We start from the raw sequence: 47,896 nt of genomic DNA, 5'->3' as shown, positions 1-47,896 counted from the left end.
GCGCACAGAAGCCCCCTGGCTCCAATCCTGCCGACCATGTTTACGCAACCATACCAGAACGGTAGAGTTGCCCTGAATGCCGTATCGGGCTTGTGCCTGCTGGCAGGTGAGCTCGCCTTTTTCAATCTGCTCGACCACGGCTAATTTAAAAGTCAGCGAGTAATCTCGCTGTGTCCGTTTCACACCTTGTCCCATCGGGTTCTCCAATTATTGGGGGGAAAGGTGTAAACCATATTCAGGACGGGACATCATCAATGAAAAAGGAGCCTCACAGGCTCCTTTTTTGTGCTCCTTTACGCTGTTACAAGGCCTCGAGGGCATCGGACAGCTTCTTCACCGGCACCACTTCCATTCCCTCGATGGGGTGCTTGGGCGCATTGGCATGAGGCACTATGGCACGGCGGAAACCGTGCTTGGCCGCCTCCTGCAACCGCTCCTGGCCGGAGGGCACGGGCCGGATCTCCCCAGACAGCCCCACCTCGCCGAACACCACCAGATCCTTGGGCAGGGGCTGATCCCGGAAGCTGGAGACCATGGCCAGCAGCAGCGCCAGATCCGCACTGGTCTCCTCGACCTTGACCCCGCCGACCACGTTGATGAAGACGTCCTGATCCGCCATCTGCAAGCCACCGTGACGATGCAGCACCGCCAGCAGCATGGCGAGACGGTTGTGATCCATCCCCACCGCCACCCGGCGCGGGTTGGAAACCTGGGAGTAGTCCACCAGCGCCTGCAACTCCACCAGCAGCGGGCGCGTCCCCTCCCAGATCACCATGACGATGGAGCCGGGGGCCTGCTCGTCACCACGGCTCAGGAAGATGGCGGAGGGGTTGCTCACCTCCTTCATCCCCTGCCCCGTCATGGCGAAAACGCCAAGCTCGTTGACCGCGCCGAAGCGGTTCTTGTGGGAGCGCAGGGTCCGAAAGCGCGAGTCGTGGGCGCCATCCAGCAACACGGAGCAGTCGACACAGTGCTCCAGCACCTTGGGTCCGGCCAGGGTGCCGTCCTTGGTGACATGGCCCACCATGAAGATGGCGACATGATTCTGCTTGGCGTAGCGGGTGAGCAGGGCCGCAGATTCGCGCACCTGGGAGACGGAGCCGGGGGATGACTGCACATCCGCCACATGCATCACCTGGATGGAGTCGATGACCATGATCTGCGGCTGCTCCTGCTGGGCAATGATGCAGATCTGCTCCACGCTGGTTTCCGACAGCATCCGCAGCTTGTCGGTGGGCAAGCCCAGCCGGCTGGCTCGCATCGCCACCTGTTGCAGGGACTCCTCCCCGGTCACATACAGGGTCTTCATCCGCTGCGCCAGACCGCACATGGTCTGCAGCAGCAGGGTCGATTTGCCCGCCCCCGGGTTGCCGCCGATGAGGATGGCCGAGCCCGGCACCACACCGCCGCCGAGCACCCGATCCAGCTCCTTGAAGCCCGAGCTGAAGCGGGGGATCTCTGTGGTCGCAACTTCGGCCAGGGTCTGCACCTGGCTGCCGACGGCGCCGGCATAGCCGGTGTAGCGGGCACTCTTGCCGGGGGTAGCGACGCCCAGCCGGACCTCGGTGATGGTGTTCCACTCCTTGCACTCGCTGCACTGACCTTGCCAGCGGGTGAAGTCGGCGCCACATTCGGAACAAACATAGGCGGTTTTGTTTTTGGCCATGGATAACTCGGGGACAGGATGAATTCCTGCTTGATATACTGGTTTGCGACCGGCAGATCAAACCCAGAATCGGAAAAGTGACTTTCCGCGGCAGGAATACATGGATTCAGAACAACCACTACATCTGATAGAACAACTTGTCCCCCTGCTCCGGGAAAAGGACTTCGACGAGATCTTCAACCGCCTGACCCAGAACGAGAATACCAACGGCCGCTTCCTGCTGAAGATGGAACTCAAGCGCAAGTGCACCCCCTGTCGGCGCGTGATCGACATGCGCAACGAGCTGGGGGCCCTCTGTCAGGTGCACGAGTTTGAAGGGGTGACCCACTTCATGCCCGCCGAGGCCGTCGAGCAGTTCCAGTCCCAGTGCTATCTCTACCGGGACAGCTACACGCTCGGGGTCTACGAGGCGCTGCAAGCCTGGTACAAGCTCAATCAGGGGCGCAGCGAGAGCCTCTCCCTGCCCGTCAGCCCGTTCAGCCCCTTCGATGTCAACGCCATCCCCTTCGCCAGCCACTACGGTCGGCAGGAGGAGCGGATGCACTTCAGCTCCCCCATGGTGCTCAGGCTGGCGAACGGGGAGAAGCTGCTGGCCAAGAGCTCGGATCTCTCACTCGGCGGGATCCGGGTCTCGGTTCCCTATCTGCCCGACTACCAGACCGGCGACCACATAGAGGTCTTCTTCACCGGCCTGGAGCGCGAGAATCCCCTCCCCATACTGCACCAGCCGATCAGCTACCAGATCCTGGGGCAGGAGCAGAAAGAGGGGAAATTCTGGCTACGGCTGGTGAAGAGCGGCGAGCATCCCGCCTTCGACGAGTTCCTGCGCGACTTCATCGAGCGCAACCGCAGTCGCTATCGGGTCAGCGTCGACTACCTGCTGTCGGCCGCCATCATCAAGGGATACGAGCAGTTCTACCTGCCGCGCATGACCGGCATGCCGCTCTACTTCGGGCGGGGCGACACCCCAAGCCTCGAGATCGCCCTGCGCACCGAGAACAACCAGCACATCCTCGAGTACTGGCGCGACGCCAAGAACCGCGACATGCTCGCCAGCCTCTTCACGGCGGCGCGCATCCCCTCCCTGTTGCCCGCCAAAGGGGGACTGCGCGAGACCCTGATCTACAGCTTCACCCACTCGGTGCGAAGTCACCTCTACTTCTTCTCCGCCACCCGCGAAGAGCTGCAACAGAGCGGCCTGGCCGCCCTCTTCTTCCAGGTCGGGGCCCGTCGTCCCAGCTGGCGCGTCTACAAGTTCAGCCTGGAGGCCTGCACCCTGAGCGAAGCCGACCTCGACAACCAGCAGGGGGAGTCGCACCAGTTGCAAGACATGCTGCTGCGCGAGCGCCTCGGCCAGATAGGCTATGTCGGCCTGCTGCAGGAGATAGGGCTGGACCACCAGCGCAGCGAGTTCCACTACGACAGCCAGCAGCCCAATGCCAACGCCTTGCAACGCTTCGGCCACGACACCCAGGCCGCCCCCTTCGAGATAGAGACGCTGCACTATGTGCAACTGCGCAAGGAGGCCCGTTACGTTCACAAGACGGCGATAGTGCTCAGGCACAAGGATCGCGCCTGGATCGGCTGGACCCGTGACATCTCGGCCCATGGCATGCAGATCGAGCTGGAGGAGGCATTCGAGGGGGAGAAGGGGGAAACAGTCACTGTCGCCCTGCCCAGGTTGCAGGAGCTCGCCAAGACCATGGACTTGCAGCGCCTGCCCTACCGGCTGGTCAGCCTCAATTTGAGCCGTACCGTGCTGCATCTGTGCATCGAAGGCACGGCGGAGCGCCACATAGGCCATCAGTTCTTCAGCCTGCTGATCGAGAGCAACCAGAACAAGCTCAAGACCACCCGGGAGCACAAGCGCTACCGCGGCATGGCACGGACGCTGCGCAACCTCTATACCCACCACCTGTTCAACTCGCCGGTCTATGTCAACAAGCTCAAGGCGGCCGCAAGACCTGCCGCCGTGGGCATGGCCCCCCGACCGCGCAGCCTCTCCCGCCTGTTGCAGGCCTGCGCCGGGCAGGAGAAGCAGCTGAACCTCTACCCCCTGTTCCAGGGGGCTCTGCTCAAGACGGTGCTGCTCAACCCTTTGCGCACCATGGCGCGGGAAGACAAGCCTGAGGAGGAAGAGGTCTACATCGCCAGCCTGCACTCCCAGGGCGGAGCCCCCCTGTTTCGCAGCCACCTGGCCAGCAGCTTTTCCTCACCGGAGGCGAAGCGCCGCTTCATCGAGCTGGCCCTGCAGCAGGGCGAGTTCTATTCGGTGCTGGTCGGCATCTCCCGCACCGGTCGCCCCGACACCAGCTTCATCGCGGGCGAGCTGGACTACATCGCCAAGTTCGCCATTCACAAGGCCAAGCAGCTGGAAGAGGAGCTGTGGAGCGTGGTGGGGGTCGGTGAGCTGACCGATACCACAGAGGCCACCCTGTTCCGGCTCGGCATCAAGCCCCCGGCGAAGTAGCCCAAAGAGGCCAGCCCCTGGTGCCCTCAGCCGTCAGGTGTCGGCATCTGGGGCCGGTGGCGGGCAGATGGCTGCCCGTTTCAGCGAGCGCTCAGGCCGCCTGGGGGTTGAGCAGCCAGGCGAGGATCTCGGGGAAGTGATCCTCCTGGGCCTGGGGCGCCGTCAGCATGTTGATGTGATCGTAATCGAGCCGGTTGCCGTTATCCCGGCCGAGGCGGGTATGGCGGGTCGCCGACCCCATCTCGGCGCTGAAGCGGCGCACGTCTGTGGGGTGCCCCAGCACCTTGTCCGCCTTGGCCGAGATCATCCAGAGCGGCGGCCAGCTCACCCTGGCGGCGGCCTCGTCATAGGCAAAGCCGTCGTGGGGATCCTGCCAGGGCCCGCATTTCACCCAGGGAATGGTCTCCTGCAGGTAACGCAAGGGCTCATCATCGGCCCCTATCTTCAACTTGCGGGCAGCCAGAAAACCCTGGCGGCGCGCCAGCCAGGGCGCCAGCCGATTCCAGATCAGGTCCACCTTCAGCCAGCGCTCGGGGCTCTGCACCGAGACCCCCCGCTTGGTGCCGAAGAACACCAGGCTCGCTATCTGATCCGCCAGCTCGGGGAAGCGCACCAGAGTCGAGGCCATGATGACCCCGCCCCAGGAGTGGGCCATCCAGTGCACCCTGGCTGCGGGATGGCGCGCCGCCACCCAGTGCTGCAGCGCGGGCAGATCCTCGGTGATCAACTCATGCTGGCCGTGGCCGGCACGCTCGGCGATGGCTGGCGTGCTCTGGCCTCGTCCACGCAGATCGGCCACGTACACCTGATAGCCGTGTCTGGCCAGAAAACAGGCCAGCCCCTTGCCGGATTCGGTGTAGAAGATACGCCCGTTCTCGATGGCGCCGTGCACCATCAGGATGGGATCGGCATGGACGGCGACACCGGGCTGGATATGGCGCACATGGAGCCGATGTTCGCCACAGGGGACAAACAGGGATTGTTGCAACAGTTCCATCTTGTTCTCTGCTCCTCCTTGAGCGGGTTTCAACTCCAGCGCCTGTCGCGGCAGGCGAGCGCGCCGAGCAGGCAGAGCACCCCTTCCAGATCATGATGATTGAGGGTGGCGGCCGCCTGGGCCCGCACCAGAGGCTTGGCGTGAATGGCGATGCCGAGCCCTGCCACCCCCATCATCTTGAGATCGTTGGCGCCATCGCCGACCGCCACCGTCTGGGCGGCGGGGATCCCATGCTCCCGGGCCAGTTGCAGCAGCGCCTCGGCCTTGGCGGCGGCATCCACTATGGGACCGCTCACCTGGCCGGTCAGCATGTCCCCCTCCACCGCCAGCTCGTTGGCGAAGATGGCGTCCAGCCCCAGCGCCTGCTGCAGTTCGCCGGCGAAACGGGTAAAACCACCGGAGGCGATCGCCACTGTCCAGCCCGCCTGCTTGAGGGTGTCGACCATCAGTTGCAAGCCGGGCATCCAGGGCATGGCGGCCGCCACCTCATCGAGGATGGCGACAGGGGCGCCCTTCAGCAGGGCGACCCGGCTGCGCAGGCTGTCGGCAAACTCCAGCTTGCCCTGCATGGCCGCCGCCGTCACGGCCGCCACCTGCTCACCCACACCCGCCAGGCGGGCGATCTCGTCGATGCACTCGATCTGGATGGCGGTGGAGTCCATGTCCATCACCAGCAGCCCGGGTGCCCCCAGGGTGGGCAAGGTGGCGAGATGGCAGACATCTATGTCCCACTCCTGCCCCTTGAGGGCCAGCACCAGCTCGGGGCAGAAGCGGCTTGCGCCGAGCAGCAGCAGGGGCACACCGGCCTGCTCCCCCACGGGGTAGAGGCTGGCCTCGACCCTATGGTCTGCCAGCAGCGTCGCCACTTGTGTCAGGTGGCGGGCACCTAGCGCCTTGCCAAACAGCACCAACCAGGCGCCGTCATGGGCACTGGCCGCGGGCAGCAGGGCTTCGGGGGTGAGTTGCCAGCAGGGAGCACCGCACAGAGCCTGGGACCAGTCGTGCGGGGAGCGGGGGAGTTGGGACAACAACATAAGAGAGACGCCTTCCTTGGAGATCATGGGGTTCATCATGCGGGCCCAGAGTAGCGTATTGCTTTTTGTACAGGCAAGCGCCAAGATCCCGCCACCATTGTCCATTCCCCCCAAGAGGCTCAGCGCTGTGCGTCATCTCCCCATCAAACGTGTTATCAGCCTGGCAGCGGGGATCCTGCTCGGTCTCTGGGTGCTGGTGCTGATGATCCACATGCAGGGAGCAAGCCAGGCCGCATTGCACAGCGCGGCGCGGGATAGGGCCCAGGCGCTGGTCGCCTACGCCGCCCGGGACATGCGGCGCTGGATCAAGGAGGACAAGGAGAGCGAGCTGGAGCGCCTGGCACAGGATCTGGCCGCCGAGCCCGATATCCTAGACGTCACCCTCTACGACGCCCGCGGCATCCCCCTGGCCCAGTCGGATCAGGCCGTTCCCCTCGAGAATCTGTTGCCCATCGGCACCGACAACAAGTCACTGCCGGAGCAGGGCAAGGGGCGCACCCAGTTCGTGCAGGAGATCCAGGAGGGAAACCTGACCCTGGGCTACCTGAGGATCACCCTGGAGGAGCAACGGCTGCTCGCCGCGCAGGATACCCATCTCAAGGTGAGTCAGGAGAAACAGCGGCTGATGCTGCTGGTGATGCTGCTGGCCGGCCTGCTCATCTCCTACGGGGTGCGCCGCAACTACATGCGGGTCCGCAAGCACAAGAAGAGAGCTGTGCAGAGCCAGGCCTCCGCCGACAACGCCCCGCCGCCCGGCATCGAATAAGGCGCCGTTCGCGAAACGCCTTGCTCTTGTTATTACCCCCAGCGGTTCGAGTAGCTGATCGAGCAGAGTATCGAGTCGCTTGGTTCCGCCGTCGTCGCTGAAGCGCTCGTTGACCAAGTGGCGATCCACGATCACTTCATGCCGCAGTTCCTTGACCAGCCTGTCCAGCCATTTGCGCTGCATCCGCAGTCCCATTGTGCTGCGCCTAGATCCTCTCCATCCCCAAGTGCATAGATTGAATCTCTAGCGCCACCGAAGGCGGTCTCCCATAGCCCTTCACTTCTCAGATTTGTCCATCTGATTTTGGTCACGTTAAGGTGTTCAGGCGTAGCTTGAGACAGAAGCAAACGAATTTTTCACGCCTTTCCAGCCGGTTTTGGGTGTGATCTCGATTAGTGGTTTATGTTTTCGGTATGAAACGCCCGCATTGAATGCATTGAGATACAACATTTGTGGAAATCATCAGGCAAGAGGCGCATCAGCCACTCCAGCAGAAGGAAGCAAGATCATGAAGCAACCCCTATTTCGCCGTAGCGCGTTGGCGGCCGTGATCGCCCTCAGCACGGTATTGGCGGCATGCAAAGAGGAGCCCCCCCCCGTCGCGCAAAGCGTCCAGCCCAGCGCGGCCGCCAGCACAGCCAGCGCTGCGGTCGCACCGCAAACGCAGCCTCAGCCGATTAACACACAAGCATCGAAATATACCCCAGAGGCTCTCGAGACCCTGCTTGCGCCCGTAGCCCTTTACCCTGATGCGGTATTGGCTCAGGTGCTGGCCAGCGCCACCAATCCGCAAGAGGTGCTCGATGCCGGCAACTGGCTGGTCGCCCACCCCAATCTCAAAGGGAAGGAGCTGACCGCCGCCATTGCGCCGCTGGGCTTTACGCCGCCCACCATGTCGCTGATGCACTTCCCAACCGTCATGGACATGATGTGCCTGAAGATGGAGTGGACGACTGAGCTGGGCAGCGCCTTCCTGGCCGATGAACCGGGCGTATTGGCAGCCGTTCAGCGCCTGCGTCAACAGGCGATGGAGGTGGGCAACCTGAAAGACTCGGAACAAATGAAAGTGGCCAAGGATGAGCAGAACAATCAGCAGATCGTCACCATTGCGCCTGCCAACCCTGACGTCGTTTACGTCCCGCAATACGACCCAACCGCCGTCTATAGCGCGCCAGCTGCCGGGCCGACCTCAGCACCGGTGACCACAGCAACCACGACAACGACCGTGCCTGCGGCAACGACCACGACAGTGGTGGACGACAACGATGATGAATACGACCGCGGTGATATGGTCGTGACGGGCTTGCTCGCCTTTGGTGCGGGCATGTTGGTCAACGAGGTCTTCAACGACGATGATGATGAGGGCGATTATTATTACCCGCGGTGGGGATCTGATTATCCCGGCGGTTACGCTCCCTATCGTTATAACCCCAACTATGGCAATGGTTTTCGTCCCGCCAATGGCTACAACCGTCCGGCCAACTATCAGCGGGGATCCAACAACAATATTTATATCAATGCCAAGGGGAACGATTACTTCAACAAGTTTGAGCGCGGCCCCAATAACTACCTGCGCCAAGCCGACAGCCCCATCACAGCGGCGCGCCCCCAGCGTGCTGAGCTGGCTACCCTGGATCCACGCTCGCTGAATAACGATGCTGGGGGCCGACGAGATGCCACACCTAAGGGGACTTATGCGGGGGCCAATCGCCAACCTAAAAGCGAATACGCCGGCGCACCACGCGCAGTCAATGAGGTGAACAGGGAGGCTCGCGCAACAGCGCCGAAGGGGAGCTATGCGGGAGCCAACCGCCAGCCCAAAAGCGAAACTGCCAACGCAACACGCGACGCTAGACAGGTGAGCAGGGAGGCGAATGTGGCTCAACGCACGCCGCGCCAGGGCAACTACGCAGGAGACAAGGTCAAGCGGCAGCAAATCACTCCGCAAACCGCTGGGGCGCGTGATCGCGGCCATATCCAGCCACGCGCTACCCACAGCAAGAGCGCAACACAGACGGCGACACGCAGAGCGCCTGCTGCCTCAAAGAGTGCCTTCCAAGGGGTGCAGAATTCGGGCAGAACCGAGCGCGCCGCCAGCCATCGTGGGCGTGAAAGTGTGGCTAGTAGCGCGCATGCCGGGCGCACCACTCAACCCAGACGGAGTACGCGATAATGAAGCCTTTGTTGAAATGGAGTTGGGCCCCCTCATGGGGGTTGGCCCTGCTGGCCCTGACCGTTGCCTGCGACGCAAGCGCCATTGCACAACGCACCTTCGCCACCCCGGATGAAGCGGTGCAGGCCCTGATCACGGCCCTGGAGCGGAACGATGTCACCGCACTGACGCTGTTGCTCGGCGAAAATAGTGAGGAGGCCATCACCTCGGGGGATGAGGTGGCCGACGCCAATGATCGCACCGCCTTCGTCGCGAGTTTCAAGAGCAAGCACCAACTGGTGGCCGACGGTAAGGATAAAATGATCCTGGTCGTGGGGGAGTCGGATTGGCCACTGCCCATCCCCCTCATGGCCGCAGATGGCAAGTGGTATCTCGATGGCGCCGCAGGTGCCAAAGAGATCGCCTATCGCCGCATCGGTCGGAATGAGTTGGGGGCGATTGCGGTGTGCCGTGGCTTTATCGACGCGCAGATAGAGTACGCCGCCATGGGGCATGATGGCCAAACCGCGGGACTCTTTGCGGCCAAACTACGCAGTGATGCAGGACAACAAAATGGACTCTATTGGCCTGTGGGCGAGGGTGAACCCGCAAGCCCGGCCGGAGAGGAGGTCGTCAGTGCCGCCGCAGAGGGCTACAAGGCCGTGGTCGGTCAACGCACACCCTATCATGGCTACTACTACCGTATCTTGTATGCCCAGGGAGCCGCGGCCAATGGGGGGAGTAAAGAGTACTTTGTCGAAGGGCTGTTAAGAGACGGTGTCGCCCTGATTGCCTGGCCGGCCGATTATGCCAACAGCGGGGTGATGACCTTCATGGTGAATCACGAGGGGCGGGTTTATCAAAAGGATCTGGGGGCAGACACGGCAACGGCCGTTGAGGCGATCCAGCTGTTCGATCCTGATGAGAGCTGGTCGCTGGTGGTCAGCGAAGAGGGTGACTAGGGCTCTTTCTCTACCATAGAATCTTGGCGAATAGCAGGGGCCCAGAGCGGCGTGATTGAGATCACAGGAGGTGAGGCGGGGCCAGCCGCCCCCTCGCTGGCCCACGCGATGTTCGGCATCAGAATGAAGATCAGCTGAGTCAGTATATGCATTGGTTTCATGGTGCTGCTCTCGCGGTGCGCAACCAGAGTGTATAGACGGCACACCAGGCCCTCCGGGCTGACTCCCAAAATGAAGCATAAAAAAACGGCGACCCGAGGGTCGCCGTTTTGCATGATGTGAATGGGGATTACTTGTCGCCCAGCAGGACGGAGTCCAGCGCGATTTCGATCATGTCGTTGAAGGTCAGCTGACGCTCTTCGGAGGTGGTCTGCTCGCCGGTACGGATGTGATCGGAGACGGTGCAGATGGTCAGTGCACGGGCACCGTACTCTGCGGCCACGCCGTAGATGCCGGCGGCTTCCATCTCGACACCCAGGATGCCGTATTTTTCCATGACGTCGAACATGGAGGGGTCCGGGGTATAGAACAGGTCGGCAGAGAAGATGTTACCCACGCGCACCGGAGTGCCCTTGTTTTTGGCGGCTTGCACGGCGTTGGCAACCAGATCGAAGTCGGCGATGGCGGCGAAGTCGTGATCCTTGAAGCGCAGACGGTTGACCTTGGAGTCGGTGCAGGCACCCATGCCGATCACCACGTCACGCAGTTTGACGTCCTCACGCACGGCACCACAGGAGCCCACGCGGATCAGGGTCTTCACGCCGTAGTCGGTGATCAGCTCTTTGGCATAGATGGAGCAGGACGGAATGCCCATGCCGTGGCCCATGACGGAGATGCGACGGCCCTTGTAGGTACCGGTGAAGCCGAGCATGCTGCGCACGTCACACACCTGCTCGACGTTCTCCAGGAAGGTCTCGGCGATGTACTTGGCACGCAGGGGGTCGCCCGGCATCAGCACTGTGTCAGCAAAGGCGCCATCTTTTGCATTGATATGAGGAGTTGCCATTCTCTTGATTCCTTCACACTAGGTTGAGTTTTATTGTTTTTAAAATTGCCCGCCGCCGAAGTGGCGGGCGGGTCAGTTACAGGAAACTGGTACCGTATTGCAGCTTGGGCAGACCGTGGTAGGCCGCTATGCTCTGGCCGATGTCGGCGAAGGTCTCGCGACGACCGACGGAACCAGCCTTGACCGGTTTGCCGTAGAACAGCACAGGGATGTATTCACGGGTGTGGTCGGTGCCGCTCCAGGTCGGATCGCAGCCGTGGTCGGCGGTCAGCACCACCACATCGCCATCTTGCAGTATCTCGAACAGCTCCGGCAGACGGGAGTCGAAATACTCCAGCGCATCGGCGTAGCCCTTGACGTCACGGCGGTGGCCGTAGGAGGAGTCGAAGTCCACGAAGTTGGTGAAGACTATGGTGTTGTCACCGGCGGCCTTCACCTCTTCCAGGGTTCTGTCCCACAGCTCGGTCAGGCCTGTGCCCTTCACCTGCTTGGTGATGCCCTGCTGGGCATAGATGTCGGCAATCTTGCCGATGGAGACCACCTGGCCACCCGCATCCTTCATGTAGTCCAGCACGGTCGGCGCCGGCGGCAGTACCGAGTAGTCGTGACGGTTGCCGGTGCGCTTGAAGTTGCCCTTGCCGCTGCCCACGAACGGACGCGCGATGACGCGGCCTATGTTGTAGGGCTCCAGCAGCTCGCGCACTATGTGGCACAGCTCATAGAGCTTCTCGAGGCCGTAGGTCTCTTCGTGGCAGGCGATCTGGAACACCGAGTCGGCGGAGGTGTAGAGGATCGGCTTGCCGGTCCGCATATGCTCCTCACCCAAGTCATCAAGCACCTGGGTACCGGAGGCGTGGCAGTTACCGAGGTAACCCGGCAGACCCGCCTTCTCGACGATGGCGTCCAGCAGCTCCTGGGGGAAGCTGTTGTGGTGATCGTGGAAGTAGCCCCACTCGAACAGCACGGGCACGCCTGCGATCTCCCAGTGGCCGGACGGGGTGTCCTTGCCGGAGGAGAGCTCCTGGGCAAAGCCATAGGCACCGACTACCTCGATATCTTTCTTCAAGCCTGCCGGGAAGTAGCCGGAAGCCTGCTCCCCTGCGTGGCCCAGACCCAGCTTGTTGAGGTTGGGCAGGTTGAGGGCGCCACGGCCTTCAATCTCACCGGCGGCGCAGGCCTTGGCGATATGGCCAAGGGTGTTGGCGCCCACATCTCCGAACTTCTCGGCATCGGCGGCAGCGCCAATACCGAAGGAGTCCATCATCAGAATAAAGGTACGTTTCATGGGTCTTCCCCTTGTTACAAATCGGCCAGACCGATGCGACGGTAAACCTCGGGCAGTGCCTCTGGTCGGGTGTCACCGATCTTGACGGCTGCCTGCACCATGCGGGCGGCCTCGGCAAATTGAGCTTCTGTCTGAGCGTGGATCAGCGCGAGTGGCTTGTCAGCCTCGACGCTCTGCCCCAGGCGGATAAAGTCGGTCAAACCGACCGCATAATCGAGTTTGTCCCCGGCGGCGCGGCGACCACCGCCCATGGCGACCACGGCCAGGCCCAGTTCGCGGGTATCCATGGCGGTCACGAAGCCGCTCTGCGCCGCATACACGGGACGCACTATGCCGGCCTTGGGCAGGTAAGCATCGTAACGCTCCATGAAGTCCGCAGGACCACCGAGGCCGGTCACCATGCGACCGAAGATCTCGGCGGCCTTGCCGTTGTCCAGCACTGCCTGCAGCTTGGCACGGGCGTCTTGCTCGTCGCTCGCAAGCTTGGCGGAGATCAGCATCTCGGCACAGAGCGCCATGGTCACTTCGTGGATACGCGGGTTGCGATACTCACCGGTCAGGTAGCGCACCGCCTCGCGCACTTCCACGGCGTTGCCGGCGCTGGAGGCCAGCACCTGGTTCATGTCGGTCAGCAGAGCAGAGGTGCGGCAACCGGCACCGTTGGCCACGGCCACTATGCTCTTGGCCAGCTCTTCCGAGGCCTCGAAGGTCGGCATAAAGGCGCCGGAGCCCACTTTCACATCCATCACCAGGGCTTCGAGCCCGGAGGCGAGCTTCTTGGAGAGGATGGAGCCGGTGATCATGGCGATGGATTCGACGGTAGCGGTGATGTCCCGTACCGCATAGATACGCTTGTCGGCCGGGGCGAGATCGCCGGTCTGGCCTATGATGGCCACGCCCGCCTCTTTCACCACCTTCAGGAAGCGATCGTTGTCGACCGAAGTCTGGTAGCCGGGAATGGCGTCCAGCTTGTCCAGGGTTCCGCCGGTGTGGCCCAGGCCACGGCCGGAGATCATGGGCACGAAGCCGCCGCAGGCGGCGACCATGGGGCCCAGCATCAGGGAGACGACATCACCCACACCACCGGTGGAGTGCTTGTCGACTATGGGGCCACCCAGGTTCAGGTGATCCCAGGTCAGCACCATGCCGGAGTCGCGCATGGCGCAGGTCAGGGCGACCCGCTCATCCATGGTCATGTCCTTGAAGTAGACCGCCATGGCCAGGGCCGCTATCTGCCCCTCGCCTATGCTGTTGTTGGTAATGCCCTGGACGAAGAATTGAATCTCTTGGGTACTGAGCGCTTCACCGTTGCGCTTCTTGCGAATAATTTCTTGAGGCAAAAACATCTTTCATTCCCTCCGTGCGCCTTGCACGAACACAGACCGAACAGGATCCGAAGAGGGGGCGGCAGGCCGCCCCCTGTCACCGCTTAGTAACCGCTGGTATTGGCCGGCTTGTCGCCGTGGCCCAGGGTCGCCAGCAGGCTGGCCAGCAGGCTGGAGGCGCCGAAGCGGAAGGTGCGCGGGGAGACCCAGTCCTTGCCCAGTATCTCTTCGGCCATGGCCAGGTACTGACCGGCAACGGCCGCGTCCTTCACGCCACCAGCAGGCTTGAAGCCCACCTTCGGGTTCTTGGCCTTGATCACTTCCATCATGATGCGGGCCGCTTCCGGGGTCGCATTGACCGGCACCTTGCCGGTGGAGGTCTTGATGAAGTCGGCACCGGCATCGATGGAGATCTCGGAGGCACGACGGATCAGCGCCTCTTCTTTCAGCTCACCGGTCTCGATGATCACTTTCAGCAGCGCCTTGTCACCACAGGCTTCCTTACAAGCTTTGACCAGGCTGAAGCCGACCTGTTCATTGCCGGCCATGAAGGCGCGGTAGGGGAACACCACGTCCACTTCATCGGCACCGTAGGCGACGGCGGCGCGGGTCTCGGCCACGGCGATCTCGATGTCGTCGTTGCCGTGAGGGAAGTTGGTCACGGTAGCGATGCGCACGTCGGCGGCGCCGATCTCACGCAGGGTCTTGCGAGCAATAGGGATGAAACGGGGATAGATGCAGACGGCGGCGGTGAGGCCGGCCGGAGACTTGGCCTTGCGGCACAGGTCGATGACCTTCTGATCGGTGTCGTCATCGTTCAGGGTGGTCAGGTCCATCAGGTTCAGGGCGCGTTGGGCGGCCAGTTTCAGATCAGTCATGCTATGTCTCCAAAGTCTCGATAAGTCCCCTCAGTCGCGATCCGCCGCCACCGAACACACAGGATCGGCAAACGAAGATCCCAGGCGAAAGGGATATGGAATTACAGCGCAAATGCACAGGCAATACGGCTGCAAATAAGGCAAGAGCCCTGTCACTTTCTTACAAAAGTGCGGACTTGGTTCCATGAAGACTTGAGAAAGGCCGACAACCGCAGACCCGACTTCCCAATCAATTCCATTTGACCGCCAACACCCACCTCATGTGGGCATTAGTCAATGCCAGCACCCTGCTGGCATCGCCTATTTCAGCCGAGATACCCCGTGTTTGCAAGCCGGATTTGCCAATTTCAGAGGTACCTCACACCCGGCAAATCCAGCACTGGAAGGTGCTTAAGAGAAGAAGCGGGTCAGGATCCAGGAGTAGGCAATCCCCCCCAGATAGACCCCCACAATCCCCATTACCCCGGACAGTACGGGAGGTGCCGGGATCGGCAACTTGAGGAAAGAAAACAACACGCCAACGATAAAGCCGGCAGCAATCGCCAGTAGCACTTCATTCATAAAACCTCCGATTTGACTCATTTTATTATTAGTCTAGAAAGGAAAACGGTTGTCACCGCCCCAAACGAGAACGCCACAGCTTTTCGCTGTGGCGCTCGTTTTAACTTGTCTGTCAGACAAGCATTACATGGCTGTCAGTGCCAGGAAGAAGCCTGCGATGGTGGCAGACATCAGGTTGGACAGAGAGCCGGCCAGCACGGCCTTCAGGCCGAAGCGCGCTATGGTGCCGCGACGGTTCGGAGCCATGGAGCCCAGACCACCCAGCAGGATGGCAACGGAGGACAGGTTGGCGAAGCCGCACAGGGCGAAGGAGATGATGGCCTTGGTGTGGTCGGACATGGCCACGCCGTTGATCAGCACTTCATCCTTCAGGTAGGGGGCGAAGTTCAGGTAAGCCACGAACTCGTTCACCACCAGCTTCTGACCGATGAAGGAACCGGCCACCACGGCTTCGCTCCAGGGCACACCGATCAGGAAGGCCAGCGGGGAGAACAGCCAGCCCAGCAGCAGCTCCAGGGAGAGCTCAGGCATGCCGAACCAGCCACCCACACCGGAGAAGATGCCGTTGATCATGGCGATGAGGCCGATGAAGGCCAGCAGCATGGCACCCACGTTCAGGGCCAGTTGCAGACCGGCGGAGGCACCGGCAGCGGCGGCGTCGATCACGTTGGCAGGCTTGTCGTCCAGCTCGCCATCGGCGGAGTTCTCGTCGTAGCTCGGGGTCTCGGTTTCCGGTACCAGCAGCTTGGCGAACAGCAGACCACCCGGGGCAGCCATGAAGGAGGCGGCGATCAGGTATTCCATCTTGACGCCCATGGAGGCGTAACCGGCCAGCACGGAGCCGGCAACGGAGGCCAGGCCACCACACATGACGGCGAACAACTCGGAGTCGGTCATCTTGGAGATGAAGGGACGCACCACCAGCGGGGCTTCAGTCTGGCCGACGAAGATGTTGGCAGTGGCAGACAGGGATTCGGTACGGGAGGTACCCAGCACCTTCTGCAGACCACCACCCAGCAGCTTGATCACCCACTGCATGATGCCGAGGTAATAAAGAACCGCGATCAGGGAAGAGAAGAAGATGATGACGGGCAGCACACGGAAGGCGAAGATGAAACCACCGCCACCGAACACTTCGAACATCTTGTTGCTGACCAGACCACCGAACAGGAATTCGATACCGTTCTGACCATAACCGATGACGCTGGAGACGGCATCGGACACGCTCACCAGAATATCCCGGCCAACCGGGACATACAGCACGAAGGCACCCAGACCTGCCTGAATGGCGAAGGCACCGCCCACGGTACGAATTTTGATTGCCTTGCGATTGCTGGAGAACAGCACCGCGATAAGGATGAGCGTCGCCATCCCTACCAGACCCATTATCAGATTCATTATTAACACTTCCTCTTTAGTAGCACCTGCCAGCTTGTTAACGTTTTGTGTATTAAAGCCGCTAATCAAGGGTGCGCATTATACTAATTACGGTGCGACAAAATAGAATACTGGTCACATTTTATCGTTATCAAAATGTCCAAGTGTCGTTTAATTAGACCGCAAACGATTTTTACGCTCATTTTTTTTCCTGACAACTTAATCAGGTGTTGCGAATTTGTTTCATAGCTATTGGTCGTGATGGAAAATATGCCGGGCAGTTTCAAATAACACCTTTGCAACATCTGCCAGATGGTTCATCCGCAAATCGTCCAGCAGTTCCGCTATTTTCGGCAGGCTTCCGGGGGTATTTCGGGCGCCTTGTGCGCCTTGCAACGGCATATCTGGCGAATCGGTTTCCAGCACCAATGCCTCGAGCGGCATGTCCCGAAATACCTCTCGCGTCTTGTTCGCCCGCTCAAAACTGATTACCCCGCCCACCCCGAGTCGAAAGCCCAGTTGCCAGAAAGCCTCCGCCTGCTGCAACGAACCGCTGAAGGCGTGGATCACCCCACCACGAGGCGGCTTGAAGCGGCGCAACAGCTTGGCCACAGTGTCATTGGCACGCACCGAGTGGACATCAGGGGCAGCCCGACATCGGCATGGCCAGCCGGATCTGAGCCTCAAACAGCGCAAGCTGCCCCTCCTGCGGCACTTGTGAACGGAGGTCCAGCCCGCACTCGCCAATGGCTACCAGCCCGGCAGGTTGGACGCATCACCAGCGTTCGCAGCCGTTCCATCACCCCCTCCCGCTGTTCACCGGCATACCAGGGATGAACACCCAGACCATAAAAGAGGCCGTCATGTTGCTCTGCCAGTGCCATCACCCGTCCCCAGTTTTCCTCTGCGATGGCGGGAATGATATACTCCGTCACCCCTAGCTGGCAACGGGCCAGCAGCGCCTCCCTGTCCTGGTCGAAGACCGGAAAATCGAGATGGCAATGGGTATCTATCAGCTGCATGTCGCTCTTACCTGTTTGCGGTATTTAATGGGTCATTGAACATGATGAACAACAAAAACAACGGCTTTACCCTGCTAGAACTGGTGCTGGTCATCGTGGTGCTGGCCATACTGGCTGTCACCGCCCTGCCCCGCTTCATCAACATCCAGGACGATGCGCTCAAGAGCAGCGTCTCGGCGACCGCAGGCAGTTTTGCCAGCGCCGTGCAACTCGCCCATGCGGGCTGGGCGGTCAAGGTGAAGGGGGAGCCGCTGGCACTCTATAACTTTAGCGGCATGGGCAAGCAGGATCTCGACATCAACAGCCACGGCTGGCCGGTGGGCACCAAGGAGGATCAGGGTGGTCAACTCCCTGATGCAGTCTTCCCCGGTGGCGACAGCGATCAGATCTCCGTCAGCAGCCGGGATGACTGCGAGAGCCTGTTCGGCGCCCTGCTCGATACCGATCTGACGGCGGCCGATGAACGTCATAAAGATTCAAAGAGTGACTACATTTCCCGGCTCATCCCGGTAGACGGGCAGGCTGATGGCAAGCTTCGCCACGACAACTGCCGCTATACCCTGCGCGACTCCATCGGCCGCTTCCCCGCTTATCCGGACGGGTTGGGATTTGAGTACAACAGCGTTAACGGGGCCGTGACGCGCAATTTTCAGTGAGGCCAGCCTCGCCCCTGTCTGAGGCTTTCTCGTCCTCATCATGTCGCACCGGCGCGCAGCAGCGCCGGTTCTCGGGCACCAGTCCCCACTCCTGGCACCAGGCATCGTAGCGAGCCAGCCAACGCAGCAATATCCCCTTCATGGGCCCCTCCTCGTCTCAGTCATTCTCCCGATACAGCCTGCCCCAATCGCGCGCGCCGGACCAGCCTCACGGGCCCAGCGGCGTCATGGGGCCATGAACGGCAACAGCAGCCCCATGCTGATCTCGTCGACATAGCCCTCATCCAGCCGATACGCCTGCCGCCGCAGCCCCTCATCCCGGAAACCGCACTTGCGATAAAGTGAATGAGCCACCTCGTTATGGGCCATCACCCCCAGCTCCAGTCTGCTGATGCCGCAATCCGGCGCGCTCGCGATCAGGGTACGCAGCAGCCGCTCGCCCCAGCCCTGGCCGCGCGCACTCGACCGCAATCCCATCACCACCAGGGCGCAGTGTCGGTTGCGCGCCAGGCCGCCTCCGATGAGCACGGCAAAACCCTGCACCTCTCCGGCCAGCACCAGCAGCCACATTCGCTGGTTGGCCGTCCCCTGCATGGCGGCCAGACGCTGGCGCTGCCCCTCGATATCGGAGGGGCGCTCCCCCGCCTCATAGAGCATGAAGCGGGTCTCCCGATCCAGTTGCCCAAAGAAGTAATCCAGCGCCGCTGCATCCTCCACATCCGCCAAACGAATCATCACCCTGCCCTCCCTGCCTGGTTGTTATGCCGGTACACGGCCATAAAAAAACGACTCCAACGGGAGTCGTTTTATCAGAGCCATCTGGCTAATGCCATGCCCTCATGGCACAGCAGCCTGCTCAGTCTTTCGCTGGCAGGCTCAGGCGGGCGACTGCTTCCACGTGCATGGAGTGCGGGAACATGTCCACCGGCTGCACCTCGTCCAGCACGAAGCCCTGCTTGACCAGCCAGGCGAGATCCCGGGCCAGGGTCTGGGGGTTGCAGGAGACATAGACCAGGCGGCGCGGCGCCATGGCGACCAGGGTCTGCAGCACCGCCTTGTCACAGCCCTTGCGGGGCGGATCCAGCACCACCACATCGGCGGTCACGCCCTGGGCGTGCAGCTCGGGCATCAGCTGCTCGGCCTTGCCCACGTGGAATTCGGTGTGCTCTATGCCGTTCAGGGCGGCGTTGCGGCGGGCATCGCTGATGGCGCTCTCCACCGACTCGATGCCCACCACCTTGGCGGCCTTGCCAGCCAGGAACAGGGAGATGGTGCCTATGCCGCAATAGATATCGAACACAGTCTCGTTGCCGGTCAGCTCGCTGTATTCCAGCGCCTTGGTGTAGAGCACATCGGTCTGGCTCGGGTTGTTCTGGAAGAAGGAGAGGGGCGAGATCTCGAACGCGAGCTCGTGGATCTTGTCGCGGATCACCCCTTCCCCCAGCAGCACGCGGTTGCTCGTTCCCAGGATGCGGTTGGTGCGCTCGTCATTGATGTTCTGCACCAGGGTAGTGATGGGCAGATCGCTCAGAGCCGCCAGCAGTTCGGCCTCGAAGGGCAGCGCCTCACCCAGGGTCACCAGCACCACCATCAGCTCGCCGCTCTTGAAGCCCTTGCGGGTCATCAGGTTGCGCACGCAGCCGGTGTGGGCCACCTCGTCATAGGCGGCAATGTCGTGCGCGCGCATCCAGCCACGCACCCGGGCATTGAGCTCCACATGCAGGGAGTCCTGCACCGCGCAGTCGTCGGCGGTGATGAGATCATGGGAGTGCTTGCGATAGAAGCCGATCTCGGCCCCCGCCTCGCTGTCACGCACGGCGTACTGCGCCTTGTTGCGGTAGGCGAAGGGGCTGTCCATGCCGAGGATGCGGTTGACCTGGGTCTCACCCAGCCCGACCTGCTCCAGCGCGCTCTGCACCAGGGATTGTTTCAGCTTGAGCTGGGCCGGATAGGCCAGCGGGCGCACCTGGCAGCCACCACACTCTGTGTTGGGGCAGAAGTCGGGAACCCTGTCGGCGGACGGCTGGGTCAGCTCGACCAGCTTGCCGTGCAGATAGTTCGGCTTGACCTCGGTCAACTCGACCAGCGCCTGCTCACCGGGCAGCAGACCCTCGACAAACAGGGGGCGATCGAACAGGCGACCCTTGCCATCCCCCTTGTCGGTCAGTTCCTGAATATCGATCTGATGTTGGTGTCCCACTAACGGCATGAGCGGCTCCGAAGGCATAGAAGAAAGGGTGGAAGCAGGGCTGACCCGGCTACCCCAAATAAAGGGTGGCAGAGTTTAGCGGAGATCCGGCCAAATTGCAGGCATAAAACACCCCTTGAAGGAAATAACGACGGGCGGGATCTGGGGACTCTGGATGGGGGGCGCCTCATGGGTCGCCATAAAAAAACCGCCGGACAAGGCCGGCGGCAGGTGGTCAACGGTAGCCCGAGGGGATCACAGGCTGTAGGCTTTCTCCCCATGGCTGGTGACATCCAGCCCTTCCCGCTCGGCATCTTCCTTGACCCGCAGGCCAATCAGCAGATCCACCAGCTTGTAGGCCACGGCGGAGACCAGGGCAGTCCATGCCACCGTCACCAGCACACCTATGACCTGGATCTTCACCTGGGTCAGGATGGAGTAGCCCTCGGCCACCTGATTGGTCACATAGTCCCACACCCCGGTGCCACCCAGATCCGGGCTGGCGAACACCCCGGTCAGCACGGCCCCCAGGATGCCGCACACCCCGTGCAGGCCGAACACGTCCAGGCTGTCATCGGCCCCCAGCAGGCGCTTGAGACCATGCACCCCCCACAGACCGGCCACGCCGCTCAGCAGACCTATGATGAGGGCACCACCGACACCGACGAAACCGGCGGCGGGAGTGATGGCCACCAGGCCCGCTACCGCACCGGACACGGCACCCAGCAGGGAAGGACGACCCTTCATCACCCATTCGGCCAAGGTCCAGGAGAGCGCGGCACCGGCCGGCGCCAGCCAGGTGTTGACGAAGGCCAGGGCGGCGGTGCCGTTGGCTTCCAGCGCGGAGCCGGCGTTGAAGCCGAACCAGCCGAACCAGAGCAGGGCGGCCCCTATCATGGTCATGGTCAGGCTGTGGGGGGCCATGGGATCACGACCGTAACCAACCCGCTTGCCGACCATGAAGGCACCGACCAGACCGGCGACCGCCGCGTTGATGTGCACCACAGTGCCGCCGGCGAAATCGAGGGCGCCGTGCTGGAACAGATAGCCTGCAGTGGCACCGGCAGCCTCGGCGGCGGCGGCATCCGTGTAGGCATCCGGACCGGCCCAGTACCACACCATGTGCGCCATCGGAATGTAGGCGAAGGTGAACCAGATCACGGCGAACAGCAACACGGCAGAGAACTTCATCCGCTCGGCGAAGGCACCGACGATGAGCCCGCAGGTGATGGCGGCAAAGGCCCCCTGGAACACCACATAGATGAACTCGCTGATCCCCACCCCCTTGCTGAAGGTGGCGGCGATCGACTCAGGTGTCACCCCGACCAGCAGCAGCTTGTCGAAGGAACCGTAGAAGGCCCCGCCCTCGGTGAAGGTCAGCGAATAGCCGTAGATGACCCAGAGCACAGTGATCAGGCAGAACAGGGTGAACACCTGCATCAGCACGCTCAGCATGTTCTTGGCACGCACCAGGCCACCGTAGAACAGGGCCAGCCCCGGGATGGACATCAGGATCACCAGGGCGGACGCCAGCATCAGCCAGGTGTTGTCCCCCTTGTTGATGGTCACGGTCGCGGCAGCCTGCACCACCTCGGCCTGCGCGGCCACCTCTTCAGCCCAACCTGGGGCAGCCATGGTGGCGCTCAGCGCCAGCAGGCCAGTCATTACGAGTCTCTTGAACATACAGCCCTCTCCTTGTCGTCCCGGCACCCGGCCGGGTCCATTTCCTGATATGAATGTCAAACTTGGCCACTTGCACGCATCGTCACATCCAGCTTGCCCACCCCCTCGGGCATGACTCGGCGGGCTCTTCATGGCGACCTGGCTTATCTAAAGCATAAAGCAGGCCAAAAAATATAATCCTTTATTTTCAATTGGTTGACTTTGATCGCACGATTTTATGCACCATATTGGCGCATCCTGCCCACTATCAGTAAGGGGGGCGCACTTCGGCTGTGCAGCGCCGGGCAACTGCACCAAGATGGCACCTGGTCATGCCAAACGGGGAGGATCCCGGGGCAATGGGGGCCCGGCCAGCCCGCTTTGCCCTCGAGTTCATTTATTGAACAAATGAAAGATGCGTTTGCATTAAATAACCAAATGATGACAGAGGGGGGAACTTACCCATCCGAGGGGGAGAAGGGGATCACAAAGGGGGATGCAGCGCCCGATCTTCCGGGCCATACTGGCGCAACCAGGTTTGCCCTGTCATCCGAACGAGGAACCCATGCCCAATCTCACCGTGACCGAAATCAAGGCATTCGTGCCTGCCCGCGGCTTCAGCCTCTCCAGGCAGTTCTATCAGGATCTCGGGTTCACCCTGGCCTCCGACGGCGACGGGGTGGCCTACTTCCATTTCGGGGCGGTGAGCTTCCTGCTGCAGGACTATTACCACGAGGCACTGGCCGAGCACTTCATGATGCATATCCTGGTGGAGGATGTGGCCGCCTGGCGGGCCCAGGTGGAGGCGAGCCAGGTCGCCTCACGCTACGGCGTCAGGGTGACCGAGATCGCCACCCAGCCCTGGCGCATGAAGGAGTTCTGCCTGTACGACCCCTCCGGCGTGCTGTGGCGCATCGCGCAAAATATCGACTGAAGGGCCGCGAGCGCAGAAAAACAAAAGGCCATCCGCGAGGATGGCCTTTTGTCATGGAATCTGAATGGTGCCCGGGGTCGGACTCGAACCGACACGTCTTGCAACGGCGGATTTTGAATCCGCTGCGTCTACCGATTTCGCCACCCGGGCAACTGCGAGGGATTATACGAATGGCGTTTTGGCATGCAAGGTGTTTTTCTTGCGCGGCCACCGTTTGCTCAATTATTCAACGCCTTGCCGATGTTCGGCCAGTTACATAGAATGCCCGCATCATATTAATGGAATAATCATCATGGCCAAGCGCAAGACCCCCTCCTCTCTCCAGCCTCCCCCCCAGCACCAGCACCCTTCGGCCGGCCTGCTGCGGCGCCTGGGTGCCCTGCTCTATGACTACCTGGTGGTCATCGCCTTGCTGATCATCGCCGGTTTCATCGGCATGGGGGTAGCGTACCTGCTGCTGGCCACCGGGATGGCGACAGTCCCCGAGGGCAAGGATGCGGCCTGGCTGCTGACCAGCCCCCTCTACAGCGCCTGGCTCGCCCTGGTGATCTGCGGCTTCTACACCTGGTTCTGGACCCGTGCCGGCCAGACCATAGGCATGCGTGCCTGGCGCCTGCGCATCCAGAATCTGGACGGCAGCAACATTCGCATCACCCAGGCCCTGATCCGGCTCGCAACCTCGGCATTCGGCCTCGGCAACCTGATGTGCGTGTTCAATCGCGAGCGGCCCCGCGCCTTCCAGGACATCTGGGCCGAGTGTGAAGTGGTGGTGCTGAGCAAGCAGGAGAACCTGGAGCAGCTGAACAAGTGACCCAGTGAGTACGAGATGAGAAACAAGAAGGGCACCCACTGGGTGCCCTTCTTGTTGGCCAATACAGGCCGCTACTGCTTGCGGCTCAGGATATAGAAGGAGATGCCGCCAAACAGCAGACTGGGGGCTATGGCCGCAAGGATGGGTGGCACCGCATACACCAGGCTGACGGGGCCGAATACCCGATCGCTCACATAGACGGCGAAGCCGGTCATGATCCCCATCAGCATCCGGGCCCCCATGCTCACCGAGCGCAGCGGGCCGAAGATGAAGGAGGAGGCGAGTAAAATCATGGCCACCACGGAGAGCGGCGACAGCAGCTTGCGCCACATCTCCAGCTTGTAGCGCCCGGCATCCTGCTTGTTGGCATCCAGATAGCCGATATAGTCCCGCAGTCCCGAGATAGGCAGGTTCTCGGGGTCTATGCTCACCACCCCCAGCTGTTTGGGGGTCAGCTCAGACTGCCACGCCATCTCCGGCATGTTTCTCGTCCAGGATCTGCTTGGGATCGTCGAAACGGGTGATGTGCACCTGCTTGAGCAGCCAGTGATGCTGCTCGAACACCCCCTCCTGCGCCTGGACCACGTCGATCAGATTACGGGACGGGGTGAAACGATACAGGGTGATGCCGGTCAGGGCGCCGTCGTTACGCACCCCGTTGATGTTGACGAAGTTGTTGCCATCCCGCGCCCAGACACCGTAGGCCGAGACGGTCAGCCGCCCTTCCGACATGGCGCCCGCCTTGATGTCATCCGCCATCCGCTTGGCGGCCGGGGCCACGTATTCGCCCATCAGGCCTACCAGCAGCATCAGGGGGATAGCCGTCTTGAGCGCCGCCATGACGATGCTGATCTTGGAGCGGCCCGATGCCTGCATCACCACCAGCTCGGAGCTGGTCGCCAGCTGACCGAGGCCGATGAGGCCCCCCAGCAAGGCCGCCAGCGGGAAGAAGAGCACAGCCTCCTTGGGCATGGAGAGCAGCACGAAGTAGAGGGCGTTGAGCATGTCGTAGTTGCCCTCCCCCACGGCCCTGAGCTGCTCCACATATTTGATGAGCGCCGCCAGCCCGACCAGGGTCAGTTCGCACAGCAGGATCGACATGAAGATGACCCGACCGATGTATCTATCGAGAATGCCGAACATCAGCCGAGACCCCTATCTTGTAGCTTCATGCTGATTTCTCCTGCAATGCGGTGCACCAGATCGGCATCAAAAATGACCCGACTGTCATAACTATCGAGAATGCCGAACATCAGCAGAAACTCCTATGTTGCAGCATCATGCTGACTTGCCTTTGACAAAGTGGCCCTTGACCCCGTTCCACCAGCTGGTGCCCTGCAGGTTGAGCGGCACCCCGATCAGCAGCAGATAAATCAGCGGCACCAGGAACATGCCGGGCCAGTGGGGCAGACGCCCGCTGTCGATGGCCGAACGAGCGGCACTGAGCAGCAGGAAATAGGAGAGATAGAGCAGTATGGCCGGCAGCAGCTTGGCATAACGCCCCTGGCGGGGGTTGACCCGGGCCAGCGGCACCACCAGGAAGGTGAGCACCAGGATGGAGAAGGGCAGCGACAGGCGCCACTGCAGCTCGGCCATCAGCTGGTTGTCCTGGGTGCCGAGCAACTCCAGGGTCGGCTTGGCCGCCGCCTTGCGGTTGGATCGCTCCATCTCCTGCTGACGGATCACCAGGCTGTATTCGCTGAAGTCGGAGACCTGGAACTGCTTGCCGGTGAACTGGCCCTCGTAGCGGGAGCCATCCTTCAGGGTCAGCCACTGCAAGCCGTTGCTGTCGGCCGTCACCTGTCCCTCGTTGGCCACCACCACTGAAGGGGGAGAGCCCCCTTCGGCGCGCTGCAGCACGAAGATCTTCTGCAGCTCGGAGCCCTTGTCGTTCAGATCCTGGATGTAGGCCACCAGGCGCCCCTTGTCGAGCTCCATGAAACGACCGGCCTGCAGGAAGGAGATACCCGGATCGGCCTTGAACTCATCGATCACCTGGTACTCGCGCTCCTTGGCCTGAGGGGCTATCCAGCCGGTGTTGAAGGCCGCCACGGCGGCCGTCAGCAAGGCCAGCAGCATGGCGCTACCCATCACGAAGCGGTGGCTGAAGCCCACCGCATGCATCACCGTCATCTCGCTTTCCGCATACAAACGACCGTGAGCAAACAGAATGGCTAAAAACAGACTGATAGGCAGCATCAACAGGGCCATATTCGGCAGGTTGAGCAGCAGCAGGGTGGAAACCAGGCGCGTCGGCACCTCGCCATCGGCGGCGTCGCCAATGATCTGGATAAATTGCTGGCTGACGAAGATAAGCAGCAGTACGAACAGCACCGCCAGCTGGGTTTTCAGGGTCTCCCTGAACAAATATCGGAAAACGATCACAGTCATTCCCAAGTAAACTTGTGTTTTTAGTCGAATGCCTGAAAAATAGGGCCCTATATTGGATTTTTACCAGTTTGAACTGCGGAGCCTGTGGCTGTTCGCTCCGCCTCTGATACCCCAACAAGCACCGCATTATTCAATAAATGGTGCCTTTTGTCTTTAGGATGTAGGAGATTCCATGGAGTTCAGTGTAAAGAGTGGCAGTCCTGAGAAGCAACGCAGCGCCTGCGTCGTGGTCGGCGTTTTTGAGCCTCGCCGCCTCTCTCCGGTTGCCGAACAGCTGGACAAGATCAGCGACGGCTACCTCAGCTCGCTGCTGCGCCGCGGCGATCTGGAAGGCAAACCAGGCCAGATGCTGTTGCTGCATCAAGTACCGGGCGTGCTCAGCGAGCGCGTACTGCTGGTCGGTTGCGGCAAGGAGCGGGAACTCGACGAACGCCAGTACAAGCAGATCATCAACAAGACCATCACCACCCTGAACGAGACCGGGTCCATGGAAGCCGTCTGCTTCCTGACCGAGCTGCACGTCAAGGGCCGGGATACCTACTGGAAGGTGCGTCAGGCGGTGGAAACCACCAAGGCGGGCCTCTACAGCTTCGATCAGTTCAAGACTAACAAGGCCGAGCCGCGCCGCCCGTTGCGCAAGCTGGTATTCAACGTGCCGACGCGTCGGGAACTGACCATAGGCGAGCGCGCCATCACCCACGGCCTGGCCGTGGCCAAAGGGGTTCGCATCTGCCGCGACGTGGCGAACATGCCGCCCAACGTCTGCAATCCAGCCTACCTCGCCTCCCAGGCCCGCCGTCTGGCGGATGCCTATGACAACATCACCACCAAGGTGATCGGTGAGCAGGAGATGGCCGAACTCGGCATGAACTCCTACCTGGCGGTGGCCCGCGGCTCCGAGAACGAAGCCATGATGGCCATCATAGAGTACAAGGGCAACGCCGATGCCAAGCCCATAGTGCTGGTGGGCAAGGGGCTGACCTTCGACTCCGGCGGCATCTCCATCAAGCCGGCGGATGGCATGGACGAGATGAAGTACGACATGGGGGGCGCCGCCTCCGTGCTCGGCACCATGCACGCCCTGGCCCAGTTGCAGCTGCCCATCAACGTCATCGGCGTGCTGGCGGGCTGCGAGAACATGCCGGGCGGCAACGCCTATCGCCCCGGTGACATCCTCACCACCATGTCCGGCCAGACCGTCGAGGTGCTCAACACCGACGCCGAGGGCCGCCTGGTGCTGTGTGATGCCCTCACCTATGTGGATCGCTACGATCCCGAAACCGTGATCGACGTAGCGACCCTGACTGGCGCTTGCATCATAGCCCTGGGTCACCACACCTCGGGCCTGCTGGCCAACCACAACCCCCTGGCCCACGAGCTGCTCAACGCCTCCGAGCAGGCCGGCGATCGCGCCTGGCGCCTGCCGCTGTTCGACGAGTATCAGGAGCAGTTGGAGAGCCCGTTCGCCGACATGGCCAACATCGGCGGCCGTCCGGCCGGCACCATCACGGCCGCCGCCTTCCTGTCGCGCTTCACCAAGAAGTACAACTGGGCCCACCTCGACATCGCAGGGACCGCCTGGAAGAGCGGCAAGGATAAAGGCTCCACCGGTCGCCCCGTGCCCCTGCTGACCCAGTTCCTGCTCAATCGAGCTGGCGTGGCAGACGTTGAGGATAAAGAGTAAAACCATCCTTGCCCGACAGTCCGTTGCCCCTGCCGAGCCAGCATTTTCCTGCTCAATCGAGCCGGCGTGGCGGATGTCGAAGACAAGGAGTAACCCCTCTCTTCGGATGCCCGCATCAGGGGAGTGGTACCACAAGGAAGAGGCCTGCCTCTTCCTTGTTTCATTGAGAGAATCCGGGAAGACCGTGCCTGGCACGGCTCCCCGCAGACGGCCAATCGCTGTCCGTCACAGCCAAACGGGACCAACCTGATGAGCCAAGTGACCTTTTACCTGATGAGTGAGCCGGACGACACGCAGGCGTCTGCGGTCGAACGCCTCGCCTGCCAGCTTGCGGCCAATGGCTGGAGTGCCGGCCACCTCTATCTGTTTTGCAACGACGAGGCCCAGGCCCTGCGCCTGGACGAGCTCTTGTGGCAACTGCCACCGGATCGTTTCGTGCCGCACCAGTTGCAGGGAGAGAGCGGCCAGGCCCCGGTGGAGATAGGCCATCAGCCGCCGAAACGGCGCTATGCCCGCCTCATCAACCTGGCCGAGCAGACACCTTTGTTTGCAGGACACTTCGCTCAAGTGGTAGATTTTGTCCCCACTGACGAAACGCAAAAGCAGCAAGCCCGCGAGCGCTACAAGCACTATCGCCAGGCGGGCCACACCCTCGAAATGAGGGATCAGCCCGTCCTTGCCGCACAGGATCCGGCGCAGCCCTGACTGCGCCACCCTCGATCCACGACGACTCAACACCAGACTCCATCCATCCAGAATACGGCGAGACCATGGAAAAGACTTTTAATCACAACGCCATCGAACAGGCGCTCTATCAGCACTGGGAAGCCCAGGGTTACTTCAAGCCCCACGGCGACACCAGCAAAGACTCCTTCTGCATCATGATCCCGCCGCCGAACGTCACCGGCAGCCTGCACATGGGTCACGCCTTCCAGCAGACCCTGATGGACACCCTGATCCGTTACAACCGCATGCAGGGCAAGAACACCCTGTGGCAGGCGGGCACCGACCACGCCGGTATCGCCACCCAGATGGTGGTTGAGCGCAAGATCGCCGCCGAAGAGGGCAAGACCCGTCACGACTACGGCCGTGATGCCTTCATCGACAAGATCTGGCAGTGGAAGGAAGAGTCCGGCGGCACCATCACCCGCCAGATGCGCCGCCTCGGCGACTCCGTGGACTGGGAGCGCGAGCGCTTCACCATGGATGAGGGTCTCTCGGCGGCCGTGCAGGAAGTCTTCGTGCGTCTGTATGAAGATGGCCTGATGTACCGCGGCAAGCGTCTGGTGAACTGGGATCCCAAGCTCAACACCGCCATCTCCGATCTGGAAGTGGAAAACCGCGAGATCAAGGGCCACATGTGGCACCTGCGCTACCCGCTGGCCAACGGCGCCAAGACCGCCGAGGGCCAGGATCACCTGATCGTCGCCACCACTCGTCCGGAAACCATGCTGGGTGACACCGCGGTCGCCGTGAACCCGGAAGACCCGCGCTACAAGGCGCTGATCGGCCAGCACATACTGCTGCCGCTGGTGAACCGTCTGATCCCCATCGTCGCCGACGAACACGCCGACATGGAGAAGGGCACCGGCTGCGTGAAGATCACCCCGGCCCACGACTTCAACGATAACGAAGTGGGCAAGCGCCACAACCTGCCGATGATCAACATCTTCACCCTGGACGCCCACGTGCGCGCCGAGGCCGAAGTGGTCGACACCAACGGCAACCCCAGCACCGCCTATGACGCCGCCCTGCCGAGCGAGTTCGCCGGCATGGAGCGCTTCGCCGCCCGCAAGGCCATAGTCGCCAGGCTGGACGAGCTGGGCCTCCTGGCCGAAATCAAGGATCACGTGCTGCAGCAGCCCTACGGCGATCGCGGCGGCGTGCCCATCGAGCCCATGCTGACCGACCAGTGGTACGTGCGCGTGGCACCCATGGCCAAGACCGCCATCGAGGCGGTGGAAGATGGCCGCATCCAGTTCGTGCCCAAGCAGTACGAGAACATGTACTTCTCCTGGATGCGCGACATTCAGGACTGGTGCGTCTCCCGTCAGCTGTGGTGGGGTCACCGCATCCCGGCCTGGTATGACGACGCCGGCAACGTCTACGTGGGCCGTGACGAGGCGGAAGTGCGTGCCAAGCACAGCATACCGTCCGTGACCACACTGCGTCAGGACGAAGACGTGCTCGACACCTGGTTCAGCTCCGCCCTGTGGACCTTCTCCACCCTCGGCTGGCCGAACAACACAGAGGCGCTCAAGACCTTCCACCCGACCGACGTGCTGATGAGCGGCTTCGACATCATCTTCTTCTGGATTGCCCGGATGATCATGATGACCATGCACTTCATCAAGGACGAGAACGGTCAGCCGCAGGTCCCGTTCAAGACCGTCTACATCACCGGCCTTATCCGTGACGAAGAAGGCCAGAAGATGTCCAAGTCCAAGGGCAACGTGCTGGATCCCCTCGACATGATCGACGGCATCTCCCTGGAAGATCTGCTGGAGAAGCGCACCGGCAACATGATGCAGCCGCAGATGGCCGAGAAGATCGGCAAGCGTACCGCCAAGCAGTTCCCGGAAGGGATCGAGGCCCACGGCACCGACGCACTGCGCTTCACCCTGGCGGCGCTGGCCAGCACAGGTCGTGACATCAACTGGGACATGAAGCGCCTGGACGGCTACAACAACTTCTGCAACAAGCTGTGGAACGCCTCCCGCTACGTGCTGATGAACACCGAGGATCAGGATTGCGGTCTGCACGGTGGCGAGATGCAGTTCAGCCTGGCGGATCGCTGGATCCAGTCCCAGCTGCAGGTGGCCATTCGTGACTTCCGTACCGCGCTCGATACCTACCGCTTCGATATCGCGGCCGGTGTGCTGTACGAATTTATCTGGAACCAGTTCTGCGACTGGTATCTGGAGCTGACCAAGCCGGTGCTGGGCAAGGGCTCAGAGGCCGAGCAGCGTGCCACCCGTCACACCCTGGTGACTGTGCTGGAAACCCTGCTGCGCCTGGCGCACCCCATCATCCCCTTCATCACCGAGACCATCTGGAAGTCGGTGGCCCCGCTGGCCGGTGTCAACGCCGACACCATAATGCTGCAGGCCTTCCCCCAATTCGATGCCGCCAAGGTAGACGATGCCGCCATGGCGGATCAGGAGTGGGTGAAGGAGTTCATCGTCGGCATCCGCAACATCCGCGCCGAGATGAACGTGGCGCCGAGCGTCGCCCTCAACGTGCTGCTCAAGTGCGATGGCAAGGACGCCCAGCGCGCCGGTGACAACGAGGCCTTCCTCAAGTCCCTGGCCCGTCTGGAGTCCATCCGCGTGCTGGCGGACGGTGAAGTCGCCCCCCTGTCGGTGAAGAAGCTGATCGGTGCCACCGAGCTGATGATCCCCATGGCGGGTCTCATCGACAAGGAGGCCGAACTGGCCCGTCTGGCCAAAGAGGTTGCCCGTCTCGTCGGTGAATGCGGCCGTATCGAAGGCAAGCTCGGCAACGAGGCCTTCGTCGCCAAGGCGCCGGACGCCGTCATCGCCAAGGAGCGCGAGAAGCTGGAAGATTACCGTCTCCAGCTGACCAAGCTGGAAGCCCAGCAGGCCGAGATCGCGGCGCTCTAAGTGCCCATCGCCAGTCCAAAAAGCCCCCGTCTATCGGGGGCTTTTCATTTTCCGCCCCCGGATGACAAGCCCGCTTATATAGTCCCGCTGCCAATCTGACGACGAGTCCATGAGGGGCTCATGCCCTCTTGTCATGGATGGAATTGAAAAATTCACGGGCCAAATCACCTCCTTTCACAAGCGCATCGCCCGCAAATTCATTACACTGCCAGCGATCTTTTCTACCGGGAGTGCTGCTGCAGTATGGAAATATTGATCCTGCTTGGATTGATTTTGCTCAATGGCGTCTTCGCCATGTCGGAAATCGCCATCGTCACCGCACGCAAGGCCCGTCTCAGCAAGATGGCCAGCGAGGGGAGCCGCTCTGCCGCCATCGCCCTCAAGCTGGGGGAGAATCCGACCCATTTCCTCTCCGCCGTCCAGATCGGCATCACCAGCATAGGCCTGCTCAACGGCATCTACGGTGAGTCCCTGCTGGCCCAGCCCTTCGCGCAGTGGTTGCAGGAGTGGGGGCTGTCTCCCAAGAGCAGCAGCTTGCTCGCCACCGTGATTGTCGTGGTACTGGTGACCTACCTCTCCATCGTCGTGGGGGAACTGGTGCCCAAGCGCCTCGGTCAGCTCAGTGCCGAACGCATCGCCTGTCTGGTGGCCCGCCCCATGCTCTGGCTGGCGACTCTGACCCGCCCCTTCGTCTGGCTGCTGTCCGCCTCCACCCACGCCAGCCTGCGCCTGCTACGGGTCGATCAGAACAACAGCAACAACGTCACCCAGGAGGAGATCCACGCCATGCTGGTGGAGGGCTCCGAAGCCGGCGTGATCGAAGACCACGAACACACCATGCTGCGCAATGTGTTCCGTCTCGACGAACGCAGCCTCTCCTCGCTGATGGTGCCCCGCAGCGACATCCGCTACCTTGATCTCTCCCTGCCGCTGGAGACCAACCTGCAGCGCCTGGTGGAGTATCGCCACAGCTTCTTCCCGGTCTGCGACGGCAGCCTCTCTGACCTGGTGGGCATACTCAACGTCAGCAAGGTGCTGCACGCCTACATCAAGGGAGAAGCCATCGATCTGGCGGCCCTGACCCAGGACGGCAGCCTGCTGCCGGAGACCCTCAACGGCCTGGAGCTGCTCAACCACTTCCGCGCCCACGCCGAACACATGGTGCTGGTGGTGGATGAATACGGCGAGCTGCAGGGGCTGGTCACCCAGCAGGATCTGCTGGAGACGCTGGCGGGCGACTTCCAGCAGGAAGACGGGGAGGACAACTGGGCCTTCCAGCGTGCCGATGGCAGCTGGCTGCTCGACGGCCTGATCCCGCTGCCGGAATTGAAGGACTGTCTGGAACTGGTTCGCCTGCCGGAAGAAGAAAAACATCACTATCACACCCTCGGAGGGCTTATCATGCTGCTCCTTGGCCGCCTTCCCCAGACCGGAGACCTGGTCACCCTGGAACAGTGGCAACTGGAAATCGTGGATATGGACGGCCTGCGCATCGACAAGGTGCTTGCCATGCCTTTGACCGACCAACCCAGCTAACCTGCGGAGTTTGCATGTATGGAGCAGTTTTACCACCTGGCTCACGCCTTCATTAATCAGGATCTGGCGACCCTGTCCGACCCCAACATGGTCTTCATGGTCTACATAGTCCTGCTGACGTTTCTGGTATTGGAAAACGGATTCATCCCTACCGCCTTTCTACCCGGTGACAGCCTGCTGATCCTCACCGGCGTGCTGATTTATCAAGACGTATTGCCCCTCGGGGTGATCCCGCTGCTGATCCTTGCCACCTTTGTCGGCACCTGGCTTGGCTATATGCAAGGGCGTTTCCTCGGCCACACCCAGCTCTACCACCGGCTGATGTCCCATGTGGATGAGAAGCACACCAGCAGAAGGTCTACCACCTGCTGGACAAATACGGGATCATCACCCTGATCACCGCTCGCTATATCGCCTTCGTGCGCACCGCCTACCCCTACATCGTCGGCGCCACCGAGCTGCCGCAGGGGCGCTTCCTGGTGGTCAACCTGATCAGCTCCATCATGTGGATCTGCCCCTGGTCGGTTTCGGTTATTACCTGAGCCACACCAAGCTGGCGGCGCAATACCAGTCCCAATTCCTCAACATCATCATCTATCTGCCGCTGGTGCTGCTGGTGGGTGGCATGGTGGCGCTGGTCTGGCGCTGGATCAGCAAACGCAGGGCGGTACAGCCACGGGATTGACCTGTCACCCAAACCTAAAAGCCCTCACCCGAGGGCTTTTTTGATCGCGCTTTTGCGCAAACAGCATAAATAGTCTCGAAAGGCCCTTGTAAAGCAGGGGCAAAAATGAGTGAATCTAGCGCCTTTTTTGGATGGGAATGGAGTCGGTTGTATGCGGTATCGGATTCGCGCAGTAGCGCTGGTTGTCGGCTTGATGGGAATGCTGGGATTGCCTGGGGCCCTGCCGCCCCCAACCCTGCCAAGCTGGACGTTCGCTCCAGCAGCGCGCTGGTTCTTGATGTCAACACGGGCAAGACCCTCTATCAAAAAAATGCCACCAAGGTGCGCCCCATTGCCTCCCTCACCAAGCTGATGACAGCATTGGTGGTGCTGGATGCCAAACAGAATCTCAGTCAGACCCTGACGGTTGACAAGAACGATCTGGATCGGGTCAAACACACCCATTCACGCATCCGCATGGGCACCAAGGTGACCCGCCGCGATGCGCTGCATCTGGCGCTGATGTCCTCAGAGAACCGGATGGCCTCCCCTCGGCGCGTTACTATCCGGGTGGCCGCAGTGCCTTTGTCGGGCGATGAACAACAAGGCCAGAGCGCTCGGGATGCGCAACAGCCACTTCTACGACTCCACCGGCCTGTCGACCCGCAACGTCTCCACCGCCCAGGATCTGGGCAAGCTGGCAGCAGCGGCCTATCGCCAGCCGCTGATCCGCCAGTTCACCCAGGATGAGAACCGGGAGATGCGGTTCAGCTCACCGGCCTACAGCCTGATGTTCAACAACACCAATCCCCTGGTGAAGAACCCGGACTGGGACGTGCGCCTCTCCAAGACCGGCTACACCGACGAGGCGGGTCGCTGCCTGCTGATGCGCGCCAAGCCTGACCGTCAGGAGCTCGCCATCGTGCTGCTCAACTCTGTGGGCAAACGCACCCCATCGGCGATGCCAATCGTATTCGCAAGTGGCTGAAAAGCTGAGTTGACCTTCTCACCTCAAAAGGATGCTGCGGCATCCTTTTTTATTACCCGTAAAACACCACAGCTGGCGGCACAAGAGGTTGGCTGTTACGCCTTGAGCGATGACATGGCACGTTATCCCCCGTTGCAGCAACAGGCATACAGCGCGCAGGCAGAGGCGGCAATAGAGACAGGGGGTAACCCTAGTCAGAAAACCGGTACCCAATAACGGGAAGCGAAGCAGAAGAGATGGCAAGAGCAGATCGACAGGACGGTGAACGCCCCGTCACCACGGAAGCAGATCCACACCGCAGGGGGAATAGCGCCCATAAAAAAACAGCCCCGACTGACGTCGAGGCTGTCTGTATGGTGCGCCCGAGAGGATTCGAACCTCTGACCACCTGGTTCGTAGCCAGGTACTCTATCCAGCTGAGCTACGGGCGCTCATCAACTTTTGGTACTGCTAAAATGGTGCGCCCGAGAGGATTCGAACCTCTGACCACCTGGTTCGTAGCCAGGTACTCTATCCAGCTGAGCTACGGGCGCTCACAAACTTTTGGTACTGCCTAAAATGGTGCGCCCGAGAGGATTCGAACCTCTGACCACCTGGTTCGTAGCCAGGTACTCTATCCAGCTGAGCTACGGGCGCTCATAAATCGTTGATTTCACTTTAAATGGTGCGCCCGAGAGGATTCGAACCTCTGACCACCTGGTTCGTAGCCAGGTACTCTATCCAGCTGAGCTACGGGCGCCCTGATTTAAAGCGATAAAAAAAGCTTACTCAACAGTAAGCCTTTTCTAGCGTACCAACCTGCTGACGGTCGATACATGACTCATCATGAGTCGAATATGGTGCGCCCGAGAGGATTCGAACCTCTGACCACCTGGTTCGTAGCCAGGTACTCTATCCAGCTGAGCTACGGGCGCAAATGGCGGAGAAGGGGGGATTCGAACCCCCGATGCGGGTATAAGCCGCATACTCCCTTAGCAGGGGAGCGCCTTCAGCCTCTCGGCCACCTCTCCGTTTGCGGGGCTGATAATACTTCACAGGGATTTTTAGTCAAACACTTTTTTGGAGAAAACAGCGTGTTCGCTCAGCATTTGGTCAAAGCGTGGAATATTCAAGCAATATCGACACTTACCCCCTGCTTTCGGGCGCCGTTTTGCCCGTTGCAGGGCAATGTCAGCTATCAGAAAAACAAAAGGCGACACATGAGGTGTCGCCTTGTCACAGTCATCAACCGCCACTTAGAAGTTGGGTTGTGCCGGCACTTTTTCAGCCTGTATCCGCATGTAGATCTCTTCGCGGTGTACGGAGACCTCTTTGGGTGCGTTCACACCGATACGAACCTGGTTACCCTTAACGCCCAGCACGGTGACAGTCACTTCGTCACCGATCATCAGGGTTTCCCCTACACGACGAGTCAAAATAAGCATTCGCTTGCTCCTGTATCCTGTTTTGTATTTATATCGATATGCGCCATTATCTTACAAAGATACCGATATGGTAAATGGTTGAAACTAAATCAATCAGGGATTGTTCCCCAAGGGCTGCTCATGAGGCTCATTATCCAGCCCGAACGCTGAGTGCAACGAACGCACGGCCAGCTCCAGGTACTTCTCGTCAATCACCACGGATATCTTGATTTCAGAAGTGGAGATCAACTGCATGTTGATCCCCTCCTCGCCCAATACCTTGAACATGGTGCGCGCGACCCCGGGATGATTCCACATGCCGACCCCGACGATGGAGACCTTGGCGATCTCCCCGTTGCCCTGCACGCAGGCGGCACCCAGCAGGGTGGCGGTCTCCTCCAGCAAGGCGCGAGCCCGGCGATAGTCATCGCGATTCACCGTGAAGGTGAAGTCGGCGGTGCCGTCCCCCATGGTGTTCTGCACTATCATGTCGACATCTATGTTGGCGTCGCTGATCGGATTCAGGATCTGCGCGGCCACCGTCGGCCTGTCCGGCACACCCAGAATGGTCAGGCTGGCCTCGTTGCGATTGAACGCAATGCCGGATACCAGGGGTGCTTCCATCCTCTCACCTCCATATGTGATTAAGGTTCCCTCTCCGTCGACAAAACTCGACAGCACCCGCAGCGGTACGCGGTACTTGCCCGCGAATTCCACCGAACGGATCTGCAGCACCTTGGCCCCCAGACTCGCCATCTCCAGCATCTCCTCGAAGGTGATGGTGGAGAGACGGCGTGCCTTGGGCTCGATGCGCGGATCCGTGGTATAGACCCCATCCACATCGGTAAAGATCTGGCATTCATCGGCCTTGATGGCCGCCGCCACGGCAACCGCCGTGGTGTCCGAACCACCTCGCCCCAGGGTGGTGATGGCGTTGTGCTCATCACGACCCTGGAAGCCGGCGATCACCACCACCTTGCCCGCACCCAGCTCGGCCTGAACCTGCTCGGTGTCGATCTGGGTGATGCGCGCCTTGCCATGGGCGGAATCAGTGTGGATACGAACCTGATCACCGGTCATTGAGACCGCAGGACAACCCCGTTTGTTCAACGCGATGGCCAGCAGCGCTATGGTGACCTGTTCACCGGTCGAGACCAGCACATCCATCTCGCGCCGGTTGGCATCCGGATCCAGCTGCTGGGCCATGCCCAGCAACCGGTTTGTTTCGCCCGACATGGCGGACACGACCACCACCACATCATGCCCCTGGGCGCGGCTCAGCTGAACACGATCAGCCACCGCCTCGATCCGCTCCAGCGTGCCGACCGAGGTGCCGCCGTACTTCTGTACATAGAGTGCCACAGATCACCTCGCCCGTTTACAGGCGCTCTTCCAGCCAGGAGTGAACGGATTGCAGGGCCGCCGGCACCGCATCAGGCTGGGTACCACCCGCCTGGGCCATGTCAGGACGACCACCCCCCTTGCCACCCACTTGCTGGGCCACCAGGTTGACCAGCTCACCGGCCTTCACCTTGGCGGTCAGATCGCTGGTCACGCCGGCGATCAGGTTGACCTTGTCCTCGCTGCTGGTTGCCAGCAGTACGACACCGGACTTCATCCGGTTCTTCAACTCGTCCAGCATGCCGCGCAGGGACTTGGGATCGGCCCCGTCCAGCGCCGCGATCAGCACCTTCTGGCCCTTGATCTCGATGACCTGGCTCAGCAGGTCGCTGCCAGCCTGAGCGGCCAGCTTGGCCTTGAGCTGCTCCAGCTCGCGCTCCATCATCCTGGACTTGTCCAGCAGCTGGCGCACCTTGCTGCCGATGGAGAACTGGTCCCCTTTCACCAGGGCCGCAGCTTCTTCAAACTGCTCTGCCAGCTGGTGCATGAAATCGATGGCGCCCTTGCCGGTCACCGCTTCGATGCGGCGCACCCCGGCGGCAACACCGCTCTCGGCGATGATCTTGAAGAAGCCGATGTCACCGGTACGCTTGGCGTGAGTACCGCCACACAGTTCGGTGGAGTAATCACCCATGCGCACGACACGCACGTCGTCTTCGTACTTCTCGCCAAACAGCGCCATGGCGCCAGCGGACTTGGCCGCTTCCAGATCCATCACCTGGGTGACGACATCGTGGTTGGCACGGATCTGGGCGTTGACCAGCTCCTCGACCCGGCGAATGGTCGCCATGGTCAGGCCTTCGAAGTGGGAGAAGTCGAAGCGCATGCGCTCCGCCCCGACCAGGGAGCCCTTCTGGGTCACGTGATCACCCAGCGCCTGGCGCAGGGCCGCGTGCAGCAGGTGGGTGACAGAGTGGTTCAGAGCCACGGCCTGACGGCGATCCCCGTCGACCACGGCTTCCACCTCGGCGCCCTTCTCCAGGGTACCCAGCTCCATATAGCCCTTGTGAATGATGGCATTGCCCGCATACTGGGTGTCGGTCACGGCGAAGATGCCGTCATCCACTTTCAGAATGCCGCTGTCGCCCACCTGACCACCGGACTCGGCGTAGAAGGGGGTCTCGGCCAGCACGATCACCGCTTCTTCACCGGCGATCAAGCCACTCACTTCGACAGCATCCTTGTAGATGCCGACCACCTGAGTCGTTTGGCTCAGCTGCTTGTAACCGGTAAATGGGGTCTCGAAATCGAGTTTCAACACCTCGTTGTAGTTCACGCCGAAGCTGGAGGCCTCCTTCGCACGGGCGCGCTGCTTCTCCATCTCGGCCTTGAAGCCTTCCTCGTCGATACCGATCTCGCGCTCGCGAACCACGTCGGCGGTAAGATCTGCCGGGAAGCCGTAGGTGTCATACAACTTGAACACCACCTCGCCCGGGATGACCTTGGCATCGCCGAGGTTCGCCAGCACTTCTTCGAGCAGCAGCAGGCCCCTGTCCAGGGTGCGGACGAACTGCTCCTCCTCGATGCGCAGCACGCGCTCGACCAGCGGCAGCTGGGCGATGAGTTCGGCAGCCACGTCCTTCATCTGCACCGCCAGCTCGGCGGCCAGCTTGTAGAAGAAAATCTCGGTGGCACCCAGCTTGCGACCGTGGCGCACGGCGCGGCGGATGATGCGACGCAGCACATAGCCACGGCCTTCGTTGGAGGGCATGACGCCGTCAGCCACCAGGAAGGCGCAGGAGCGGATATGGTCGGCGATGACGCGCAGGGACTGGTTGCTCAGATCCTCGGTGCCGACGATCTCGGCGGCCTTCTTGATCAGCGCCTGGAAGATGTCGATCTCGTAGTTGGAGTGCACGCCCTGCATGATGGCGGAGATACGCTCCAGGCCCATACCGGTGTCCACGGACGGACGGGGCAGCGGCTCCATGGTGCCGTCAGCCTGACGGTTGAACTGCATGAAGACCACGTTCCAGATCTCGATGAAACGGTCGCCGTCTTCCTCCGGTGAACCGGGAGGACCACCCCAGAGGTGATCGCCGTGGTCGTAGAAGATCTCGGTGCAGGGGCCGCAGGGACCGGTGTCACCCATCTGCCAGAAGTTATCTGAGGCAAAGGCGGCACCCTTGTTGTCGCCGATACTATGCGCTCGAGCTGCAGGGTACCGGTCAGGAATTCCCAGGCAAAACGGATGGCGTCCTGCTTGAAGTAGTCACCGAAGCTGAAGTTGCCCAGCATCTCGAAGAAGGTGTGGTGACGAGCGGTATAGCCGACGTTTTCCAGGTCATTGTGCTTGCCGCCGGCCCGTACACAGCGCTGGGCCGTAGTCGCGCGGTTGTAGGCACGCTTCTCTGCGCCAAGGAACACGTCCTTGAACTGGTTCATCCCTGCGTTGGTGAACAGCAAGGTCGGATCGTTGTGCGGCACCAGCGAGCTGGAGGAGACAACCTGGTGCCCCTGGGAGCGGAAATACTCGAGAAACGCTGCGCGTAACTCTGACGTGGACATATACATGGAAAATCCTGCTTGATTCGGATACGGACTTTTAATCGCAATAATGTAAGTTTTCTGCGGGGTAAAGTAAAACGCGCGGGCCCGTCACGGGTGAAAAAGCCCCCAATGGACGGGGCAGCGGCAGGACGCCGTACAGGAGCAGGCCGAAAGGGGAGTCGGCTGAGTGGCGGATCATGGCGCCGCGGCCATTTGAAACAGGATAAAACAGGGAAAAGGCCCTCCCTTATCTGCACGCGTCTCAGGAACACGCCACGGCCCATGGCCAGCACCGGCCCTTTATTCCTCCCCCTGCTGCAATGCCGAGATGGCGTAACGCGCCTGATCCTGGGTAAAGCCCCGCCCAAGCAGGTACTTGAGCCATTTCATCCGCAGCTTGAAATCCCCCAGATCGGCGACTCTGGCACGCCGCTCCAGCAGGGCGAACGCCAGCTCGAACCAATCCAGCTCCGGCTGATCGAATGCGGCGTCTATCTGCATATCGTCCAGCCCCTTGCGGCGCAGATCGAAGCGGATCTTGATGGGACCATGCCCCTTGGTCGCACCGGCCCGCACCGCCATGGCGCCGTAACGATCGTCATTGACCCAGTTGTAGCCGCGGCAATACTCGACAACCGCCTCGATCACCTCTTCATTGAAGCCCTGCAGCCGTAGCCGCTTGGCCAGCTCGGACTCGGCGCTCTCACGGCGAGCCAGACTGCGCATGGCAAAGGCGCGGGCGGCGGCAAACAGTTCTTCAAAGGAGAGTTCAACGGGTTCGGGGGAGGATTCATCGACCATAAATGACAAGGCCGGGTATTAACCCGGCCTTCCTTATTCCTTATTCGAACTCTTGTTCGCTTTCGTCTTCAAACTCTTCGGCGACCGCGGCCACCGGCTTCTCGACCGGTACGGCACCGGAGAGCAGCAGCTCCCGCAGGCGGGCTTCCACCTCGGCGGCCATCACCTTGTTCTCGGCGAACAGCTTCATCACGTTGGCCTTGCCCTGACCGATCTTCTCGCCGTTGTAGCTGTACCAGGCGCCGGCCTTGTCGATCAGCTTGTGCTTGACGCCCAGATCAACCAGCTCGCCCTCTTTGGAGATACCGGCACCATAGAAGATCTGGAACTCGGCCTGCTTGAAGGGCGGGGCCACCTTGTTCTTGACCACCTTGACACGGGTCTCGTTACCGACCACTTCGTCGCCGTCCTTGATGGCGCCGATGCGACGGATATCCAGACGGACGGAGGCGTAGAACTTGAGCGCGTTACCACCCGTGGTGGTCTCGGGGCTACCGAACATGACGCCGATCTTCATCCGGATCTGGTTGATGAAGATACACAGGCAGTTGGCGTTCTTGATGTTGGCGGTCAGCTTGCGCAGGGCCTGGGACATCAGGCGGGCCTGCAGGCCGACGTGGGAGTCACCCATCTCGCCTTCGATTTCCGCTTTCGGCGTCAGGGCCGCCACCGAGTCGACGATGATGACGTCAACGGCGTTGGAGCGCACCAGCATGTCGCAGATCTCCAGCGCCTGTTCACCGGTATCCGGCTGGGAGATCAGCAGGTCGTCGACGTTGACCCCCAGCTTGGCGGCATAGATAGGATCGAGTGCGTGTTCCGCATCGACGAAGGCACAGGTTTTGCCTTTCTTCTGGGCTTCCGCGATCACCTGCAGGGTGAGGGTGGTTTTACCTGACGATTCCGGGCCGTAGATCTCGACGATACGACCGCACGGCAAACCGCCGATGCCCAGCGCCACATCCAGGGAGAGGGAGCCGGTGGAGATGGCTTCGATATCCATGGTCTTGCTGTCGCCCAGACGCATGATGGAGCCTTTGCCAAACTGCTTTTCGATCTGGCCCAGCGCAGCCGCCAGTGCCTTCTGTTTGTTCTGATCCATGCCAATCTCCGCTGGGAATCGTGATGTAGAAGTGAAGTTGGGCTAAGTATACTGTTTATGCATACAGTATCAAGCCCAATTTATCTGAGCAGGGCCAGCAGCCCGGACAAGGCCTGTCTGACCGCCTGTTGGCGCACCTGATGGCGGTCGCCATCGAAGCGGGCGAGCAGGGATTGATGGCGACCCGTGCGATCCGCCCAGGCGAACCAGACGGTGCCGACCGGCTTGTCGTCACTGCCGCCACCGGGTCCGGCAATGCCGCTGATGGCGACGCAGATCCCCGCATCGGAACGGGCCAGGCCACCTCTGGCCATCTCCAGCACCACGGCCTCGCTGACGGCGCCATGGCGCAGCAGGCTGTCGATGCTCACCCCCAGCATCTGCTGCTTGGCCTCGTTGGTGTAGGTGACAAAGCCGCGGTCGAACCAGCCTGAGCTGCCCGCAATATCCGTGATGGCCGTGGCAACGCCGCCCCCGGTACAGGACTCCGCCGTGGCGGCGAACCAGCTTCGTGCCTGCAATGCCTCGCCGAGCTCCCGGGATAAACGGTCGATCTCTGCCTCAAGCCCCATCATCATGCCCTCTATGACCCCTTGCGGGGGAAACATGGGGGTCATTATGCAGTCGCCCCGAATCGCGAGCAACCGACCCGGGGCCGGCTGCGTCAGCGACCGACCGGCATGGCCCTGCCGGACATTAGACGCAAATGCGCCACAGCAGCAAGTCGCCAACGCTTAAGCTCCAGTACATGGGGGCTTCCTATAATCAGCAGGCACCGCCATCTATGCGGTTTCTATCTTTTGAGATACTGGAGAAAGCAGATGAAGCATCCATTTAAAGTCGCCATGACTGCCCTGGCGATCTGTTTTGCCACCAACACCTTCGCCGCCGAGAGCGCCCCCGAGCTGCAGAGCGAAACCACCCTGGCGCAAGAGCTGAACCTCTCCACCGCACAGGTCGAGCAGATCAAGAGCCTGCGTGAGCAGGCGGCCAAGGAACTCGGTTCGGTCAAGCTCGACGCCATCGGTCAGGACGTCATCATCAACATGATCAAGACTGGCAAGTGGGACGAGGCGGCCGCCAAGAAGCAGTTGCAGACCATCAGCAACGTGCAGGCCGAGGCCCGCTACTACCGTGCCCATTACCTGTTCGAAGTCAGCAAGGTGCTGACCCCGGAGCAGAAAACCAAGCTGCACGAGATGCTCAGTGGCAACGAAGCCATGTACTAAGAGCGCATCCTGACGCTGTGATCACAATCCCCGCGCTGATGGCGGGGATCTTGCCCCTCCCCCCTCCACGCCTCGCACCCCTTCGCTTCTGATCCCCATGACGGCCTGCCAACGCCACCCGCCCCCTGAAACCTCAGGACTGCCTTCCCCAAAGCGAGATAACCCCTCACCATCTCGGCCCGACCATGTAGAATGGCCACCAGATTCAGACCCATTACGGCAGACGCTTGCCCGCAAGAGCACCTTCTGGAATAGAACATGACAGCACAGCACCAAGCCACCAGCGCCAACCTGAGCGCCCACACCCCCATGATGCAGCAGTACCTTGGCCTCAAGGCCGAGAACCCGGAGATCCTGCTGTTCTACCGGATGGGCGACTTCTACGAGCTGTTCTATGACGATGCCCGCAAGGCGTCCCAACTGCTCGACATATCCCTGACCAAGCGCGGCCAGTCCGCGGGCAGCCCCATACCCATGGCGGGGGTGCCCTATCACGCCATCGAGGGCTATCTGGCCAAGCTGGTGCAGCTCGGTGAATCCGCCGCCATCTGCGAGCAGGTGGGGGATCCCGCCACCAGCAAGGGACCGGTGGAGCGCAAGGTCATTCGCATCATCACCCCGGGCACAGTCTCCGACGAGGCGCTGCTCTCGGAGCGACAGGACAACCTGATCGCCGCCGTCTACCACGATGGCCGCCGCTTCGGCTACGGCACCATGGACATAGGCTCAGGCCGCTTCTTTATCAACCAGTTCGACAAGGAAGAGACTTTACTAGCGGAGCTGCAACGCACCAACCCGGCGGAGCTGCTCTACCCGGAGTCCTTCGAGTTCCTGCGTCACGTCGAGGGTCGCCGCGGCCTGCGCCGCCGCCCGGAGTGGGAGTTTGAGCTGGGCACAGCCCGCAAGCTGCTCTGCCAGCAGTTCGGCACCCAGGATCTGGTGGGCTTCGGGGTCGAGCAGAGCGAGACAGCCCTGTGCGCCGCTGGCTGCCTGATGCAGTACGTCAAGGACACCCAGCGCACCGCCCTGCCCCACATCCGCAGCGTGCGCCTCGAGCAGCCCGATCATGCGGTCATCATGGATGCCGCCACCCGCCGCAATCTGGAGCTGACCCAGAACCTGGCGGGGGGCTATGAAAATACCCTGGCCGAGGTGCTGGACCGCACTGCCACCCCCATGGGCAGCCGCCTGCTCAAGCGCTGGATCCACCAGCCGATCCGCGATCGGGTGATCCTCAAAGGTCGCCAGAGCACCATCAAGGAGCTTATCGAGCAGAACCTCTATGACGGGCTGGGCAACCTGCTGCGTCAGGTGGGCGATGTGGAGCGAGTGCTGGCCCGCCTCGCCCTGCGCTCGGCCCGTCCGCGCGACCTCACCCGTCTGCGTCAGGCCTTCGCCCAGTTGCCCGAGTTGCAGCGCCTGCTGGCGGATAACGAGCACGAAGCGGTGCAGCAGTTGGCCGAGCGCGCCAGCACCTTCCCTGAGCTGCTCGACCTGCTGGAGCGCGCTGTGATGGAGGTGCCGCCGGTGCTGATCCGCGATGGCGGCGTCATCCGTGACGGCTTCAATCAGGAGCTGGACGAGCTGAGGGATCTGGCCAACGGCGCCACCGCCAGCCTCGCCCGCATCGAGGAGCGGGAGAAGCTGCTGACCGGCATCAACACCCTCAAGGTGGGTTACAACAAGGTGCACGGCTTCTATATCGAGGTGAGCCGCGCCAACAGCCATCTGGTGCCGGCCCACTACATCCGCCGCCAGACCCTCAAGAACAATGAACGTTACATCATCGATGAGCTGAAGAAATACGAGGACAAGGTGCTCACCGCCCAGGCTCAGGCGCTGGCGCTGGAGAAGCGGCTCTACGAAGAGCTGCTCGATGCCCTGCTGCCCCACCTCGGCGATCTGCAGGAGTCCGCCGCCGCACTGGCGGAGCTGGACGTGCTGGCCAATCTGGCGGAGCGGGCCGAGACCCTCGACTACCGCTGCCCGACGCTCATCGATGAGGATCAGATCCTGATCGAGGCGGGCCGTCATCCGGTGGTGGAGCAGGTTATGAGCGATCCCTTTATCGCCAACCCCATCCGGCTTGAGCGGGAACGCCGTATGCTGATCATCACAGGTCCCAACATGGGCGGTAAATCCACCTACATGCGCCAGACCGCGCTGATCGTGCTGCTGGCCCATATCGGTGCCTTCGTGCCCGCCGACAGCGCCCGCATCGGCCCCATAGATCGTATCTTCACCCGGATCGGGGCGTCGGACGATCTCGCCTCCGGCCGCTCCACCTTTATGGTGGAGATGACCGAGACCGCCAACATCCTCAACAACGCCACCGCCCGCAGTCTGGTGCTGATGGACGAGATTGGCCGCGGCACCAGCACCTATGACGGCCTCTCGCTCGCCTGGGCCTGCGCCGAACAGCTGGCGAGCAAAATCGGCGCCTACACCCTGTTCGCCACCCACTACTTCGAGCTGACCCGCTTGCCGGAGCTGATGAGCGGGCTGGCCAACGTCCATCTGGACGCAGTCGAGCACGGTGACACCATCGCCTTTATGCACGCGGTGCAGGAAGGGGCGGCCAGCCGCTCCTACGGTCTGCAAGTGGCTGCGCTGGCCGGGGTGCCAAAATCGGTGATCCATCAGGCCCGTCACAAACTGCACGAGCTGGAAAGCGCCACTCCGGTCGCAGCCGGTGAAAGCCGCCCGGCTCCGGTGACCCTGGCCCCACAACCCCATCCAGTGGTGGAAGAGCTGGCAGCGGTGCGCCCGGACGAGCTTAGCCCCCGTCAGGCGCTGGACCTGCTCTATCGCCTCAAGCAGATGCTCTGACGGCCACATCGGAACACAGGCAATGAAAAAGGGGAACCTCGCGGTTCCCCTTCGTTTTGCCTCAATGGCACTGGGCCATCAGCCCGGACCTATGCGATCCAGCAGGCTCAGATTGACCGAGCCGGGATGGCGCTTGAGCTTCTGCCGGTATTCGAACTGGTGCTGACTCTCCTGCTTGAGCCCCTGCATCAGCGAATAGCACATGGCCAGCATGATCAGCGAGAACGGCAGCGCGGCTATGATGCTGGCCGCCTGCAGGGCCGCCAGGCCGCCAGATACCAGCAGAATGGCCGCCACCAGCCCCTGACCCAGCCCCCAGATGGCGCGGTGCAGCACGGGGGGATCCTGATCGCCGATGGAGAGCAGGGTGGTGATGACCAGCGTGCCCGAGTCGCTGGAGGTGATGAAGTAGGTGCAGATCAGCAGGGTCAGCACCCCTTTCGCAATCCAGCCGAAGGTCTCCCAGTGCAGCAGCTCCACTGTCTTGTAGAGCGCCAGGGTCACGTCCTGGTTGACCGCCGCTACCACGCCACCGCCGCCGAACAGCTCCAGATGCATGGCGGTACCGCCGAACACAGTGAGCCAGAACATGCCGAGCAGGGAGGGCACCAGCAGCACGCCGAGCACGAACTCACGAATGGTGCGCCCCTTGGAGATGCGGGCGATGAACATGCCGACGAAGGGGGCCCAGGCTATCCACCAGCCCCAGTAGAAGGCGGTCCAGCTCGATTGCCAGGCCGAGGTGCCGTTGGCCTCTGTGTTGGTCCAGAAGCTCAGTTTGACGATGTTTTGCAGGTAATCGCCGATGTTCTGCACATAGGCGTTGAGGATGTAGGTGGTCGGCCCCAGTACCAGGAAGAGGGCGAGGATGAAGGCGCTGAGCCAGATGTTGAGTTCGGAGAGGATCTTCACCCCGCGCCCCACGCCTGAGATGGCCGACAGGGTGGCGATCAGGCTGATGCCGCCGATGAGCCAGAGCTGGCTGTGTTGGGAGACTTCCATGCCGAACATCTGGTTGAGGCCGGTGTTCATCTGGGAGACACCAAGCCCTAAGGAGGTGGCCACCCCGAACACTGTGCCGAACACCGCCAGCACGTCGGCGGCGTGACCCCAGAAGCCGTAGATCCGCTCGCCGAGAATAGGGTAGAGCACGGAGCGAATGGCCAGCGGCAACTTGCGACGGTAGCTGAAGAAGGCCAGCGACAGGCCGACGATCACATAGATGGCCCAGGGGTGCAGACCCCAGTGGAAGAAGGTGAGGCGCATGGCGATCTGGGCCGCTTCCGGCGTCATCCCTTCGGTGACGAAGGGGTTGCCCTGCAGGTGATACATGGGCTCGGCTATGCTCCAGAACACCAGGCCTATGCCCATGCCGGCGCTGAACAACATGGAGAACCAGGCGAAGTAGCCGAACTCCGGTACCTGGTCGTCGTCGCCCAGTCGAATGCTGCCAAAACGGCTGAACATCAGGTAGACGGCGAAGAACAGGAACAGGGCAACCACCAGAATGTAGTACCACTTGAAGCCGGCAATGATGGTGTCCTTGGCGCCGGTGAACCAGGTTCCCGCGGTATCCGGGTCAAACACTCCAAACAACAGGAACAGGGTCACGACGGTGAGGGCCGTCATGGCCATGGTGGGATTGAGGCCTTTCAATAGCCCTTTGGTTGCTCTCATCGGGCCTCCTTAGTCATTGTTGAAAAAATCTTCACCCACGTGATCTCCCGCACCACCGATGGCGCGATAGACCAGTCGACCCGCCACCCGCTCGCGGTGATCCACCAGGGTGACCGAAGGCTGGCCGTTCACGGCGTGACGCTTGCCGAGGAAGATGGCCATTGGCACCCCCAGACTGGAGATCCCGCTGGTGATCCAGAGCCGGTTGAAGTCATAGGAGCCGCCGATGAACTCGAGCTGGGCCAGGCCATTGTCCAGACCGGCCAGGTAGAAGTTCATGGCACTCTCGTCGGGGAAGAGGTGCACCAGCACATAGGCGTAGCGCA

The 47,896-nt window shown here is 61.4% G+C and carries 33 protein-coding genes, 7 tRNA genes and 6 pseudogenes (1 of these 46 running past the window's edge); 15 read left to right on the top strand and 31 right to left on the bottom strand.

The window, feature by feature from the left end; translation table 11 throughout:
* Together ACF2JD_RS20310 and radA are read right to left on the bottom strand one after the other, a co-directional pair.
* Positions 1 to 195, bottom strand: a pseudogene (locus ACF2JD_RS20310) (IS3 family transposase); the annotation flags it as partial.
* Positions 196 to 301: 106 nt separating this feature from the next.
* Entirely contained in the window at positions 302 to 1,666 is a 1,365-nt protein-coding gene (gene radA / locus ACF2JD_RS20305) for a DNA repair protein RadA (protein WP_106885025.1), read from the bottom strand.
* 100 nt (positions 1,667 to 1,766) lie between these two features.
* Between radA and ACF2JD_RS20300 the strand changes: the two genes are divergently transcribed.
* On the top strand, positions 1,767 to 4,136 hold the full coding sequence (locus tag ACF2JD_RS20300) for a PilZ domain-containing protein (RefSeq protein ID WP_440988073.1): 2,370 nt from the start codon (positions 1,767 to 1,769) through the stop codon (positions 4,134 to 4,136).
* Positions 4,137 to 4,227: 91 nt separating this feature from the next.
* On the opposite strand, the gene ACF2JD_RS20295 is transcribed toward ACF2JD_RS20300, so the two are convergent.
* The gene (locus ACF2JD_RS20295; protein WP_106885027.1) at positions 4,228 to 5,133 is read right to left on the bottom strand and encodes an alpha/beta hydrolase family protein; all 906 of its coding nucleotides are present in this window, start codon (positions 5,131 to 5,133) and stop codon (positions 4,228 to 4,230) included.
* 29 nt (positions 5,134 to 5,162) lie between these two features.
* On the bottom strand, positions 5,163 to 6,167 hold the full coding sequence (gene serB, locus ACF2JD_RS20290) for a phosphoserine phosphatase SerB (protein ID WP_440988072.1): 1,005 nt from the start codon (positions 6,165 to 6,167) through the stop codon (positions 5,163 to 5,165).
* 127 nt (positions 6,168 to 6,294) lie between these two features.
* Between serB and ACF2JD_RS20285 the strand changes: the two genes are divergently transcribed.
* From ACF2JD_RS20285 to ACF2JD_RS20275, 3 genes are all read left to right on the top strand, one after another.
* On the top strand, positions 6,295 to 6,933 hold the full coding sequence (locus ACF2JD_RS20285) for an AhpA/YtjB family protein (RefSeq protein ID WP_106887793.1): 639 nt from the start codon (positions 6,295 to 6,297) through the stop codon (positions 6,931 to 6,933).
* A gap of 508 nt (positions 6,934 to 7,441) precedes the next feature.
* Complete coding sequence (locus ACF2JD_RS20280; RefSeq protein ID WP_440988071.1) at positions 7,442 to 9,106, top strand: DUF3300 domain-containing protein; 1,665 nt, start codon at positions 7,442 to 7,444, stop codon at positions 9,104 to 9,106.
* On the top strand, positions 9,106 to 10,047 hold the full coding sequence (locus tag ACF2JD_RS20275; protein WP_440988070.1) for a DUF2950 domain-containing protein: 942 nt from the start codon (positions 9,106 to 9,108) through the stop codon (positions 10,045 to 10,047). Before ACF2JD_RS20280 ends, ACF2JD_RS20275 begins: the two co-directional genes overlap by 1 nt.
* 289 nt (positions 10,048 to 10,336) lie before the next feature.
* Here ACF2JD_RS20275 and deoD read toward each other — a convergent pair whose 3' ends face one another.
* The 7 genes and pseudogenes from deoD to ACF2JD_RS20240 all read right to left on the bottom strand — a co-directional run bounded on the left by deoD (position 10,337) and on the right by ACF2JD_RS20240 (position 17,501).
* On the bottom strand, positions 10,337 to 11,053 hold the full coding sequence (deoD, locus tag ACF2JD_RS20270) for a purine-nucleoside phosphorylase (RefSeq protein ID WP_106885030.1): 717 nt from the start codon (positions 11,051 to 11,053) through the stop codon (positions 10,337 to 10,339).
* 76 nt (positions 11,054 to 11,129) lie between these two features.
* Positions 11,130 to 12,338 carry a phosphopentomutase gene (locus ACF2JD_RS20265; protein ID WP_025325642.1) on the bottom strand — a complete coding sequence of 403 codons (1,209 nt, stop codon included), beginning with the start codon at positions 12,336 to 12,338 and terminating at the stop codon, positions 11,130 to 11,132.
* A gap of 14 nt (positions 12,339 to 12,352) precedes the next feature.
* A complete protein-coding gene (gene deoA / locus ACF2JD_RS20260; RefSeq protein ID WP_025325641.1) occupies positions 12,353 to 13,684 on the bottom strand; it encodes a thymidine phosphorylase in 1,332 nt (443 codons plus the stop codon).
* An 83-nt stretch (positions 13,685 to 13,767) separates the two neighbouring features.
* Positions 13,768 to 14,541, bottom strand: coding sequence for a deoxyribose-phosphate aldolase (deoC, locus tag ACF2JD_RS20255; RefSeq protein WP_106885033.1), 774 nt, complete (start codon positions 14,539 to 14,541; stop codon positions 13,768 to 13,770).
* Positions 14,542 to 14,931: 390 nt separating this feature from the next.
* Positions 14,932 to 15,102 (bottom strand): XapX domain-containing protein, encoded by a 171-nt coding sequence (locus tag ACF2JD_RS20250; RefSeq protein ID WP_005332215.1) that lies wholly within the window; start codon positions 15,100 to 15,102, stop codon positions 14,932 to 14,934.
* Between the two features lie 123 nt (positions 15,103 to 15,225).
* On the bottom strand, positions 15,226 to 16,500 hold the full coding sequence (locus ACF2JD_RS20245) for a NupC/NupG family nucleoside CNT transporter (RefSeq protein WP_106885034.1): 1,275 nt from the start codon (positions 16,498 to 16,500) through the stop codon (positions 15,226 to 15,228).
* A 228-nt stretch (positions 16,501 to 16,728) separates the two neighbouring features.
* Positions 16,729 to 17,501: pseudogene (locus ACF2JD_RS20240) on the bottom strand (TatD family hydrolase).
* 41 nt (positions 17,502 to 17,542) lie between these two features.
* On the opposite strand from ACF2JD_RS20240, the gene tppF reads away from it, so the two are divergent.
* Positions 17,543 to 18,157: a type IVa pilus pseudopilin TppF gene (gene tppF / locus ACF2JD_RS20235; protein WP_440988069.1), complete on the top strand. Its 615-nt coding sequence runs from the start codon at positions 17,543 to 17,545 to the stop codon at positions 18,155 to 18,157.
* 225 nt (positions 18,158 to 18,382) lie between these two features.
* Here the strand turns inward: tppF and ACF2JD_RS20230 are convergent, their stop codons facing one another.
* The 3 genes from ACF2JD_RS20230 to amt form a co-directional block, all read right to left on the bottom strand.
* A complete protein-coding gene (locus ACF2JD_RS20230) occupies positions 18,383 to 18,892 on the bottom strand; it encodes a GNAT family N-acetyltransferase (protein WP_404836423.1) in 510 nt (169 codons plus the stop codon).
* A 121-nt stretch (positions 18,893 to 19,013) separates the two neighbouring features.
* Positions 19,014 to 20,366, bottom strand: a complete 1,353-nt coding sequence (rlmD, locus tag ACF2JD_RS20225) for a 23S rRNA (uracil(1939)-C(5))-methyltransferase RlmD (RefSeq protein WP_440988068.1) — start codon at positions 20,364 to 20,366, stop codon at positions 19,014 to 19,016.
* 234 nt (positions 20,367 to 20,600) lie between these two features.
* Positions 20,601 to 22,028: an ammonium transporter gene (gene amt, locus ACF2JD_RS20220; RefSeq protein WP_139436913.1), complete on the bottom strand. Its 1,428-nt coding sequence runs from the start codon at positions 22,026 to 22,028 to the stop codon at positions 20,601 to 20,603.
* A 544-nt stretch (positions 22,029 to 22,572) separates the two neighbouring features.
* Here amt and ACF2JD_RS20215 point away from each other — a divergent pair.
* Complete coding sequence (locus ACF2JD_RS20215) at positions 22,573 to 22,941, top strand: VOC family protein (RefSeq protein WP_440988067.1); 369 nt, start codon at positions 22,573 to 22,575, stop codon at positions 22,939 to 22,941.
* A 65-nt stretch (positions 22,942 to 23,006) separates the two neighbouring features.
* Here ACF2JD_RS20215 and ACF2JD_RS20210 read toward each other — a convergent pair.
* Positions 23,007 to 23,091 (bottom strand) — tRNA-Leu (locus ACF2JD_RS20210).
* A 142-nt stretch (positions 23,092 to 23,233) separates the two neighbouring features.
* Here ACF2JD_RS20210 and ACF2JD_RS20205 point away from each other — a divergent pair.
* Positions 23,234 to 23,752 carry an RDD family protein gene (locus tag ACF2JD_RS20205; RefSeq protein ID WP_162520007.1) on the top strand — a complete coding sequence of 173 codons (519 nt, stop codon included), beginning with the start codon at positions 23,234 to 23,236 and terminating at the stop codon, positions 23,750 to 23,752.
* A gap of 71 nt (positions 23,753 to 23,823) precedes the next feature.
* On the opposite strand, the pseudogene lptG reads toward ACF2JD_RS20205, so the two are convergent.
* Positions 23,824 to 24,895, bottom strand: a pseudogene (gene lptG / locus ACF2JD_RS20200) (LPS export ABC transporter permease LptG).
* 135 nt (positions 24,896 to 25,030) lie between these two features.
* The gene (lptF, locus tag ACF2JD_RS20195) at positions 25,031 to 26,143 is read right to left on the bottom strand and encodes an LPS export ABC transporter permease LptF (protein WP_440988066.1); all 1,113 of its coding nucleotides are present in this window, start codon (positions 26,141 to 26,143) and stop codon (positions 25,031 to 25,033) included.
* 172 nt (positions 26,144 to 26,315) lie between these two features.
* On the opposite strand from lptF, the gene pepA reads away from it, so the two are divergent.
* The 6 genes and pseudogenes from pepA (at position 26,316) to pbpG (ending at position 34,646) form a co-directional block, all read left to right on the top strand.
* Positions 26,316 to 27,827: a leucyl aminopeptidase gene (gene pepA / locus ACF2JD_RS20190; RefSeq protein WP_041206455.1), complete on the top strand. Its 1,512-nt coding sequence runs from the start codon at positions 26,316 to 26,318 to the stop codon at positions 27,825 to 27,827.
* A gap of 249 nt (positions 27,828 to 28,076) precedes the next feature.
* Positions 28,077 to 28,532, top strand: coding sequence for a DNA polymerase III subunit chi (locus ACF2JD_RS20185; protein ID WP_440988065.1), 456 nt, complete (start codon positions 28,077 to 28,079; stop codon positions 28,530 to 28,532).
* Between the two features lie 65 nt (positions 28,533 to 28,597).
* On the top strand, positions 28,598 to 31,450 hold the full coding sequence (locus tag ACF2JD_RS20180; protein ID WP_440988064.1) for a valine--tRNA ligase: 2,853 nt from the start codon (positions 28,598 to 28,600) through the stop codon (positions 31,448 to 31,450).
* Between the two features lie 243 nt (positions 31,451 to 31,693).
* Entirely contained in the window at positions 31,694 to 32,986 is a 1,293-nt protein-coding gene (locus ACF2JD_RS20175) for a hemolysin family protein (protein WP_404835514.1), read from the top strand.
* Between the two features lie 18 nt (positions 32,987 to 33,004).
* Positions 33,005 to 33,671 (top strand): annotated as a pseudogene (locus ACF2JD_RS20170) (DedA family protein).
* A gap of 151 nt (positions 33,672 to 33,822) precedes the next feature.
* A pseudogene (gene pbpG / locus ACF2JD_RS20165) lies at positions 33,823 to 34,646 on the top strand (D-alanyl-D-alanine endopeptidase).
* A 346-nt stretch (positions 34,647 to 34,992) separates the two neighbouring features.
* Here the strand turns inward: pbpG and ACF2JD_RS20160 are convergent.
* The 12 genes and pseudogenes from ACF2JD_RS20160 to pncC form a co-directional block, all read right to left on the bottom strand.
* Positions 34,993 to 35,069: transfer RNA gene (locus ACF2JD_RS20160), tRNA-Arg, on the bottom strand.
* Positions 35,070 to 35,094: 25 nt separating this feature from the next.
* A tRNA-Arg gene (locus ACF2JD_RS20155) sits at positions 35,095 to 35,171 on the bottom strand.
* A gap of 26 nt (positions 35,172 to 35,197) precedes the next feature.
* Positions 35,198 to 35,274, bottom strand: a tRNA-Arg gene (locus ACF2JD_RS20150).
* Between the two features lie 26 nt (positions 35,275 to 35,300).
* Positions 35,301 to 35,377, bottom strand: a tRNA-Arg gene (locus tag ACF2JD_RS20145).
* Positions 35,378 to 35,475: 98 nt separating this feature from the next.
* Positions 35,476 to 35,552: transfer RNA gene (locus tag ACF2JD_RS20140), tRNA-Arg, on the bottom strand.
* A 3-nt stretch (positions 35,553 to 35,555) separates the two neighbouring features.
* A tRNA-Ser gene (locus ACF2JD_RS20135) sits at positions 35,556 to 35,648 on the bottom strand.
* A gap of 225 nt (positions 35,649 to 35,873) precedes the next feature.
* Entirely contained in the window at positions 35,874 to 36,062 is a 189-nt protein-coding gene (gene csrA / locus ACF2JD_RS20130; protein WP_440988063.1) for a carbon storage regulator CsrA, read from the bottom strand.
* A gap of 93 nt (positions 36,063 to 36,155) precedes the next feature.
* A complete protein-coding gene (locus tag ACF2JD_RS20125; RefSeq protein WP_005332431.1) occupies positions 36,156 to 37,403 on the bottom strand; it encodes an aspartate kinase in 1,248 nt (415 codons plus the stop codon).
* Positions 37,404 to 37,419: 16 nt separating this feature from the next.
* A pseudogene (alaS, locus tag ACF2JD_RS20120) lies at positions 37,420 to 39,956 on the bottom strand (alanine--tRNA ligase).
* A 276-nt stretch (positions 39,957 to 40,232) separates the two neighbouring features.
* A complete protein-coding gene (locus ACF2JD_RS20115; protein ID WP_163135674.1) occupies positions 40,233 to 40,733 on the bottom strand; it encodes a regulatory protein RecX in 501 nt (166 codons plus the stop codon).
* A gap of 40 nt (positions 40,734 to 40,773) precedes the next feature.
* A complete protein-coding gene (gene recA, locus ACF2JD_RS20110) occupies positions 40,774 to 41,835 on the bottom strand; it encodes a recombinase RecA (protein WP_106885048.1) in 1,062 nt (353 codons plus the stop codon).
* A gap of 80 nt (positions 41,836 to 41,915) precedes the next feature.
* Positions 41,916 to 42,407: a nicotinamide-nucleotide amidase gene (gene pncC, locus ACF2JD_RS20105; protein ID WP_440988082.1), complete on the bottom strand. Its 492-nt coding sequence runs from the start codon at positions 42,405 to 42,407 to the stop codon at positions 41,916 to 41,918.
* Between the two features lie 249 nt (positions 42,408 to 42,656).
* Here pncC and ACF2JD_RS20100 point away from each other — a divergent pair, with 249 nt between their 5' ends.
* Together ACF2JD_RS20100 and mutS are read left to right on the top strand one after the other, a co-directional pair.
* On the top strand, positions 42,657 to 43,064 hold the full coding sequence (locus ACF2JD_RS20100) for a Spy/CpxP family protein refolding chaperone (RefSeq protein ID WP_440988062.1): 408 nt from the start codon (positions 42,657 to 42,659) through the stop codon (positions 43,062 to 43,064).
* Positions 43,065 to 43,322: 258 nt separating this feature from the next.
* Complete coding sequence (mutS, locus tag ACF2JD_RS20095) at positions 43,323 to 45,893, top strand: DNA mismatch repair protein MutS (protein WP_440988061.1); 2,571 nt, start codon at positions 43,323 to 43,325, stop codon at positions 45,891 to 45,893.
* 78 nt (positions 45,894 to 45,971) lie between these two features.
* Here mutS and ACF2JD_RS20090 read toward each other — a convergent pair whose 3' ends face one another.
* Together ACF2JD_RS20090 and ACF2JD_RS20085 are read right to left on the bottom strand one after the other, a co-directional pair.
* Positions 45,972 to 47,570, bottom strand: a complete 1,599-nt coding sequence (locus tag ACF2JD_RS20090) for a BCCT family transporter (protein ID WP_106885050.1) — start codon at positions 47,568 to 47,570, stop codon at positions 45,972 to 45,974.
* A 9-nt stretch (positions 47,571 to 47,579) separates the two neighbouring features.
* A protein-coding gene (locus tag ACF2JD_RS20085; RefSeq protein WP_111913441.1) for a hypothetical protein crosses the window boundary here: on the bottom strand, positions 47,580 to 47,896 show its 3' portion. Its footprint extends 211 nt past the window's final position; only the last 317 of its 528 coding nucleotides appear in the window; its start codon lies beyond the right edge, outside the window; its stop codon occupies positions 47,580 to 47,582.

The organism is Aeromonas ichthyocola (assembly GCF_046087985.1).
GTDB lineage: Bacteria > Pseudomonadota > Gammaproteobacteria > Enterobacterales > Aeromonadaceae > Aeromonas > Aeromonas rivipollensis.
This window is presented reverse-complemented; position numbering and strand designations above follow the sequence as displayed.

Excerpts from the sequence above, each read along its gene's own strand:
- ACF2JD_RS20090 (WP_106885050.1), bottom strand. The coding sequence starts at position 47,570 with ATGAGAGCAACCAAAGGGCTATTGAAAGGCCTCAATCCCACCATGGCC.
- pepA (WP_041206455.1), top strand. The coding sequence starts at position 26,316 with ATGGAGTTCAGTGTAAAGAGTGGCAGTCCTGAGAAGCAACGCAGCGCC.
- ACF2JD_RS20280 (WP_440988071.1), top strand. The coding sequence starts at position 7,442 with ATGAAGCAACCCCTATTTCGCCGTAGCGCGTTGGCGGCCGTGATCGCC.
- ACF2JD_RS20115 (WP_163135674.1), bottom strand. The coding sequence starts at position 40,733 with ATGGTCGATGAATCCTCCCCCGAACCCGTTGAACTCTCCTTTGAAGAA.
- ACF2JD_RS20295 (WP_106885027.1), bottom strand. The coding sequence starts at position 5,133 with ATGGAACTGTTGCAACAATCCCTGTTTGTCCCCTGTGGCGAACATCGG.
- csrA (WP_440988063.1), bottom strand. The coding sequence starts at position 36,062 with ATGCTTATTTTGACTCGTCGTGTAGGGGAAACCCTGATGATCGGTGAC.
- radA (WP_106885025.1), bottom strand. The coding sequence starts at position 1,666 with ATGGCCAAAAACAAAACCGCCTATGTTTGTTCCGAATGTGGCGCCGAC.
- deoD (WP_106885030.1), bottom strand. The coding sequence starts at position 11,053 with ATGGCAACTCCTCATATCAATGCAAAAGATGGCGCCTTTGCTGACACA.
- ACF2JD_RS20205 (WP_162520007.1), top strand. The coding sequence starts at position 23,234 with ATGGCCAAGCGCAAGACCCCCTCCTCTCTCCAGCCTCCCCCCCAGCAC.
- ACF2JD_RS20215 (WP_440988067.1), top strand. The coding sequence starts at position 22,573 with ATGCCCAATCTCACCGTGACCGAAATCAAGGCATTCGTGCCTGCCCGC.
- ACF2JD_RS20300 (WP_440988073.1), top strand. The coding sequence starts at position 1,767 with ATGGATTCAGAACAACCACTACATCTGATAGAACAACTTGTCCCCCTG.
- lptF (WP_440988066.1), bottom strand. The coding sequence starts at position 26,143 with ATGACTGTGATCGTTTTCCGATATTTGTTCAGGGAGACCCTGAAAACC.
- ACF2JD_RS20230 (WP_404836423.1), bottom strand. The coding sequence starts at position 18,892 with ATGATTCGTTTGGCGGATGTGGAGGATGCAGCGGCGCTGGATTACTTC.
- serB (WP_440988072.1), bottom strand. The coding sequence starts at position 6,167 with ATGTTGTTGTCCCAACTCCCCCGCTCCCCGCACGACTGGTCCCAGGCT.
- deoC (WP_106885033.1), bottom strand. The coding sequence starts at position 14,541 with ATGACTGATCTGAAACTGGCCGCCCAACGCGCCCTGAACCTGATGGAC.
- recA (WP_106885048.1), bottom strand. The coding sequence starts at position 41,835 with ATGGATCAGAACAAACAGAAGGCACTGGCGGCTGCGCTGGGCCAGATC.
- mutS (WP_440988061.1), top strand. The coding sequence starts at position 43,323 with ATGACAGCACAGCACCAAGCCACCAGCGCCAACCTGAGCGCCCACACC.
- ACF2JD_RS20185 (WP_440988065.1), top strand. The coding sequence starts at position 28,077 with ATGAGCCAAGTGACCTTTTACCTGATGAGTGAGCCGGACGACACGCAG.
- rlmD (WP_440988068.1), bottom strand. The coding sequence starts at position 20,366 with ATGCCGTTAGTGGGACACCAACATCAGATCGATATTCAGGAACTGACC.
- ACF2JD_RS20100 (WP_440988062.1), top strand. The coding sequence starts at position 42,657 with ATGAAGCATCCATTTAAAGTCGCCATGACTGCCCTGGCGATCTGTTTT.
- tppF (WP_440988069.1), top strand. The coding sequence starts at position 17,543 with ATGATGAACAACAAAAACAACGGCTTTACCCTGCTAGAACTGGTGCTG.
- pncC (WP_440988082.1), bottom strand. The coding sequence starts at position 42,407 with ATGGGGCTTGAGGCAGAGATCGACCGTTTATCCCGGGAGCTCGGCGAG.
- ACF2JD_RS20275 (WP_440988070.1), top strand. The coding sequence starts at position 9,106 with ATGAAGCCTTTGTTGAAATGGAGTTGGGCCCCCTCATGGGGGTTGGCC.
- ACF2JD_RS20245 (WP_106885034.1), bottom strand. The coding sequence starts at position 16,500 with ATGAATCTGATAATGGGTCTGGTAGGGATGGCGACGCTCATCCTTATC.
- ACF2JD_RS20175 (WP_404835514.1), top strand. The coding sequence starts at position 31,694 with ATGGAAATATTGATCCTGCTTGGATTGATTTTGCTCAATGGCGTCTTC.
- deoA (WP_025325641.1), bottom strand. The coding sequence starts at position 13,684 with ATGTTTTTGCCTCAAGAAATTATTCGCAAGAAGCGCAACGGTGAAGCG.
- amt (WP_139436913.1), bottom strand. The coding sequence starts at position 22,028 with ATGTTCAAGAGACTCGTAATGACTGGCCTGCTGGCGCTGAGCGCCACC.
- ACF2JD_RS20265 (WP_025325642.1), bottom strand. The coding sequence starts at position 12,338 with ATGAAACGTACCTTTATTCTGATGATGGACTCCTTCGGTATTGGCGCT.
- ACF2JD_RS20250 (WP_005332215.1), bottom strand. The coding sequence starts at position 15,102 with ATGAATGAAGTGCTACTGGCGATTGCTGCCGGCTTTATCGTTGGCGTG.
- ACF2JD_RS20180 (WP_440988064.1), top strand. The coding sequence starts at position 28,598 with ATGGAAAAGACTTTTAATCACAACGCCATCGAACAGGCGCTCTATCAG.